Below are 57,671 nucleotides of genomic sequence, written 5' to 3' on the forward strand. Positions count from 1 at the left end.
CTCCCCGCTGCGCTGGACAGCACGCACGGCGACCTCCCGAGCGGGTGGCGGACGCCACCCGGCTGGAGCCGACGCTATCCCCGCAGGCCGGCGAACGGGGGCGAACACGCTGCCCGGCACGCGAACGGAGGTGACGAGTCGGTGGCCGGCCGGTGACGTGGGGACGTGATGACGTGGCGACCGCCGGCCCTCAGGCGCCGTAGCGCCGTTCGCGCGCGGCGTAGGCGCGCAGCGCCCGCAGGAAGTCGACCTTGCGGAAGTCGGGCCAGAGCACCTCGGTGAAGAAGAACTCCGAGTGCGCGCTCTGCCACAGCAGGAACCCGGACAGCCGCTGCTCGCCGGACGTCCGGATGACGAGGTCGGGGTCGGGCTGGCCCTTGGTGTAGAGGTGGGCGGCGATGTGCTCGACGTCCAGGACCTCGGCCAGCTCCTCCAGCGAGGTCCCCTTCGCCGCGTGCTCCAGCAGCAGCGCGCGGACGGCGGCGGCGATCTCCTGCCGGCCGCCGTAGCCGATGGCGACGTTCACGACCCCGGAGGTGATGCCGGCGGTGGCCTCGGCGAGCTCGCGCAGCCGGGCCGCGCTGGCGTCGGGCAGCAGGTCCAGGGAGCCGACCGGGTGGACCTTCCAGCGCGTCGTCGCGGCCACCCGGGCCACGGCGTCCTCGACGATCTCGATGAGGGGTTCGAGTTCCTCGGCCGCGCGGTTGAGGTTGTCGGTGGAGAGGAGGTAGAGGGTCACGACCTCGATGCCCTCCTCGGCGCACCAGTCCATGACCTCGACGACCTTGTCGGCGCCGGCGCGGTGGCCGTGCGAACTGGGGGCGCCGAAGGCCTTCGCCCAGCGCCGGTTCCCGTCGAGGATGATCCCCACGTGACGGGGCAGCGCGTCGGAGTCCAGCGACCGTTCCAGCCGCCGCCCGTACGCGCTGTAGAGGAGATCACGGAGGCCCATCGGCGTTCACCGTATACCTCGGCGTGAACGCTCCCACGCCCGGTCGTGTGGAGATCCTTGACCGCGTGCCGACAGCGTCGACTACGCTCGCACGACCGACGATGACGTCGGTCCTCCAGGGGCTGCGGCCCACGGAGGTGCAACAGCCGCGACGTCGCGGCTCGGCACACCGGAGACCCCCATGGCCACGACGTCCCGTCGTTCGCTCCTCACCCTCGCCCTCGCGGCCCCGTTCGGCGTCGGTGCGCTCGCCGCCTGCGGGGACAGCGGCCCCGGGCAGGCCGCCGGCAGCAGCGGCAGCGGGGACGGCGCCACCATCTGGATCCTGACCGGCCAGCCCGCCGAGGGGATCCGCACCGACTCGGTGAAGGCGTTCAACAAGGCGAACCCCGACAGCGAACTGACGCTGTCGTCGTTCCAGAACGACGCGTTCAAGTCGAAGATCAGGACCGCCATCGGCGCGAACCAGGGCCCGACGATCATCTGGACCTGGGGCGGCGGCGGTCTGCGCAACTACGTCGAGGCCTCCCAGGTCGAGGACCTGACGTCGTTCTTCAGCGAGAACGCGGACCTGAAGAGCAAGCTGTTCGAGAGCGCCTTCGGGGCCGCGACGGTGGACGACAAGATCTACGCCGTCCCCTGCGAGAACGTCTCGCCGATCGTCATGTTCTACAACAAGACCCTGTTCGCGAAGGTCGGCAAGGACATCCCCACCACCTGGGAGGAGGTCATGGCCCTCCTCCCCGTGTTCAACGCAGCGGGCATCGCACCGTTCTCCCTGGGCGGGCAGTCGCGCTGGACGAACATGATGTGGCTGGAGTTCCTCTTCGACCGCATCGGCGGCGCGGAACTCTTCCAGTCGATCTACGAGGGCAAGCCGGACGCCTGGTCGCAGCCCGCCGCGATCGAGGCCCTGACCAAGGTCCAGGACCTGGTGAAGGCCGACGGGTTCATCAAGGGTTTCGCCTCCATCACGGCCGACTCCAACGCCGACCAGGCCCTGCTCTACACGGGCAAGGCCGCGATGATGCTGCACGGGGCGTGGACCTACTCGTCGATGAAGACCGACGGCGGCGACTTCGTGTCCAAGGGCAACCTGGCCTGGTCGACCTTCCCGACGGTCGAGGGCGGTGCAGGCGACCCGTCGAACACCGTCGGCAACCCGTCCTCGTACTACGCGCTCTCCTCGAAGGCGAGCGACGCGGACAAGACCGCGGCGAAGAAGTTCTTCGCGGAGGGGCTGGTCACCGACGCGACGGCCAAGGCGTGGGTGGAGGCCGGATCGGTCCCCATCGTCAACGGCTCGGACAGCATGTTCGCCGGGTCGGACGACGAGAAGTGGCTGCAGTTCGTCTACGACACGGCGTCCGGGGCGAAGACCTTCCAGCAGTCCTGGGACCAGGCGCTCTCCCCCACCGAGGCCGAGACGCTGCTCGACAACATCGAGAAGCTGTTCGGCCTGGCGATCACCCCCGAGGAGTTCGCGGCCAACATGAACGCCGCCCTCGGCTCCTGAGCACCGGGCGGTCTCGTGGGCACGGGTCCAGCACGTACCGTCGCGACATGACGGTGGACCTCCCCCACGAGACCGCGGCGGCGCGCGCCAGGCTGAAACCCCGGCTGCGGGGGTGGCTGCACGCCGGGACGTTCCCCGCGGTGCTCGTCGCGGGGACCGCCCTCGTCTGCCTGGCCCCGACCCCGAGGACCCGGGTCGCCGCCCTGGTCTTCGCGCTCACCGCGGCCCTGATGTTCGGCACCAGCGCGGTCTACCACCGCGGGACGTGGTCACCGCGCGCGGAGGCCGTGCTGCGGCGCATGGACCACAGCAACATCTTCCTGCTCATCGCCGGCACGTACACCCCGCTGGCGGTGGCCACCCTGCCGGAGGGCAGGGCGCGGTTCCTGCTCGTCCTGGTCTGGGCCGGGGCACTGGCCGGGGTGGCGTTCCGGGTGTTCTGGATCGGTGCACCCCGGTGGCTGTACACCCCCTCCTACGTGGCGCTCGGCTGGGTCGCCGTCGGGTACCTGCCCGCGTTCGGGAGGGGCGGCGGGGTGGCCGTCGCGGTGCTGGTGGCCGTCGGTGGGCTGCTCTACTGCCTCGGTGCCCTCGCCTACGGCACGAAGCGCCCGAACCCGAGTCCCCGCTGGTTCGGGTTCCACGAGGTGTTCCACGCCTTCACCGTCGTCGCTTTCGCCGCCCACTACGTCGCCATCTCGCTGGCGACCTACCGGGTCAGCGCCTGACCCCCAGCGCCGCGGCGAGGTCCGCGACGTCCGTGCGGGGCAGGTCGCAGACCTGGCCGCGGCACACGTAGGCCGCGGCGAGACCGCCGACGAGGCCCCGGTCCTTCAGCAGTTCCGGCACGGAACCTCCGGGAACCCCGCGGGTGATCACCAGTCCCGGGGCGGTTCCGGCGAGCGCCGTGCGGTGCAGCGCAGCGGTCCCCGCGTCGCCGGGTTCGCCGACGACGGCGACCTCGCGGGGACCGTCGGCCAACGCCTCGGCGACGGCGAGGCCCCAGCCGGCGAACCTCGGGGACGCCGCGGCGAGCACCCCGACGGTGGCGAGGGCGCGCAGGGCACCGTCGCGGAACCGGGCCTCGCCGGTGAGGGCGCCGAGGCTGAGCAGGGCGCCGGCGGCCGCGGACGTCCCCGACGGGGTGGCCCCGTCGGAGGGGTCGGAGGGAGCACCCGCACCACCGCGGGCGGCGGAGAGCGCCGGGTCGACGTCGGCGACGTCGAGGAACGACCCGTCCGCCCCGGTGAAGCGGGCGAGGACCTCCTCGCCCAGGTCGCGCGCGACCTCGAACCAGCGCCGCTCCCCCGTCGCCGCGTGCAGGGCGAGGAGCCCCTCGGCCAGGTCGGCGAGGTCCTCGAGGACGGCGGCGGGTCGCCCGACGACACCGTCGCGCGAGACCCGGCGCCAGCCGTCGTCGGTGCGGTGGACCTCGAGGAGGAAGCGGGCCGCCTCGTCGGCGGCCAGCAGCAGGTCCGGGCGACCGAGGAGCGCACCGGCCTCGGCGAGGGCGGCGACGGCCAACCCGTTCCAGGCCAGCACGACCTTGTCGTCGCGGGCGGGTTGCGGACGGTCGGTGCGGGCCGCGGCGAGCCGTTCCCGCACCCGGTTCCAGCGGACGGCCTCGTCGCCGGTGAGCTCCCGGGTGAGCCGGGCCGTCGACGTGCCGTGCTCGAAGGTCCCCTGCTCGGTGACGCCGAGGAGGGTGACGGCCCAGGGCCCGTCGTCGAGGCCGAGGACCTCGACGAGGTCGCCCGGGGTCCACACGTAGGTGGCGCCCTCGACCGCGTGCTCCGTGCCGTCGGCGTCGAGCACGGGGGTGTCGGCGTCGAGGGACGCGGCGAACGCGCCCTGCGGGGTGCGCAGGTCGGTGAGCAGGAACTCGCACGCCTGCGCGGCGACCCGGCGGTGCTCCGCGGAACCCGTGGCCCGGTAGGAGTGCAGGTAGGCACGGGCCAGCAACGCGTTGTCGTACAGCATCTTCTCGAAGTGCGGGACGACCCAGCCGGCGTCGACGGCGTAGCGGGCGAACCCGCCCCCGACCTGGTCGGCCATGCCGCTGCGGGCCATGGCGGTGAGGGTCCGCTCGGCCAGCCCGGCCGCGACGTCGGACCCCGTCCGGGCGGCGTGGCGCAGCAGGAACTCCACCACCATGGCCGGCGGGAACTTCGGCGCACCGCCGAAACCGCCGTGGACGACGTCCTCCTCGGCGGCGAGGGCGTCGACGGCGCGGTCCAGCGCGTCGGCGTCGGGCACCTCCCCGGCGGAGGGGGTCATCGACCCGAGGGCCGCGGCGATCCGCCCGCTGGAGGCCAGGACCTCCTCGCGCCGTTCGCGCCAGGCCTCGCCGACCGCACCGAGGACCTGCCGGAACGAGGGGAGCTGCGGGTGCGGGCGGGGCGGGAAGTAGGTGCCCGCGTAGAACACCTCACCCGAGGGGGTGCAGAACGTCGTCATCGGCCAGCCCCCCTGCCCCGTCATGGCCGTCGTCGCGGCCATGTGGACGGCGTCCACGTCGGGCCGTTCCTCGCGGTCGACCTTCACGCACACGAACCCGGCGTTCATCTCGGCCGCGGTCTCGGGGTCCTCGAAGGACTCGTGGGCCATGACGTGGCACCAGTGGCACGCCGCGTAGCCGGTCGAGACCAGGACCGGGACGTCCCGCGCGGCGGCCTCGGCGAAGGCCTCGGGCCCCCACTCCTGCCAGTCGACGGGGTTGTGGGCGTGCTGGAGCAGGTACGGGCTGGTGGAGCGGTGGAGGCAGTTCGGCACGGGTTCACGGTGTCACGCCCCTCCTCCGCGGGCTCGCCGACGGCGGCGGGGAAGGGCGGGCGCACCGGGCCCGGGCCGCCTCCCGGGGCAGCCGGTAGCGTCGCCCCGTGACCGATCCGCTCCCCGTCGCCGGGCTCACGTTCCACCACGTCGGCGTCGCCTGCCGCGACCTGGACCGGGAACAGGCCGGGTACGCGCTCCTCGGCTACACCCCGGAGGGTCCTGACTTCGAGGACCCGATGCAGGGCGTCCGGGGCCGCTTCCTCGTCGCGCCGGGACAGCCGCGCGTCGAGCTCCTCGTCAACCTCGAGGGCAGCACGACGCTGGACCCGTGGCTGAAGGGGCCGGCGCGGATCTACCAGCAGGCCTACGAGACGCCCACCTTCGACGACAGCGTCGCGCAGTTCCAGGCCGTGGGGGCGCGGGTGGTCTCGCCGCCGGTGCCGGCCGTCGCGTTCGGGGGCCGACGGATCTGCTTCGTGATGCTGCGGACGATGACGCTGGTCGAACTGGTCGAGGCACCGTGAGCGCGCCGGTGCGCTTCGGTGTCCTGGGCACCGGGTACTGGGCCCGCACGTGTCACGGCGCGGCGCTGCAGGAGCACCCGGACGTGGAACTGGTGGGGTTCCACGGTCGCGACCTCGTGAAGGCCCGCGCGGCGGCCGACGAGTTCGGCGGCTCCGGGTTCGACGACCTCGACGCGTTCCTCGACGCCGTCGACGCGGTCACCATCGCCCTGCCCCCCGACGTCCAGGCCCCGTTGGCCGCCGCCGCGGCACGGCGCGGCAGGCACCTGCTCCTCGAGAAACCGCTGGCCTTCGACCTGGCCGCGGCCGACGACGTCGTCGCGGCGACCCGGGAGACGGGCATCGCCTCGATCACCTACCTGACCTACCTGTTCCAGCCGGACATCACGGACTGGCTGGCGCGGATGCGGGGGCTCGCCGACGAGCACGGCCCCTGGGAGGGCGGGGTGTTCCGGTGGGCGGGGAGCATCGACACCCCGGGGAACCCCTACGGCGACTCCCCGTGGCGCCGGGAGAGCCTCGGGTCCTGGGACACCGGACCGCACGCGTTGTCGATCGCCCACGAACTCTTCGGCCCGGTGAGCCGTGTCGTCGCCGGACGGGGCGTGCGCGACGCCGTGACCGTCTCGCTGGAACACGCGAACGGCGCCGGCACGCAACTGTCGCTGACCCTCACCGCACCCCCGGGAACGGGCGGGTCCTCCGCGACCGTCTGGGGACCGGGCGGCAGGCACGAACTGCCCCGTTTCCACGGGACCCCGCAGGAGGGTCTCCGCCGCGCCGTGGACCGGCTGCGCGCTGCGGCGGAGACCGGGGTCGCCGACCCGCTCGACGTCACCGCCGCGCGCGCGGTCGTCGCGGTGCTGGCCGCGGTCGAGGAGCACCTGGCCCGTCCCGACCACGCGACGGTGGTGCGGGCTCAGCCCTGAGCCGGGGGTTCCTCGTCGCCGGCGGGGGCGTCGGCGCCGTGGGCTCGTCGCACCGCGACCTCCTCGGACTCGGCGGCGGCGCGTTCGGCCTCCGCCTCCTCCTCGAGGCGCGCGCGCTGGTTCACCGCGCGCACCCGCCGGGCCATGCTGCGGCCCAGCAGGTACACCGCGAGCGCCAGGAAGAACAGCGCCAGGAAACCCCACAACCCGGGGTTCACCAGGTTCGGGTCGACCGTCTTCGTGGTCGTCGACGTGGGCGACGGCGTCGCCGCCACGAGCAGAGCGGTGATCACGCGCCGTCCCGCAGCCCGGCGAACAGGTCGTCCTCGGGGGTCGTCGTGGGGACGTGGCTCAGCGCGAGGTGGTAGTCCTCGGTCGGCCACAGGTCGCGCTGGAGTTCCATCGGGACCCCGAAGAACCAGCCGTCGGGGTCGATCTGGGTGGCGTGCGCGAGCAGCGCCCGGTCCCGGGTCTCGAAGAAGTCCGCGCACTCGATCCGGGTGGTGATCTCGAGTTCGGTGCGCTTCGGGGCGTCGGGGTTCGCCGCCTCGTCGTCCATGCGCTGGATCCACTCCGCGAAGGGCGACTCCTTGCCCTGGGCGAGCAGCGCCTCGTGGAAGGTGCGCATCCGGGCCCGGGAGAAGTTCGCGTGGTAGTAGAGCTTGGAGGTCCGCCACGGTTCACCGGCCTGCGGGAACCTCGCCGGGTCCGCGGCGGCGTCGAAGGCGGCGCGGGAGACGACGTGGGTCATGATGTGGTCCGGGTGCGGGTAACCGCCCGACTCGTCGTAGGTCGTCATGACGTGCGGACGGAACTCACGCACGACGTGGACCAGCGCGTCGACGGTGAACTCCTCCGGGGTCAGCGCGAAGCACCCGCTCGGCAGCGGCGGCAGCGGGTCGCCCTCGGGCAACCCGGAGTCGACGTAGCCGAGCCAGCGGTGCTGCACCCCGAGGATGCGCGCGGCCTCGGCCATCTCGTGCCGGCGGTACTCGCCCATGTCCCGCAGCAGGGACGCGTTCTCCTTCAGCCGCGGGTTCAGCACGTCGCCGCGTTCCCCGCCGGTGCACGAGACGACCAGCACCTCGACCCCCTCGGAGACGTAGCGCGCCATCGAGGCCGCACCCTTGCTCGACTCGTCGTCCGGGTGGGCGTGCACAGCCATCAGCCGCAACGTCTCCGCCACCTTGATCCCTCTTCCCCGTGTACCTGTCGCCCTCTGCGTCCCCTCCCGCGCCGGGCGGGTGGGACGATCGGGGTCCATCCTCGCCGATCCGTCCCGCCCCGCGAGCACCACCCTCGCCCGTCACCCCAGGAGCTCACCGTGTCCAGCCGCCAGGCGCCCCGGGACCTTCCCCCCGACGTGCTCGCGCAACGCTACGGACGTCGTCCCCGGCGCACCGGCAGGCGCTGGTACCGCAGCCCGGTGCGACTGGGCGCCGCGATCGTCGGCGCGGTGCTGGTCATCGCCTACGGCGTGTGGGTCTCGGTGGCGCAGTCCTCGGGCGCGGCGTACCAGGAGATCAGCCACACCATCGTCGACGACCGGACCGCCGAGATCCGCTTCAGCGTGACCCGCGAGCCGGGGACGGCCGTGCGCTGCCAGGTGCACGCCCTCGACGACGGGTCCTCCGAGGTGGGGCTGCTGCAGGTCGACGTCCCCGCCTCGAGCGAGCGCGACGTCCAGGAGTCGGTGCAGGTCAGGACGACGTCGCGGGCCGTGACGGTGGGCGTGGAGTCCTGCAGCACGGTGGAGTAGCGGTGGAGCGGTCCAGCTTCGAGGACTAGGCTTGACCGTTCGAGTCGCTCGCTCCCGCGGTCGCGGGGCCGGCGGCTCGATTGTTTGCGGGGGGGCACCAGGCCCGTCCGGGGCACGTGACAGGGAGCAGACCGTGAGCGAGACGACCACCGGCAGCGTGACGTGGCTGACCCAGGACGCCTTCGACCGGCTGAAGGCGGAGTACGACCACCTCGCCGGGGAAGGCCGCACCGAGCTCGCCAAGCGCATCGAGCAGGCGCGCGAGGAGGGCGACCTCAAGGAGAACGCGGGCTACCACGCCGCCAAGGAGGAGCAGGGCAAGCAGGAGCTGCGCATCCGTCAGCTGCGCCACCTGCTCGAGACCGCGCAGGTCGGCGAGGCCCCGCCGTCGGTGGCCGGCGAGGTCACCCTCGGCTCGGTCGTGACGGTCGAGCTGGCCGGCGAGGAGATGGTCTTCCTGCTCGGCAGCCGCGAGATGGGCGACGGCGCCGGTCTCGACGTGTACAGCGAGAAGTCGCCGCTGGGCGCGGCGATCATCGGCAAGCAGCCCGGGACCGAGGTCGCCTACACCGCGCCGAGCGGCAAGAAGGTGCCCGTGAAGATCCTCAGCAGCGAGCCGTTCCACGCCTGAGGCTTGCGGCTCCCGGTGGGATCGTTGCCTCCCCGAGGTCGTCTGGTGACCTCGGGGAGGCAACGATCCCGCGGCAGGGACCGACCGCACTCAGCGCTTGACGTCCGTCGCGCCCTCGTCGTCGAGGTGCTCGGAGGCGTCGTTGGGTGCGGGGGCGTCCGGGGCCAGCGGCGCGTCCGAGGCGTCGATCTCCGCGACCTCCTCGGTGGGTCTCCCGGCGCGGGCCAGCGCTGAGACGCCGGTGTTCAGCACCGCGACGAGCGGCACCGCGAAGAGGGCACCGACGATCCCGAAGACGGTCGCCCCACCGGCGACGGCGAGGATCACGGCCAGCGGGTGCACGGCCACCGCACGGCCCATGAGGAAGGGCTGCAGCAGGTGGCTCTCGACCTGCTGGACCAGGATGATCACGCCGAGCATGATCAGCGCGACGACGGGTCCCTGGGCCACGAGGGCGACGAGCACGGCGACGATGCCGGACAGCAGGGCCCCGACGATCGGGATGAACGCACCCAGGAACACCACGAGCCCGAGCGGCACCGCGAGCGGCACCTGCAGGATGGCCGCCCCGATCGCCACTCCCGCGCCGTCGACGAAGGCGACGATGACGGTGGCGCGCATGTAGTGCACGAGGGTCAGCCACGACGAGCGGGCGGCGTCGTCGAGGGGGTCACGGGCCGGCTGCGGCAGGAGGTGCAGCAACCAGGACCAGATCCGACGGCCTTCGAGCAGGTAGAAGAACGTCGCGAACAGGGTGATGAAGAAGCCGGCCACGAGGTGCCCGGCCGTGGTGGCGACCGAGGTCGCCCCCGAGACGATGGCGTCGCGGTTGTCGGAGATCGCCGTCTCCACCTGGTCGACGTAGCCCGAGATCGACGACGACGACAGGTGCAGCGGGCCGCTGGAGAGCCAGCGCTCGACCTCGCCGACGCCCTCGGTGGCGGAGTCGGACAGGTCGCCGAACCCGCTGGCGGCCTGGGTGGAGATGAGCGTGACGAGTCCGGCGACGATGGCGAGCGCCAGCAGCAGGATCACGAGCGCGGCGACGGGACGCGGCACCCCCACACGGTGCGCGCGGCCGACGAGCGGCCCGAGCAGGGCGGTGATGAGCAGCGCCACCAGGACGGGGATGAGGATCTCGCTGACGAAGCTCAGACCCTTCGCCAGGACGTAGACCGCGGCGACGACGGCGAGGAACCGCCAGGACCACTCGGCCGCGAGGCGCAGCGCCGGCGACACGTAGGGGCGGGACGGGTGGTGGACCGGGTCGTTGCCCGGGCGGTCGACAGCGCGTTGCACGGGATCATCCTGCCCCCCGGCGGGCCGCTCAGCCCGTGCTGGGCGCGAACACCGGTGCGCATCGTCGCGACCGGACGTAGGTTTCACCTCGTGAGCACCAGTGAGATTCCCACGCTCCCCCTCGAACCCCCTGCGGAACTTCCCCGCACCCTCGGCGCGCTCCGGGCCTCCGGGCACCGCCACGTCGGCGTCAAGCAGGAACTGCGCACCAACCTCGTCGCCCGCATGCGGGCGGGTGAGGACCGCTTCCCCGGTGTCGTCGGCTACGAGGACACCGTCGCGCCCGAACTGGAACGGGCCTTGCTCGCCGGCCACGACGTCGTCCTGCTCGGCGAACGCGGCCAGGGCAAGACCCGGTTGCTGCGTTCCCTCGTCGGTCTGCTCGACGAGTGGACCCCCGTCATCGAGGGCAGCGAGCTCAACGAGCACCCCTACGCACCCCTCACGCCGGCCTCGCGGCGCCGGGCGGCGGCCGAGGGCGACGACCTGCCGGTCGCCTGGTTGCACCGCTCGCTGCGCTACGGCGAGAAGCTCGCCACCCCGGACACCTCCGTCGGTGACCTCATCGGCGACGTCGACCCGGTGAAGGTGGCCGAGGGTCGGGCCCTGGGCGACCCGGAGACGATCCACTTCGGTCTGGTGCCCCGCACCAACCGCGGGATCTTCGCCGTCAACGAACTCCCCGACCTCGCCGAACGCATCCAGGTGTCGCTGCTGAACGTGCTGGAGGAGCGCGACATCCAGGTCCGCGGCTACCAGCTGCGGTTGCCGCTGGACCTGCTGCTGGTGGCGAGCGCGAACCCCGAGGACTACACCAACCGCGGCCGCATCATCTCGCCGTTGAAGGACCGCTTCGGGGCCGAGGTGCGCACGCACTACCCGCTGGAGGTGTCCACCGAGATCGACCTCGTCCGTCAGGAGGCCGACGTCGTCGCGGAGGTCCCGGAGCACCTCCTCGAGGTGATCGCCCGCTTCACCCGCGCGGTGCGCGAGTCGCCCGCCGTCGACCCGGCCTCCGGCGTCTCGGCCCGGTTCTCGATCGCGGCGGCCGAGACGGTCTCCGCGGCCGCCCTGCGTCGGCACGCGTTGTCCGGTGAGACCGGGGACCCGGTCGCGCGCGTCGGGGACCTGCACACCGTCGTCAGCGTCCTCGGCGGCAAGGTGGAGTTCGAGCAGGGCGAGGAGGGCCGGGAGGTCGAGGTCCTCGAGCACCTGCTGCGCACCGCGATCGCCGAGACCTACCGCTCGCTGCTGGGCGGGGCCGAACTGTCCGGGTTCTCCGAACTCGTGACCGAGGGCCGCACCGTCGAGACCGGTGACCTGGTGCCGGCGGAGAAGCTGCTGGAACAGGTCGGGACGATCGCGGGGCTCGCGCAGGTCCTGGACCGGTTGGGGTTGGCGGACGCGACCGCGGGTCGCGCGGCGTCGGGGGTCGAGTTCGTCCTCGAGTCCCTGCACCTGACGCGGCGTCTCGACAAGCTCGTCCTCGACGACGGCCGGACGGTCTACGGCAGCTGAGCCTGCCTGGCCCGGTGGGCCACGAGCGCGAACGTCAGGCCGATCCCGAGGGCGATGAGGTGGCCCACCGCGGTGAAGTCCGGTGCGAGGGCCAGGATCGCGACGAGTGCGGCGGCGGGCAGCAGGACGTAGGGCAGCCGCACCCGTCGCGGCACCCTGGCCGCGAGCAGACCGATGACGCACGCCAGCCCGTAGCTGACCCCGACGTCGGGGGCGTGCGCGACGCCGGGGTCCAGGCGACCGTGGGTCAGCTGGGCGACGAGCACCACGGCGACCGTCAGGGTCGCGCCGACGTGGCCGAACCCGAACGCGAGCAGGGTGGGGACCCGACCCAGCCACCGGGTGCAGGCGGTCAGGGCGAGCACGAGCGGGACGAGGATGAGCAGGCCCTCGCCGTCGGGGACGACGATCGAGGACAGCAGCAGCACCCGGAACGGGAAGCGGCGGAGGTTCGCGAGGTTGGTGCTGGAGTCCTGGACGAACCCGACCTGGTCGCGGTCCGGCTGGAACTGCAGGGCCGCGAACACCACGAGGACGACGACGGCGTAGACCAGGGCGATCTCGGCACCCCGCAGGTGACGACGGAGGGGGCGCACCCACCCAGTGTGGACGCGCCCCCTGTGAGACTCAGTCGTTCTGCGGGAACCCGAGGTTCAGGCCGCCGTGGCTGGGGTCGAGCCAGCGTTCGGTGACGACCTTGCCGCGGGTGAAGAAGTGCACGCCCTCGACGCCGTGGGCGTGGGTGTCGCCGAAGAGCGACTGCTTCCAGCCGCCGAAGGAGAAGTACGCGACCGGGACGGGGACCGGCACGTTGATGCCGATCATCCCGACCTGGACCTCGTTGCGGAACTTCCGCGCGGCCCCGCCGTCGTTGGTGAAGATGGCGACGCCGTTGCCGTACTTGTTGGCGTTGATGAGGTCCAGACCCTCGGCGTAGCTCTCGACGCGCACGACGGAGAGGACCGGCCCGAAGATCTCGTCGGTGTAGATCGACATGTCGGTGCCGACCTTGTCGAAGAGGGTCGGCCCGAGCCAGAAGCCGTCCGCGTCCCCGTCCGGGACGACCTCGCGGCCGTCGATGACGAGTTCCGCGCCCTCGGTGACGCCGGCGTCGACGTAGCCGGTGACCTTGTCGCGGTGGGCGCCGGTGACCAGGGGGCCCATGTCGCACCCGCGCCGGCCGTCACCGGTGCGCAGGGTCGCGACGCGTTCCTTGATCTTGGCGATGAGCTCGTCGGCGATCGAGTCCACCGCGACGAGGGCGGAGACGGCCATGCAGCGTTCCCCGGCGGAGCCGAACCCGGCGTTGACGGCCGCGTCGGCGGCCAGGTCGAGGTCGGCGTCGGGCAGGACCAGCATGTGGTTCTTGGCGCCGCCGAGGGCCTGGACGCGCTTGCCGTGCGCGGTGCCCGTCTCGTAGACGTACTTCGCGATCGGGGTGGAACCCACGAAGGACACGGAGGCGACGTCGGGGTGGGTCAGCAACCCGTCGACGGCGACCTTGTCGCCGTGCAGGACGTTGAAGACGCCGTCGGGCAGCCCGGCGTCCTTCCAGAGCCGGGCGATGAAGTTCGCCGCGGAGGGGTCCTTCTCGCTCGGCTTGAGGACGACGGTGTTGCCGGCCGCGATGGCGACGGGGAAGAACCACATCGGGACCATCGCCGGGAAGTTGAACGGCGAGATGATCGACACGACGCCGAGCGGCTGGCGGATGGAGTAGACGTCGATCTTGGTGGAGGCGTTCTCGGTGAACGCGCCCTTCACCAGGTGGTTGATGCCGCAGGCGAGTTCCACGACCTCCTGGCCGCGCGAGACCTCGCCGAGGGCGTCGGAGACGACCTTGCCGTGCTCGGAGGTGATGATCTCGGCGAGCTCGCCCTTGCGCTCGTCGAGGAGCTGACGGAACTTGAACAGGATCGTGGTGCGCCGCGCGAGGGAGGTGTCGCGCCAGGCCGGGAACGCGGCCTTGGCAGCGGCGACGGCGGCGTCCACGTCCTGCGGGGAGGCGAGGGCGACGGTCTTGGTGCGCTTGCCGGTGGCCGGGTCGTAGACGTCCGCCGCTCGGTCGCCGGACCCTGTCGCGAGGTCACCGGAGATCCAGTGCTGCACGATCGGCAGCGACGACGGGTTGGCCAGCGCACCAGCGTCGGCGGTGGTGCTGGCGGTGGTGGTGGTCACGAAGCCCTCCTCGGACGTCATCGGCGGGACGACTCCCGCCAAGGTGTCGAACGCGGCCCATCATGCCACCCGGACGACCCTGTTTGTCCAGACAAACTGTCATGGAAATCAGGGGTCGGGCGACGCTCCGTCGAGAAGCCCGTGGCGGATGTCCGAGGTCGGACGTAGCTTCTGAGGCGTGGCAGGACGTGATGCGGGCGGTCGGGACAGCTGGAGCAGGCGACGCGGCGGACGGTACCGCTACGGCGAGTGGGCGGGCGGCCCCGACCCGCTGGCCCCGCCCTACGACGTCCGGGCGGCGCTGGACGAGGTCGGTCAGCAGGTCCTGCGCGGTGGATCGCTGCGCGACGCCCTGCGCGACCTGCTGCGCAACGGCCCCGACGGCCGCTCCGGCATGGACGACCTGCGCGCCCGGGCCGCCCGGATGCGTCGTGACGCGGCCCGCCGCGGGGACCTCGACGGCGCCCTGACCAAGGCCCGTGCCCAGCTCGACCAGGCCCTCGCCGCCGAACGCGACGAGCTCTCCGGCCGCGACGGCGACGACGCCCGCTTCAGCGAGGCCCGCCTCGACGCGCTCCCCCGCTCCACCGCCCAGGCCGTCCGCGACCTCGAGGACTACCAGTGGGCCAGCGAATCGGCCCGCCAGCAGTACCAGCAGATCCTCGAGAGCCTGCGCAACGACGTGCTCGACCAGCAGTTCCGCGGCATGAAGCAGGCGCTGGAGAGCGGTGACCCGTCCAGCGTGCAAGCGCTCAAGGACATGATGAGCGACCTCAACGACCTGCTCGCCAAGAAGGCCCGGGGGGAGGACACCCAGGCCGACTTCGACGAGTTCATGGCCAAGCACGGCGACACCCTCGGCGAGGAGGGCATCGAGAACCTCGACGACCTGGTCGACTCCCTCGCCCGCCGCGCCGCGGCGGCGTCGCGGTTGATGCGCTCGCTCTCGCCGCAGCAGCGCGACGAGCTGTCCTCGCTGATGCAGCAGGCCATGGGCGACGACGTCGACCTCCAGGCGCAGATGTCCCAGCTCAACGACAACCTGCGCGCCCTGCGCCCCGACCTGGACTTCTCCCGCGGGGAACGGGTCCGCGGTCAGCGCGGCAGCGAACCCCTCGGCTACGGCGAGGCGGCCGACGCGCTGCAGGACATCTCCGAGCTCGACGACCTGCTCGACCAGCTCGGCCAGGAGCACCCCGGCGCGACGCTGGACGACGTCGACGTCGACACCCTGGAACGCCAGCTCGGTCGCGGTGCCGCCGACGACCTGCGCCGGCTGCGCGACCTCGAGCGCGAGCTCCAGCGGCAGGGGTGGCTGTCCCGCTCCTCCGAGGGACTCACGCTGTCCCCCAAGGCGTTGCGCCGGCTCGGTCAGACGGCGTTGCGCGACGTGCTCGGTCGCCTCGACGCGGGTGGTCGCGGCGACCACGACAACCGCGACGCCGGTGCGGGCGGTGAACCGACCGGGTCCACGCGGGGCTGGGAGTTCGGCGACGAACAACCCCTCGACGTCGTCCGGACCGTCTCGAACGCGCTGAAACGTGGTGCGGCGCAGGGACGCACGGGGGCGGTGAAGCTGTCCTGGGAGGACTTCGAGGTCGTCGAGACCGAACGTCGCGCGGGGGCCGCCGTCGCGCTGTGCGTCGACCTGTCGTACTCGATGGCCGCCGAGGGTCGCTGGGGTCCGATGAAGGAGACGGCGCTGGCGCTCTCGCACCTGATCTCGACGAAGTTCCCCAACGACGCGTTGCAGATCATCGGGTTCGGGCTGCACGCGCAGCCCATGACGGTCGGCGAACTCGCCGAGGTCGAACCCGACTTCGTGCAGGGCACCAACCTGCAGCACGCGCTGAGCCTGGCCCGTCGCCACGTCCGGCGGCACCCCGACGCCGAACCCGTCGTCCTCGTCATCACCGACGGGGAACCCACCGCCCACCTCGACGACACCTACGGCACCCCCGAGGCGGTGTTCCAGTGGCCGCCGACGCAGGCCACCATCCGGGCCACCGTGCAGGAGGTCGACCAGCTCACCCGGTTCGGCGCGACGATCAACCTGTTCATGCTCGGGGAGGACCCGGGGCTGCGCCGCTTCGTCGAGGCCGTGGCCCGGCGCAACGGCGGGCGCGTCCTCTCCCCCAGCCCCGAACGGCTGGGGCAGTACGTCGTCGACGACTACCTGCGCTCGCGGGCCGGGCGACGGGGGAACCGCCGGGCCTCCTAGAACCCGCTGGTCCCCACCGGGAGGGGTGTGCCACGGTGCTCGGGTGAGCAGCGCCGCCCGCGTGGTCGAGGCCGTCCTCCCCCGCCGGCTCGGGACGGGTTTCCGCTGGCTCATCGCCTCCAGCTGGGCCGGCAACCTGGGCGACGGGCTGGCGCTCGCGGCGGGGCCGTTGCTGGTCGCCTCCCTCACCGACGACGCGTTCCCGGTCGCGCTGGCCGCGCTCGCGGCCTGGCTGCCGCCCCTGCTCTTCGGTCTGGGGGCCGGGGTGCTCTCCGACCGGGTCGACCGGCGCCTGATCGTGCTCACCGTCGACGTCGTGCGGGCGCTGGTCCTGGTCGCGCTGGCCGTCGTCGTCGCGACCGGGAACGCGGGCATCCCGCTCGTCCTCGGCGCGCTGTTCCTGCTCGCCACCGCAGAGGTCTTCGCGGACAACACGGCGAGCACGCTGCTGCCGGTCCTCGTCGCCCGCGACGACCTGGCGGTCGCGAACGCCCGCATCCAGACGGGTTTCGTGACGGTGAACCAGCTCGCCGGCCCACCGCTGGGCGCCCTGCTCTTCACCCTCGCCCACGCGACCCCGTTCGCGGCCCAGGCCGGGCTCTGCGCCCTCGCCGCGGTATTCGTCGCCCGGATGCGCCTCCCCGCGCGGGACGCGGAACGCGCGAGCACCACGCCCTGGCACGACGTCGCGGAGGGGATCCGCTGGACCGCCCACCACCCGGCCGTGCGGGTCCTCGTGGCGACGATCTTCATCTTCAACGTCACCTTCGGTGCCGCCTGGTCGGTCCTCGTCCTCTACGCGCGGGAGCGGATCGGGCTCGGCGAGATCGGTTTCGGCCTCGTGACCACCGTCGGAGCGGCCGGCGGCATCGTCGGCGTCCTGGCCTACGGCTGGATCACCCGCCACGTCTCCCTGGGCAACCTCATGCGGATCGGGTTGGTGGTCGAGACGTTCACCCACCTCGGCCTCGCGCTGGCCCGGACCCCGTGGGTGGCGCTCCCCGTGTTCTTCGTCTTCGGCGCCCACGCGTTCGTCTGGGGCTCGACGTCGATCACCGTGCGCCAGCGCGCCGTCCCGCACGGGTTGCAGGGCCGGGTCGGCGCCGTCAACACCGTCGGGACGTTCGGTGGACTGGCGATCGGGAGCGGGTTCGGAGCCGTTCTCTCGCAGCACTTCGGCGTGACCGCGCCGTTCTGGTTCGCCTTCGCCGGGTCGGCGGTCTTCGTCGTCCTGATCTGGCGGCCGCTGCGCCACGTGGCCCACGACGACTGACCGACGGCCGCTGGGCGGGCGGCTGGGTGGGTGGGATCGTTGCCTCCCCGGGGTCGCTCAACGTCCTCGGGGAGGCAACGATCCCACCGTGCGACTCAGCCCAGCGCCTGCGCGAGGTCGGCGACGAGGTCGTCGGCGTCCTCGATCCCGACGGACAGCCGGACGAGGTCGTCGGGGACCTCGAGGAGGGAACCCGCCACCGAGGCGTGGGTCATCCGGCCGGGGTGCTCGACGAGGGACTCGACCCCGCCGAGGGACTCCCCCAGGGTGAACAGTTGCGTGGCCCCGCAGACCTTCAGGGCGTCCTCGACCGAGGCCAGGCGGAAGCTGATCATCCCGCCGAAGCGCTTCATCTGCCGGGCGGCGACGTCGTGGTTGCGGTGCTCGGGCAGGCCCGGGTACAGGATCCTCGTGACCCGCGGGTGGGACTGCAGGAACTCGACGACGCGTTCGGCGTTGTCGCAGTGGCGCTCCATCCGGACGGCGAGGGTCTTCAGCCCGCGCTGGACGAGCCAGGAGTCGAAGGGACCGGGCACCGCGCCCAGGGAGTTCTGGTGGAAGCCGATGCGCTCGGCGAGGGAGTTCCCCCGCCCGTCCTCGCCGTCGCGCACGACGACGGCCCCGCCGACGACGTCGGAGTGCCCGCCGGCGTACTTGGTGGTCGAGCTGATGACGAGGTCGGCGCCGAGGGTCAGCGGCGTCTGCAGGTAGGGCGTCGCGAAGGTGTTGTCGACGACGAGCAGGGCCCCCGCGGCGTGGGTGATCTCGGCGATGGCCGCGATGTCGCCCACGGTGAGCAGCGGGTTGGTCGGCGTCTCCAGCCACACCAGGCGGGTCCGGCCGGGCTGGACGGCGGCGCGCACGGCGTCCAGGTCGGCCAGGTCGACCGGGGTGTGCTCCACGCCCCACGGTTCGACGACCCGCTTCACCAGCCGGTAGGTGCCGCCGTAGGCGTCGTTGGGGATGACGACGTGGTCGCCGGGCTTGAGCAGGGCCCGGAGGATCCCGTCCTCGGCGGCGAGACCGGAGGCGAAGGCGAACCCGGCGGCACCCTGCTCGAGGGCGGCGAGCTGGGTCTCCAGCGAGGCGCGGGTCGGGTTGCCGGAGCGCGAGTACTCGTAGCCCGCGCCGAGCCCGGTCCGCAGCGCGCCGACACCGTCCTGCTTGTAGGTGGAGACCTGGTAGATCGGCGTCACCACGGCCCCGGTCGAGGGATCGGCCTCCTGGCCGGCGTGGATGGCTCGGGTGGAGAAGCCTGGCAGCTGCGCATCAGTCACGAGGTCCAGAGTAGGGAACGTCCGGGCCGCGACCGTGGTTGAGGAAGACACGACGGCGGAGAAGGAGCTGGTGACGTGCTGTTCGGCAACCCGTTCAAGACGACGATGGTGACCGCGGACGAGGCCCTCAAGGGCTCGGAGACGCGACGCTTCGAGGTCCCGACGACCCACACGGTCCTCGGTACCCCGCTCGAAGGCCCGTGGCCCGAGGGCACCGAGGTGATCTCGTTCGCCATGGGCTGCTACTGGGGCGCGGAGCGCATCTTCTGGCAGGTCCCGGGCGTCGTGACGACGGCGGTGGGCTTCCAGGGTGGCTTCACGAAGAACCCGACCTACGACGAGTCGACGACCGGGCGCACCGGCCACGCCGAGACGGTCCTGGTCGCCTACGACCCCACCCGGGTCAGCCCCGAGGTCCTGCTGAAGACGTTCTGGGAGAACCACGACCCGACCCAGGGCTTCCGCCAGGGCAACGACCGCGGCACGGAGTACCGGTCCGCGATCTACACGACCACCGACGAGCAGTGGGACGCCGCGCAGAAGACGCGCGAGACGTTCCAGCGCGAGCTCAGCGAGCACAAGCACGGCCAGATCACGACGGAGATCCGCAAGGCCTCCGACGCGGGCCCGTTCTGGTACGCCGAGGACTACCACCAGCAGTACCTGGACAAGGTCCCCAACGGCTACTGCAACCACGGCCCGAACGGCCTGACCTGCCAGATCGGTCTGGTCTCGACGGGCGACTGACCCGTTGACGCCACGAGGGGACGGTGCCCGTGGGCACCGTCCCCTCGTGTGCGTACGCCCCCCAGCGCATGCTCGGCCACCCGTCCCCCCGGCGGGGTGCCTGCGACGATCCTCGCAGAGGGGGGTACCTGGTCGGCACCATCCGGACACCCCCCTTTCGGGGTGCACCGTCGTCCCCGCCCGGCAGCAGGCGGTCCAAGATCCCGGTAGCCTCGGCGCGGAAGGAGGACCGACGTGACCATCTTGCGCATCGCGGCGGTCGACGACCACCCCGCGCTCCTCACCGGTCTCCAGCTCGAGCTGGCCCGGCTGGACGCGGGCCTGCAGTTCGTCGCCACCGCACCGACCGTCCCCGACCTGCTGTTCCAGCTGCAGGGAGCCCCCGGGCCGGACGTCGTCCTGCTCGACCTCAGGTTGGGCGACGCCTCGCGCCCGGCGGACAACGTCCGCTCCCTCCTCGAAGCCGGCAGCCGCGTCCTCGTCTACACCGAGGGACGCGCGCACGCCGAGGCGCTGGAGGCGTTGCAGGCCGGCGCCCAGGGGGTCCTGCTCAAGGACCGCCCGGTCGCGACGGTCGCCGAGGCGCTGCGGTCCATCGCCGACGGCGACACCCTGCAGTCCGCCGAGACCGCGGCCGCGCTGCAGGTCGACGAGACGCTCACGTCGCACCTGTCCCCCCAGGAGCGACGCGTCCTGGAGCTGTACGCGGGGGGCATGCCCGCCCGGTCGGTGGCCCTGCGCCTCGGCGTCACGCTCGAGACGGCCAAGAGCTACCTGAAGCGGATCCGCGCGAAGTACGCGGCGCTGGACCGGCCCGCCTACACCCGCATGGAGCTCTACCGCCGTGCCGTCGAGGACGGCGTCCTCGCCCCGCTGGCCTCCCCCGCCCCGGGTCCCCGTGACCTGCGGGACTGACCTGAGGTGACGCGCCGCGGCGTCCACCGCCTCCTGGCGCTCGTCCTGGCCCTGGGTCTGGTCTCGGTCGCACCGACCGTCGTGACGAACCTGCTCGCCGGGCGTTCGCAGTTCCCCGTCGCCTGGTCCGCCTCGATCTGCGCCGGCTACCTGGTGATGCTGGCGGTGCTGCTGACCCAGGCCGTTCGCCGGGGCTCCTGCCAGGTCCCCGCGTGGGGTCTGGTCGTCCTCGGTGACCTGGCCCTGGCCGGCTACCCGCTGCTGGCGACCCGCGCCGACGACGACGTCCCGTGGGTGCTGGCGCTCTCCGCGCTGACCGTGGGCGCCGGTGCGGTGGCCGCGCCGTCGTTGGGGGGAACGCTGGGGCTGACGGTCCTGCACCTCGCCCTGCGGGGGCTGCTGCAGGTCAGCGGCGTCTGGTTCGTCGCCCCCGACGTCGGCGTCCTCGAGGCCGTCGGCCTGCTCGTCGTCGCGATCGCCGTGTCCGTCGCCGTCCAGGCCGTGCACGACGCCGCCCACCAGGTCGAGTCGGCCCGAACCACCGCTGATCGCGCGGCGGTCGCCGCGGCCGCGGCCCGCGCGGTGGAGCTGGAGAACTCCCACTGGGACGGCATCGTGCACGACGACGTGCTCGCCTCGCTGTCGCTGACCGCGCACGCCCGTGACGACGTCGCCGACCGGGTGCGCGCCGCGGCCGCCGCGGAGCGGGCGCTCGTGAGCATCGACGCGGGGTCCCCCGGTCTGCGCGACCCGGCACCGGTCGGGCTGGACGAGACGGTGTCCCGCCTGCAGGACACCGTCCTCGCGCTGCACCCGCAGGCGGTGCTGAGCACGCCACGGGTCCCCGTCGGCCGCCTCGCCCCGGAGGCCCTCGAGGCCCTCGTCGCGGCGACGGCGGAGGCCGTGCGCAACGCGGTGCGGCACGGGTCGTCGGCGGGGGCTGCGCCGACGGTCCGGGTCCGGATCCGCGCGGACGTGCCGCGGGGCCGCCTCAGCGTCGAGGTGCGCGACGACGGGGTCGGGTTCGACACCCGTCGCGCCACCCCGCGCCTCGGGCTCGCGGTCTCGGTGCGTCGGCGGGCCGACGTCGTCGGCGGCCGGGCACTGGTGCGCTCGGTCCCGGGGATCGGCACCGTCGTCCTGCTCGGCGTCCCGTTGTTGGACGTCACCGCCGAGGTCGTGGGGTGACCGGGGTCCAGCGGGCCTGTCTCATCGGCACGGTCATCTGGCTGTTCTCGCACGGGCCGCTGGTGGCGTTGCTGTCCCTGCACCAGCACCGGGCGCCCGCGCTGTCGCTGCTGGCCCTGACCGTCGTCCTGATCGTGAGCGCCGTCGCGGTCCGCCCCCTGCTCGGGCGGCCGCTGGACCTCTCCACCCGCGCCGCCCTGGGGATGGCGCTCGTCGTACCGCTGAGCGGGCTGGCCGTCACCCCGTTCCTCGACGAGTCGCTGTGGCGCACCTACGGCGACTACTGGCCGGGACTGACCCAGATCATCGTCGCCGCACTGGTGATGCGCCGGCAGTGGCTGCCGGGACTGATCGCCGAACTCGCCTCCGCCGCGGTGCTCGGTGTCCTCGTCGCCGGCTCCGACCTACCGGACCGGGCGGTGGTGTTCGCGGCGCTGAACCAGCCGGCCATCGTCTGGTTCACCGCCTCGGTCGGGGTCCGGTTCGTCTTCGACCGCACCGCCCGCGACGTCGCCCGCTACGACGCCGACACCGGACGGGCGATCGCCGCGCAGGCGAGCACGCAGGCCCGGGACGCGAGCGCCCGGGAACGCCGCGAGGACCTGGAGCACGGTGTCGTACCGCTCCTGCGGCGGGTCGCGATGACCCGGCCCGAGGCCCCGACGTGGTCGCTGCTGTCCCGGGGCGCCCTGGTGCTGGAACGGCAGCTGCGCGACGACCTGCGCGCCCGCGAACTCCTCGACGACACCGTCCGGGCCGGCCTGCGCGAGGCCCGGGCGCGCGGCTGCACCGTGGACGTCGTCGACGACCGCGGCACCGGGGTCGAGGACCCACCCGAGTTCGTCGCCGCCGTGCGGGCCGTCCTGGCTCCCGCGCTGCGGGTCTGCACCGACGCCCGGGTCACCCTGCGCCTCACCCCGGGCGGACGGCACGCGACGTTGTCCGTCGACGGTTCCGCCGCCGACGCCGACGCGGTGGCGACGTCGTTGCGGGCGGCGGAACTGCGCGGGACCCCGCTCACGGTGGAGACGGAGCTGGACCTGCTCGACGGCGCAGGTTCGCTCTGGGCGGACCTGCGCCCGCCCCGCTGAGGCCCCGCGCGGGGGTGGGGCTCAGACGGGGAAGCCGTGGACGGCGAGGTAGTCGCGCAGTCGGCGCGCGGCGAGGTCGGGGTCGCCGAGGACGCCGGCCTCGTCGGCGAGGCGGAACGTCTCGGCCTGGTGCACGGCGCTGCGGGCGGAGTGCAGACCCCCGACCATCGCGTACCCGGGCTGGCGGCCGTCCAGCCAGTTCAGGAAGGCGATCCCCGCCTTGTAGTAGGGCGTGGGCGCCCCGAACACGTGCCGCGCCAACGGGACCGTCGGGTCGAGGGCCGCCCGGAACCCGGTGACGTCACCGGCGTCGAGGCGGACCAGCGCCGCGGCGGCGACGTTCGCGATGCCCGCGAAGATGCCGAGCAGGGCGTCGGAGTGGAACTGCCCGTCGCCCTGGATGAGGTCGGGGTAGTTGAAGTCGTCGCCGGTGTAGAGCCGGACCCCCTCGGGCAGCCGGGCGCGCAACGCCTTCTCGTGGTCGGCGTCGAGCAGCGACACCTTGACCCCGTCGACGTGGGAGGCGTTGGCCCGCACCAGCTCGACGAAGGTGTCGGTCGCCGCGGCGACGTCGCGGGAACCCCAGTACCCGGCCAGCGCGGGGTCGAACACCTCCCCCAGCCAGTGCAGCACGGCGGGCCGGCGGACCTGGGACAGCAGGCCGGAGTACAGCGCGAGGTAGTCCTCCGGGCCCTGGGCGCTCGCGGCGAGGTGCCGGCTCGCCATGAGGATGGGCTGGGCGCCGGCGTCCTCGACGATCGCGAGCTGTTCCTCGTAGGCGGCGCGGACGACGTCGAGGCCGTGCGGGCCGGGGGCGAGCTGGTCGGTGCCCACCCCCGCAGCGATGGCGCCGCCGACGGCCGCGGCCTCGGCGGCGCTGCGGCGCACGAGTTCCGTCGTCGCGGCGAAGTCGAGACCCATCCCGCGTTGCGCGGTGTCCATCGCCTCGGCCACCCCGAGACCGAGCGAGAACAGCCGGCGCCGGAACGCCAGCGTCGCGTCCCAGTCGAGGTCGGCGACCGCGCCGGGGACGTTCTCGGCCCCGGCCCGGGGGACGACGTGGGCCGCGGCGAAGACCGTCCGGGACCGGGCCGGCCCGGACGGGACCTCCCACGCGATGGGTTCGTGCACGGCGTGCTCGACGAGTTCCACGGAACCGTCGCTGCCCCGACGGGGCAGTCGCAGCACCTGCCCCGTCAGCGCACGCCCCTGCGTCAGCGTGGTCACAGCGACAGCTCCGTGATCTCCACGCGCCGTCCCTGCGCCGAGGACTCCAGTCCGGCCTGCGCGAGGCGCACACCCCGTGCGCCGGAGAGGAAGTCGTAGGGGTGGGGGGTGTCGGCGACGACGTGGCGGACGAACTGCTCCCACTGGACCTTGAACCCGTTGTCCACGGGTTCGTTGTCGGGCACGACGGCCCAGTCGTCGCGGTAGCGGTGCTGTTCGGGCAGGTCGGGGTTCCAGACGGCCTTCGGGGTCACCGATCGCGGCTGGACCCGGCAGGAGAACAACCCGGCCACGGCGCTGCCGAGGGTCCCGTCGACCTGGAACTCGACGAGTTCGTCGCGGTCCACGCGGACGGCCCACGAGGAGTTGAGCTGGGCGATGATCCCGCCCTCGAGCTCGAAGATGGCGTACGCGGCGTCGTCGGCCGTGGCCTTGTACGCCTCGCCCTTCTCGTCGTAGCGGATCGGCACGTGGGTGACGGCCTTCGCCGTCACGGCCTCGACGGGGGCGATGGTCTGCTCCAGCACGTAGTTCCAGTGGCAGAACATGTCGGCCACGATCCCGCCGCCGTCCTCCGCACGGTAGTTCCAGCTGGGTCGCTGCGCGGGCTGCCAGTCGCCCTCGAACACCCAGTAGCCGAACTCCCCGCGGACGGAGAGGATCTCGCCGAAGAACCCGGAGTCGACGAGGCGCTTCAGCTTCCGCAGCCCGGGGAGGAAGATCTTGTCGTGGACGACGCCGTTCTTGACCCCCGCGCGGGCGGCGGCGCGGGCGAGTTCGAGGGCTCCCTCGACGCTCTCCGCGGTGGGCTTCTCGGTGTAGACGTGGCGGCCCGCGGCGATCGCCTGCAGGATCGAGCGTTCGCGCGCGGAGGTCACCTGCGCGTCGAAGTAGAGCGGGTAGTCGTCGTCGGCGAGCGCCGCGTCGAGGTCGGTCGTCCAGTGCTTCAGGTCGTGGCGTTCGGCGATCTCGCGGAGCTTGTCCTCGGAACGCCCCACCAGGAGGGGTTCCAGCTGGACCCGGGAACCGTCGGGGAGCTCCACCCCGCCCTGTTCGCGGATGGCCAGGACGGACCGCAGCAGGTGCTGGCGGTACCCCATCCGGCCCGTGACGCCGTTCATGACCACACCGAGGCGGTGCACCATCGCTGCCTCCAAGAGAGTTCGGGAATGCGCTTTCCAGAGGCTAGGCCAGGGCGGTCGCCCCGTGCAAGGATCCGGACGTGCTGGTTCCCGGGTTGTGCTCGATCACGTACCGACAGCTCGACGTCGACGGCGTCCTGGAGCTCGCCGCGGCGGCCGGCCTGTCCTGCGTGGAGTGGGGCGGTGACGTCCACGTGCCCGTCGGCGACGTCGCCACCGCGGCCGACGTGGCGCGGCGCACGGCCGACGCCGGCCTGACCGTCGCCTCCTACGGCTCCTACCACCGGGCGGGCGTCCACGACGACGCCGACGCCGTCATCGCGACGGCGACCGCCCTCGGCGCGCCCCGGATCCGGGTCTGGGCCGGCGACCAGGGGTCGGCCGAGGCCAGCCCGGTGGACCGGCTGCGGGTCGTCGCCTCGCTGGCCGAGACCGTCCGGCGCGCCCACGACGCGGGCGTCGAGATCGGCACGGAGTCCCACGGCGGCACCCTCACCGACACGACGGAGTCGACCCGGCGCCTGTTCACCGAGGTCGACGAACTCGTCGGCGCCCGCACCCTCACGACGTACTGGCAGCCGAGCGTCGACGCGGGTGAGGACGCGGCCATCGCCGAGCTCGCGGCGCTGGTGGACCGGGTCAGCACCGTGCACGCGTTCTCCTGGTGGCCCGGCACGACCCGGCTCCCCCTGCGGTCCCGGCACTCGCTGTGGCACCGGGCGTTCGAGCTGGTGCGGGCGGCGGGCGGTGACCACGACGTGCTCCTGGAGTTCGTCCCGGGCGACGACCCCGACCTGCTCGCGGGCGAGGCGGCGACGCTGCGGGGGTGGTTGAACCCGTGACCGTCGACGCGGTTCGTGGAGGTTTCTCGTACGTCCCACGAAGATCACACAGACGCTGCTAGGTTCCGGCCCAGCCGTTCGGGGGACCGGCAGCCTGCAGCGTGCACCAGCGACCCACCCCCGAGAACACCCGGAGGTGCCGTTGTGGGCGTTGTCCGCACTGTCGTGTTCCCCGCCCTCAGACTGGTCGTCTGGGCCGTCATCGCGATCGCCCTGCTCTACATCGCCTTCGTCCGCCCGTCCGGCAACGACGCCGACGCGGCCGCCAGCCCCTCCGCCGTCGTCGACCCGCCCGCCGCGGCCGTCACCCGGGGGGACGTGACCAACACCGTGTCCCTGCAGGGCAGCATCCAGGCCGACCCCGCGACCACCGTGAAGAACACCACGACCGGGGTCGTCGGCAAGGTCCGCGCCGACGTCGGCGACACCGTCGACAAGGGCACCCCGCTGTTCACCGTCGTCGTCACGACCGACCCGCCGGTCTCCACCGTCGCCGGGAAGCTCGCCACCCTCGACGTGCTCGCCGACCAGGCGGTCACCGTCGGGGACGCCGTCGCGACCGTCAGCCCGGGAACCCTCTCGATCTCGGCTCCCATGACGCAGGCCCAGCAGTTCCGCCTGCTCGCCCCGCCGACGACCGCGCAGGTCACCGTGCCCGGTGGCCCCGGCACGTTCGAGTGCACCGGCCTGCGCACCGGGACCCCCACCACCACCCCCGCGCCCTCGGACCCGGGCAACGGCGGCTACGTCGACCCCTACTCCGACCCGTCCGCGTCGATGACCGGCGCCACCGTCTCCTGCGCCGTACCGCAGGGGGTACAGGTCTTCGCCGGGCTGAGCGCGACCGTCGACGTCACGGCCGGCAACGCGACCGGCGTCCTGCTGGCCCCCGTCACCGCGGTCCAGGGCAGCGTCGGGAAGGGCAAGGTCTGGGTCGTCGCCGACGACGGCTCCCAGGTCGAGACCGAGGTCAGCCTCGGCCTGACCGACGGCCAGAACGTCGAGATCACCCAGGGGCTCACCGAGAACCAGCAGATCCTGCAGTTCGTCCCGAACACCGACACCCCGAGCGACGGTTCGGGCATGTTCGGGATGGGCTACTGATGGAGACCTCTACCACCGGGTCGACCACCGGATCGGACGACGTGGTGAGCCTCACCGACGTCAGTCGCACGGTCCGCCTGCCCGACGGCAAGGACCTGCACATCCTCACCGGGGTGAACCTGCACATCGCGCGCGGCGAGCACATCGCCGTCGTGGGGCGCTCCGGGTCGGGGAAGTCCACGCTGCTCAACATCGTCGGCCTGCTCGACGCGCCCACCGGCGGTCAGTACCTGCTCGACGGGAAACCCGTCTCGGGGTTGTCCGGCCGGCGCACGGCGAAGCTGCGCGGCGCGACGTTCGGGTTCGTCTTCCAGCAGTTCAACCTGCTGCCCGGCCGCACCGCGACCGAGAACGTCGCCAACCCGCTGATGTACGGCACCGGTCGGGACTTCTTGCGGCGCAAGAAGACCGCACGCGCCATGCTGGAACGCGTCGGCCTCGGCCACCGCCTCGACACCATGCCGGAGAAGCTGTCCGGCGGTGAGCAGCAGCGGGTCGCGCTGGCCCGCAGCCTGGTCCGCCGTCCCCGCGTGCTGCTGGCCGACGAACCCACCGGCGCGCTCGACGTCGACACGGGCTCGGCGGTGATGGACGTGCTCGAGGAACTCGTGCGCGACGACGGCACGACGCTGGTCACCATCACCCACGACCTGTCCGTCGCCTCGCGCGCCGACCGGCAGTTCCGTCTCGACCACGGCGTCCTCACCGAGATCACGACGGACACCCTGGCGAGCGCGACGGCCCACCGGGAGACGATGTGATGGGGTTCTTCGCGGCGATCTCCGAGGCCTGGAGCGAGATCCGCGTCAACCGGACCCGCGTCGTGCTGTCCCTGGTCGGGGTGTTCCTCGCGGTGTTCGCGATGACCACGATCACGGCCGTCGGCAACATGGCCCGCCAGATGGTCGGCGAGACCACCGAACGCTCCAGCGGTCGCCCGGCCACCCTCCGGGTCGACGCCTACAGCAACGGCACGAACTCCGCCGACGGCGTGCAGACGGTGGAGACCGCCCTGCGCGAGGCCGCCACGCGGCACGAGGTGTCCTGGTGGGGCCTGGCGTCCTACCAGTACGGCGGCGGCGGGCAGCTCACCGTCCGCTTCCCCGCCGGGACGCAGCTCGTCACGGCCACGACGGTCGACCCGAGCTACGGCACGATGCACCGGGTCATCACCTCCGAGGGCCGCTGGTTCTCCGCGGGCGACGACGACGCGTTCTCGCCCCGCCTCATCGTGAACCAGGCCTTCGCCGACCAGCTCGGAGGTTTCGACCCCGCGAACCCGTTGACGGTCGTCCTCGGGGGCGACACCCCCGTCACCGCCACCGTCGTCGGGATCTCGTCCTCCGCGAGCTACGACGCGACGACCCCGGGCGCCTACGTCCTCAACGCCGACGCGCAGCGCTGGAACCTGCTGGGCGACCCGGCGAACTCCTCCCCGCCGGGTCTGGAGCTGTGGGTGCCGAACGCCGACGCGGACGCCCTCGTCTCCGCCCTGCAGACCGAGGTCCAGGCCAGCCTGCCGGGGTACTCCGTCTCGGTGCAGCGCCAGGACGCCGGTGACGAGCTGAACGTCCTCGACACGATCCTCGCCTACGGGGTCCGCGGCGTCGGGATCTTCGCGCTGCTGCTCGGCGGGATCGGGGTGCTGAACGTCGGCCTCGTGACCGTGCGTCAGCGCATCCGGGAGATCGGGGTGCGGCGCAGCTTCGGGGCGACGGGGAGCCGGGTGTTCTTCGCCGTGCTCTTCGAGTCCGTCGCGGCCACGTTCGTGGCGGGTTTCCTCGCGGTGATGCTCTCGATCATCCTGATCTCGAACTTCCCGCTGCAGTCCGTCCTGCCGGCGGGGGTGACCCTGGAGGACGTTCCGCCGTTCCCGCTGGAGGCCGCCGTCGAGGGCCTGGTCGCCGCGACCGCCGTCGGCGCCCTCGCCGGCCTCGTCCCCGCCACGATGGCCGTGCGCGCCAAGGTCATCGACGCGATCCGCTACTGACCCTCGACCCACTCCTGGGGAACTTCCCACCCTTCCGCGAGCCGGGAAGGGTGGGAAGTTCCCCAGGAGTCGTTCAGTGCGAGATGGCGAGGTAGGCCAGGAGGTCGTGGCGCGTGATGACGCCCACGGGCTTCCCGTCCTCCACCACGACGGCCGCGTCCGCGCTGGAGAACACCGCGCGGGCGTCCTCGACCGACTGCCCCGCACCGACCAGCGGCAGGGCCGGGCCCATGTGCGCGCTGACGGCGTCGGACATCTTCGCCTTGCCGGTGAACAGCGCGTCGAGCAGCTCCCGCTCGTTCACCGCGCCGGCGATCTCGCCGGCCATGACCGGCGGTTCCGCCCCGACGACGGGCAACTGCGAGACGCCGTACTCGCGCATGATCTCGATGACGTCGTGGACGGTCTCCGTCGGGTGCGTGTGCACCAGCGCGGGCAGCCCGGCCGACTTGGCACGCAGCACCCCACCGACGGTCCCGCTGGAGCCGGAGTCGAGGAACCCGTAGGACGACATCCAGTCGTCGTTGAAGATCTTCCCCAGGTAGCCGCGGCCGCTGTCGGGCAGCAGCACCACGACGACGTCGTCGGGGCCGAGGTCCTTCGCCGCGCGCAGCGCCGCGACGACGGCCATCCCGCAGGAGCCCCCGACGAGGAGCCCCTCCTCGCGGGCCAGGCGACGGGTCATCGCGAAGGAGTCCCCGTCGGAGACGGCGATGATCTGGTCGGGGATCGAGGGGTCGTAGGCCGTGGGCCAGAAGTCCTCACCCACGCCTTCGACGAGGTAGGGGCGGCCGGTGCCGCCGGAGTAGACCGAACCCTCCGGGTCGGCGCCGATGACCTTCACGTCGCCCTGTTCCTTGAGGTAGCGCCCGGTGCCGGTGATGGTCCCCCCGGTGCCGACCCCGGCGACGAAGTGCGTGATCCTGCCGTCGGTGTCGGCCCAGACCTCGGGACCGGTCGTCTCGTAGTGGCTGCGCGGGCCCTGGACGTTGCTGTACTGGTCCGGCTTCCAGGCGCCCTCGATCTCACGGACCAGGCGGTCGGAGACGGAGTAGTAGGACTGCGGGTCCTCCGGCGGGACGGCCGTCGGGCAGACGACGACCTCGGCCCCGTAGGCCTTGAGGACATTGCGCTTGTCGACGCTGACCTTGTCCGGGCAGACGAAGACGCACTTGTAGCCGCGCTGCTGCGCGACGAGCGCCAGCCCGACCCCCGTGTTGCCGCTCGTGGGTTCGACGATCGTCCCGCCCGGCTTCAGCAGCCCCTCGGCCTCGGCGGCATCGATCATGCGGGTCGCGATGCGGTCCTTCACGGAGCCACCGGGGTTGAGGTACTCGACCTTCGCGAGCACCGTGCAGGCCAGGCCCTCGGTGACGCGGTTGAGCTTGACCAGCGGGGTACCGCCCACGAGGTCGACGACGGTCTCGGCATAACGCATGGCCCCATCATCCCGCACGGAACCCGGCCCGGGAGCGCCGCGTCCCTGCGGGGGCCAGCCTGACGTCCAGCGGCCAGCTGGACGTCGACTGGAGCGTTGCGCGTCTCCGAGGAGCTCACACAGCCGCGGAACGCTCCAGTCGACGCGGCGGTCGCGACCTACAGCGCCCGGCGCACCGCCACGACCACGTCGTGGGCGGCGGCGAGCGCCGCGGCGTCACCGAAGTGCACGACGTCGTGGCCGACGACGGCGAGCTGGTCGCCGATCCCGTGGGTGGCCAGCCTCGGCAACGGGCGGCGGGGTTCACCCTCGGCGTCGGCGGCGAGGTCGGCGAGCGCCTGGGCCGCGGACCGGACGGCGTCCGCGGGGCTGGGCCCGTCCGGGGATCTCGGCCGGTCGAGCCGCGCGAGGGGAAGACCCCGGACGCGGTCGGCCTGCAGGTCCAGGAAACGCGAGAGCTCGGTGCGCTGGACCCGCAGGTCCTGCGCACCGAGCTCGTCGTGGTCGGACATGGTCAGTTGTTGCCGCGCAGGATGGAGATCAGTCGGAGGATCTCCAGGTACAGCCAGACCAGCGTCACCATCAGGCCGAAGCCCGCGCGCCAGGACTCCTTCACCGGCAGGCCGTTCTTGACGCCCTGCTCGATGTAGTCGAAGTCGAGGACCAGGAACAGCGAGGCCAGGACGACGCCGAAGGCGCTGACGAGGATCCCCAGGCCGCCGACGGAGTAGACGCTGGTGCCGCCGAGCAGCGAGAACGCGAGGTTCGCGAGCCCGAAGACGAGGTAGCCGATCCCCGCGATCATCAGGATCTTGGTGAAGCGCGGGCTGTTGCGGACGATGCCCGTCTTGTAGGCGATGAGCATCCCGGCGAAGGCCCCGAGGGTGCCGATGACGGCCTGCCCGACGATGCCGTCGTAGAACGACGCGTACGCGTGCGAGATCGCCCCGACGAAGAGACCCTCGAAGGCCGCGTAGGCGAACATCACGCCCGGGCGGACCTTCTTGGACATCTGCGCCCACAGGCCCAGGACCATCGCGACGAGGGCCGCGCCGATCGCCGGGAGCAGGGTCAGGTCGCCGAACCACGCGAGCGCCGCGCCGACGAGCAGCACCGCGAACAGCGAGGCCGTGCGGACGACGACGTCGTCCAGGGTCATCCGGCGCGACTGCGCCGGTGTGGCGGACGGCTTCTGGTACCAGTCCTCCAGCGTGCGGGCGGAAGCGTCGGCCGGCGGTGCCTGACGCTGCGCGCTGCTGGGCGCGTCGAACGTGGCGTAGCCGTTGTTCTTCCATTCCTTGCTGCGTGCGAAGACCGGGTTCTTGCTCTCCATGGCTCCCCTCCGGAGCAGACCTTCAGTGATGGTGGCAACGGCCGAGGAGCTGCCGTGGTTCCCTGCACCGATCACGGATCAGTCACGAAAGTACCCGGGACGGGGATCGAACCCGCACGCCGCGAACGGCCCGGGGGTTTAAGCCCCGTGCGCCTACCAGTTACGCCACCCGGGCCTGGACAGGCCACGGTGTCGCAGCCTGCGCGGGGTCATCCTCTCAGGATCTCGCCGCCCGCTCGAACTCGGCGAACGGGTCGGACAACGCCGCCATCGCCACGGCCTCGCGGTGGAAGAGCGCCGCCTGCACCCAGCCGAGCAGCACACCGGCCTTGCGCGAGCGGGTCGGCATCTTGGACAGGTGGTAGACGCGGTGCGCCAGCCACGCGGGGTAGCCCCGCACGCGCACCCCGTAGATCTGCGCGACGCCCTTGTGCAGGCCGAGGGAGGCGACGGAGCCGGCGTAGGTGTGCCGGTAGTCGGTGGTGGGCCTCCCCCGCAACTGCGCGAGGAGGTTGTCGGCGAGGCGGCGGGCCTGTCGGACGGCGTGCTGGGCGTTGGGGGCGCAGAACCCACCCGGCCGGGTGAGGTCGGGGACGGCGCAACTGTCCCCCGCGCCCCAGGCCCCCTCCACGCCCCGCACCCGCAGGTCGGCGTCCACGACGAGGCGCCGCCGCTCGTCGAGGGGGAGGTCGGTGGCCTCCAGCAGCGGGTGCGCCTTCACCCCCGCGGTCCAGACGATCGTGGCGGCGTCGAGCTCGCGGCCGTCGGAGAGGACGACCCGGCCGTCGACGCAGCTCGTCATCGTGGTGCCCAGCGCGACGTCGATGCCGCGCGAGCGCAGCACGTCGACGGCGTAGCGGCCCAGGCGCGACCCGACCTCGGGCAGGATCCGGTCGGTGGCCTCGACGAGGACGAACCGCAGGTCGGCGGGGCGGATCGTGCGGTGCAGGCGGGTCGCGTAGCGGGCCATGTCCTCGAGCTCGGCGATGGCCTCGATCCCCGCGTAGCCACCCCCGACGAACACGAACGTCAACGCGCGACGTCGCCCGTCCGGCTCGGTGCTCGCCTCCGCGAGGTCGAGCTGCGCGAGCACCCGGTTGCGCAGGTGGACGGCCTCCTCGACGGTCTTGAACCCGATCGCCTGCTCGGCGAGGCCCGGGATCGGCAGGGTGCGCGAGACCGATCCCGGGGCCATGACCAGCACGTCGTAGTCGAGGTCGCGTTCGGCGCCGTCGGCGCAGCGGATGCGGGCGGTGCGGTCGCCGTGGGCGATCTTCACGACGTCGGCGGCGACCACCTCGGCCCCACCTCCGACGTGCGACAGCGTGCGGCGCAACGAGACCACGACGTTGCGGGCGTCGATGGAGCCGGCCGCGGCCTCGGGCAGGAACGGGTGGTAGGTCATGTAGCCGCGCGGGTCGACGAGGGTGATCTCCGCCTCGCCCGGGCGCAGCCGGTGCAGCAGCCGCAGCGTCGCGTTGAGCCCGACGTAGCCACCCCCCACGACGAGGACGCGGGTCGGGGACGTCGGCACGGAGCGCACCCTAACCTCCCAGCTGCGCCGCGCGTCCGACGACGTCGTCGAGCATCGCGACGGTGAGACGCCCCGTCGAGGTGTTCTGCTGGCTCACGTGGTAGCTGGCGAGGAGGTGCACCGGACCGTGCGGGCCCTGCAGGACGGCCTCGGCGCCGTGCCCGAACCTCGGCTGCGGCCGGGGCACCACCCACCCGTTGCGGCGGGCCGACCCGAGCGCGGACGCCCACGCGAACGCGCCCAGCGCGAGCAGCACCCGCACGCTCGGGGCCACGAGGTCCAGCTCCGCGTCCAGCCAGCCCGCGCAGGTGTCGCGCTCCGCCGTCGAGGGCTTGTTGTCCGGCGGGGCGCACCGCACGGGCGCGACGATCCGGGTGCGCCGCAGGGCGAGTCCGTCCGCGGCGTCCACGGACGTGGGCTGGTTCGCGAGACCCGCGCGGTGCAGCGCGGCGATGATCCAGTCCCCCGAACGGTCCCCGGTGAACATCCGGCCGGTCCGGTTCCCGCCGTGCGCCGCTGGGGCCAGGCCGACGACGAGCACCCGGGGGTCGTCCACGCCGAGGCTGGGGACGGGTCGACCCCAGTACGGCTGGTCGCGGTAGGCGCGGCGCTTCTCCCGGGCGACGTCCTCGCGCCAGGTCACCAGCCGCGGGCAGGCCCGGCAGACGCAGGCCCGCCCCACGAGGTCGGTGACGGCGAGGTCGGTGACGGCCAGCGCCCGCACCTGCGCCGCGTCGTGCGCGACCGGGGTCTCGGGGGCCGAGGGATCCCCCGGCCAGCCGCTCCCCGGCGGGACGGGCGAGGGGAAGAGGCGACCCGTCGCGGGGTGCTCAGCGAGCGACGGCGTCGGCGAGGTTGTCGAGGAGTTCACCGTAGATCCGATCCAGTCCGCGCGGTGCGAAGGTGCGCTCGAAGAATCCACCGATGCCGCTCGCCCCGCTCCACTCGCTGGTCACGACGACTTCGGAGGCGTCGGGACCGTCGGTCTCCACGCGCCACGTCGTGACCATCGAGGAGTTCTCGTCGCTCTCCACGAGGGCGTGGCGGTCGGTGGAGGAGACGACGGCCAGGACGTCGCGGACGCGCTTCTTGGTCGCGTGCAGCTTCCAGCGGACCTGGGTGCCCGGTCCCTCCCCGCCCTCGACGACCTCGTAGTCGGTGAACTGCTCGGGCAGCAACCGGGGACGCGTACCGCGGTAGTCGGCCAGCGCGGCGAGGACGCGTTCGGCGGGCGCGTCGATCCGTCGGGTGGTCGTTGCGCTCACGGTGCTCATGCTTCCCACCCTGCCAGATCTGCGATTGGCTGTTGCACGTGGTGACGAGCGACACCCTGCGCGACTGGGCGTTGGAGCTGCCCGAGGCCGTCGAGGAGGAGACGTGGGGCGCGGCGACGTTCCGGGTGCGGACGAAGATCTTCGTCATCCTCCGCACCGAGGACGGCGTCGCCTCCGTCAAGGCCTCGAAACCCGACCAGGCCGAGCTCATCGCCGGTGACGCGGAGACCTACCGGGTCGCCTCGCACGTCGGCCGCTTCGGCTGGGTGGAGGTGACGCTGGCGAGCGCGGACCCGACCGAACTGCACTCCGTCGTGCTCGAGGCCTGGCGCCGCACGGCGCCGCGGCGCCTGCAGAGCGCGCTCCCCGACGAGCTGAGGGCGTTACTGCCGACCCCTCCCGGCTGAGCACGGCTAGGGGCCGGCGAGGGCGACGGCGATCCCGTCCAGGATGTCGTGCTCGGAGGTGACGACCTCGGTGATCCCGGCCTCGGCCTCGACGCGGTCGAGGACCGTGCGCCAGACCAGCGCGCCGGCGCCGATGACGTCGACGCGACCGGGGTGGACGAAGGGCATCGCGGCGCGTTCGGCGCGGGTCGCGTGCAGCAGCCGGTCGCAGGCCGCACGGACCTGGTCGAGCGGGAGCCGGACCCCGTGCAGGACACCGGGCACGTACTCGGCGAGCTCGATCGCGGCGGCGGTGATCGTGGTGATCGAACCGGCCACGCCGACGAGGGTGCGGGCCCGGGCCAGCGGGACGTCGCAGGCGGCGAGGGCCGCGTCGACGTCCGCGCGGGCCGCAGCGATCTGCCCGGGTGAGGCGGGGTCGTCGTGCAGGTGCCGCTCGGTCATCCGGACCGAGCCGATGTCCAGCGAACGGGCCGCCTCGACGTCGCGGGCCCCGAGGACGAGTTCCGTCGACCCCCCGCCGAGGTCGACGACGAGGAAGGGAGCGCCTGCGTCGCCGAGTTCACGGGTGGCCCCGGCGAAGCTCAGCGCGGCCTCCTCGTCCCCGGTGACGACGTCGGGCTCGACCCCCAGGCGGGCGTGGATCCCGGCGAAGAACTCGTCGCGGTTGGAGACGTCCCTCGACGCGGACGTCGCGACGAAGCGGATCGCCCCCGGCTGGTGCCGCGCGATCAGCGCCGCGGCGCGGTCGACGGCGGCGAACGTGCGCTGCAACGCTTCCGGGGCGAACGTGCCGGTCCGGTCGACGCCCTGGCCGAGGCGGACGACCTCCATCGTCCGCTCGATCTCCACGCTGGACCCCTCGTCGGCGATGTCCGCGATGAGCAGGCGCAGCGAGTTCGTCCCGCAGTCGATCGCGGCGACGCGGCGGCTCACGCGATCGGCCCGTGCGGGCAGACGGCGGGCCAGCCACCGTCGGCGGTTAGGCGTTGCAGGGTCTGGTCCCCGAACGGGTTCACCCCCGGGCCGGCGGCGAGCGCGTGGCCGACGAGGGCGTGCAGGCACTTCACCCGCGAGGGCATGCCCCCGGCGGAGATGCCCTCGATCTCCGGGACGTCGGCGTCGCCGAGCGCGGCACGGCGGCGCAGGTAGTCCTCGTGGGCGGCGGCGTAGGCGGTGGCGAGGTCGGGGTCGGCGGCGAGCTGCTCGCTCATCTCGCGCATGACGCCCTCGGCCTCCAGGGTGCTGATGGCGCCCGCGGCGGTCGGGTCGACGAGGTAGTACGTCGTGGGGAACGGGGTGCCGTCGGGGAGTCGCGGGGCGGTCTCGACGACGTCGGGGCGGCCGCACCGGCAGCGGTGGGCGATGGCGACCACTCCCCGCGGGACCCGGCCCAGGCGTTCGGCGATGCTGTCGAGGTCGGCCTGGGTGGCGGGGGTGGAACCGGTCACGACGATCTCACTTCGGGCTCACTTCGAGGTGGTGGAGCTGGAACTGCCGGAGAGTCCCGGCGTCTTGGCCGGGGCGGCGTTGTCGGGGTTGCCCGCGAGGCGCAACGACTCCCAGATGTTCTCGTACCAGGCGGCGGAGGGTTTCGGCACGGTCGTCGCGGCCTGCTGCGGTGGTACCTCGTCGGCGTCGGTCGAACCGTCGACGGCGTAGGGGACCTCGCCGGGCATCACGAACCGCAGCCGCTCGCGCGCCTGGGTGATGACGTAGGCGTCGTCCTTCCAGCGCTGCTCCTGGGCCTGCGCGGCGCTGAGGTCGGTCTGCTGCTGGGAGATCTGCGCGTTCAGCCGGCCGATCTCGGACCGCTGCTCCAGCCACTTCTGCAGGCTGGGCACGAGGAAGATCGCGAGCAGCAGCGCGACGACGGAGAGCACGAGGACGCGCGGACCGCGGGTGCGCCGCCGCTCGGCCGCCGACATGGTGGCCCCGCTGCGACCGCGCGCGGCGGCGGCGGGACGGGTGGCCGGTGCGGCGCCGGCCACGCGGCGGGTGCTGCCCGGACCCCGACCGGGGCGGGAGGCAGCACTGCGCCCCGCGGTCCCGCCCGAGCGGGGGCCGCGAGGCGCAGTCGGTCGTCGCGAACCCATGGGTCCAGCTTCTCCCGTGTCCTGCCGGTATCCGGTCAGGCGCGCCCGGTGAAGGCGGCCGAGCGCGGGAAGGCCTTGGCGCCGGCGTAGACCGCGGCGTCGTCGAGCTCCTCCTCGATGCGCAGGAGCTGGTTGTACTTGGCGACGCGCTCGGAACGGGCCGGGGCGCCGGTCTTGATCTGACCCGAGCCCACGGCGACGGCGAGGTCGGCGATGGTGGTGTCCTCGGTCTCGCCCGAGCGGTGGCTCATCATGGTGCTGAAACCGTTGCGGTGGGCCAGGTCCACGGCGTCGAGGGTCTCGGTGAGCGAACCGATCTGGTTCACCTTGACCAGCATGGAGTTGGCCGCGGACAGGTCGATGCCCTTCTGCAGGCGCTCGGGGTTGGTGACGAACAGGTCGTCGCCCACGATCTGGACCTTGCCACCGAGGTCGTTGGTGACGTGCTGCCAGCCCTCCCAGTCGTCCTCGGACAGCGGGTCCTCGATGGAGACCAGCGGGTACTCCGAGACGAGACCCTCGTAGTAACCGGTCATCCACTGCGAGGAGCGCTTGGACCCCTCGAAGTCGTAGCCGTCCGCGCCGTGGAACTCGGTCGCGGCGACGTCGAGGGCGAGGGCGATGTCGGAACCGGGCGTGAAACCGGCCTTGCCGATGGCCTCGACGATGAGGTCGAGGGCGTCCTTGTTGCTGGGCAGGTCGGGGGCGAAGCCGCCCTCGTCGCCCAGCCCGGTGGCCAGCCCGCGCTGCTTGAGCACCGACTTCAGCGCGTGGTACGTCTCGGCGCCCATGCGCAGCGCCTCACGGAAGGAGGGGGCGCCGATCGGGGCGATCATGAACTCCTGGATCGCCACCCCGGTGTCGGCGTGCGAACCGCCGTTGATGATGTTCATCATCGGCACGGGCAGGACGTGCGCGTTCGGGCCACCGAGGTAGCGGAACAGCGGCAGGTCCGCGGCCGAGGCGGCGGCCTTCGCGACGGCGAGGGAGACGCCGAGGATGGCGTTCGCGCCGAGGCGGCTCTTGGTGGGGGTGCCGTCCAGGTCGAGCATGACCCGGTCGATGATCCGCTGCTCGTGGGCGTCGTGACCGACGAGCGCCGGCCCGATCTCGTCGATGACGGCTTCGACGGCCTGCTCGACGCCCTTGCCCAGGTAGCGACCCTTGTCGCCGTCCCGACGTTCGTTGGCTTCGTAGGCACCGGTGGAGGCGCCCGACGGCACCGCCGCCCGGGCGAACGTGCCGTCGTCGAGGAGGACCTCGACCTCGACGGTGGGGTTTCCGCGCGAATCCAGGATCTCGCGGGCTCCGACGGCCTCGATGGTGGCCACACGCACTCCTCGTAATGCTCGACAACGTGTTCAGGGCTTTGCGGTCCGAGCCTAGTGGCTCGGGCGGTGATCACCGCGAGAGCGTCTGCCACCCCAGCCGGCCCGCCCCGACGAGACCGGACATCCGGGGCAACGCGGACGTGCTGATCCGCACGTCGGCGAGGTGCGGGTAGACGGCGAGCTCGGCGTAGGCGCGGCGCAGCGGCTCCATCAGGACGTCGCCGGCCGAGGCCACTCCCCCGCCGACGACGACGTCCTCGAGGTCGAAGAGCGCCGCGGTGGACAGGAACGCCGACGCCAGGGCGCGGGTCCCGCGGGCGATGACGTCGACGGCGATCGGGTCGCCGGCCCGGGCGTCGGTGGTGAGGACCTTCGCGTCGACCTGCTCGCCCGCGCGCCAGCCCCGGGCCAGGCCGGCGCGGACCATCGCGGGTCCGCTGGCGTAGGACTCCACGACCCCGTGGGCGCCCGAGCCGGGCAGCAGCTCCCCGTCCAGGACGACCCCGACGTGGCTGATGAACCCGGCGTTGCCGGTCTTGCCGGACAGGATGCGGCCGTCCAGGACGATCCCGCCGCCGATGCCGGTGGACACGACGACACCCATCATCGAGCGCGACCCCTCGGCGGCCCCGATCCACTGCTCGGCCGCGGCGAAGCACTGACCGTCCTGCGCGAGCGCGGCGGAGACGCTGCGGCCCAGCGCGTCCGACGCGGTCCGGGCGACGTGCTCGACGAGCGGGAAACCCCGCAACGAGACGATGTTCACGGGGTGCACGGTGCCGCTCACGGTGTCGACGGGACCGGCGGACCCGACGCCGACGACGTCGGCCACCTCGAGGCCCTGCTCCCGGGCCGAGCGCAGGACGTCGGTGACCAGGTCCTCCAGCGCCGACGCGACGGCGCTCGCGCTCGTCTGGTCGGTGGGCACCTCGCGATCCAGCCGCACGGTCCCGTCGTCCCCGACGAGGCCTGCGGCGATCTTCGTCCCGCCGATGTCGATGGCCAGCACGTTCGTCACGTCGGGGACCCTACCGAGAGGCCGCCGCGCGCTCGGCCGCCCGTGCGGCCGTCTCCAGCCGCCGGGTGGCCGTGCGCAGCGCCGCCTCCGGGTCCACCCCGGACGCGTGGGCGCGGCGGACCAGGTCCAGCAGTTCCCGGCCGAACGACTCCTCGTCCCCACCGTCGTCCGGGACCGCGTCGTCCAGCCCGTTGCGCTGGAGCCGCCCCAGGACCTTGTCGGCGCGGGCCAGCGCCGGCAGCGACAACGGGATGCCGTCCAGCACGCTCTCGCGAGCCTTCTCGGTCGCCTTGATCGCGTCCCACCCCGCCTGCAGGTCCTCGGCCACGGCCTCGCCGGCGAAGACGTGCGGGTGGCGGCGTTCGAGCTTGCTGACGATGGCCGCCGCGACGTCGTCGATGTCGAACGGCTCGTCGGTGGACTCCTGCGCGACGCGGGCGTGGAAGACGACCTGCAGCAGCAGGTCCCCGAGTTCGTCGCGCAGGTCCTCCCGCGTCCCGTTCTCGACGGCATCGACGACCTCGTAGCTCTCCTCCACCAGGTACTTCAGCAGGCTGACGTGGGTCTGCTGCGCGTCCCACGGGCAGCCGCCGGGCGAGCGGAGGCGGTCCATCACGGCGACGAGGTCGAGGAGTCGGGAGCCGGCCGGGGTCTCGCTCATGAGCGCACCGTACAAGCGAGACACCCGGTGTCCCACCGACCTACACTCGAGCGGACGACCTGGAGGAGGCGAACGCGATGTCGGTGACCACACCGCTCCCGTCTGGCGAGCCCATGTCTTGGGAACAGTACGAGGCGATGCCGGAGGATCCCCGCCGTGAGTACATCGACGGTCTCGCTGTCGTGACCCCCAGCCCCGACCTGGACCACCAGAAGATCTCGGTCGCTCTGACGATCGCGTTGACCGCGGTCCTCCCGGCGACGCACGACGCAACCGTCACCTGGGCGTGGAAGCCCGCAAAGGACGAGTTCATCCCCGACGTCATGGTGTGGGCCGTGGCGGACGAGACCGGGAAGAAGCGCTTCACCGGAACGCCCGCTCTGGTGGTAGAGGTGCTGTCCACCAACCGCAGGGACGACCTGCTGCTGAAGATGGCCAAGTACGCCGCGGCCGGGCTGCCGAACTACTGGATCGTCGACCCGCGGGAGCGCACGCTCAGCGTTCACGTCCTCGACGACAGCGGGGTCTTCCGGGCCGACCGCGTCCTGCGGGACGGCGATGCCGCCGTCCCGCTGTCCTTCGGACCCGCCTCGCTGACGATCGACGTGACCGCCCTCCTGCCCTAGACCGGTCAGCGCGCGTTGGCCGCAGCCACCGCCGCCGTCTGCTCCAGCAGCACGGAGTTCACGAACTCCGTCGCCCAGGTCAGCATCGCCGCGTCGCGCAACGGCTTGCCCCCGATCCGCGCGGTCATCGGCGCCGGCACCAGCGCCACCGACAACGCGGGCTTGAGCAGCGTCCCCGGGTAGAGCCGCTTCAGGCGCAGTTCGCGCGACTCGGGCAGGTCGATCGGGGCGAACCGGACCTGCTTGCCCTGCAAGGACACCTCGCGCAGCCCGGCCTTGCGGGCGACGATGCGGAACTTCGCCACCTCGAACAGGTTGAGCACCGGCTGCGGCGGGTTGCCGTAGCGGTCGACGAGTTCCGCGTGCAGTTCGACGAGGTCGGTGTCGGAGTTCGCCGCGGCCATCCGCCGGTAGGCGTCGAGGCGCAACCGCTCGGAGGGCACGTAGTCGTGCGGCACGTGCGCGTCCACGGGCAGCTCGATCTTGACCTCGGTGGGTTCCGGCTCCTCGTCGCTCCCGGCCCCGGACACCTGGTTGCGCGCGTCGGCGACGGCGTCGGCCACCATCCGCATGTAGAGGTCGAAACCGACCCCTGCGATGTGCCCGGACTGCTCACCGCCGAGCATGTTCCCGGCTCCGCGGATCTCGAGGTCCTTCATCGCGACGGCCATCCCCGACCCGAGGTCGGTGTGCTGGGCGATCGTCGCGAGCCGGTCGTGCGCGGTCTCGGTGAGGGGCTTCTCCGGCGGGAACAGGAAGTAGGCGTAGGCCCGTTCCCGGCCGCGCCCGACCCGGCCGCGCAGCTGGTGCAGCTGCGAGAGACCCATGGCGTCCGCGCGTTCCACGATGAGCGTGTTCGCGTTGGAGATGTCAAGACCGGTCTCGACGATCGTCGTGCAGACCAGGACGTCGAAGCGCTTCTCCCAGAAGTCGACGACGACCTGTTCGAGGCGGTGCTCGCCCATCTGACCGTGTGCGGTCGCGATCCGCGCCTCGGGGACGAGTTCCTTCAACCGGGCCGCGGTGCGCTCGATGGACTGCACCCGGTTGTGGACGTAGAACACCTGGCCCTCACGCAGGAGTTCCCGCTTGATGGCCGCGGTGATCTGCTTCTCCTCCTGGCCCCCGACGTAGGTCAGGACCGGGTGGCGTTCCTCCGGCGGGGTCGCCAGCGTCGACATCTCACGGATGCCCGTCACGGCCATCTCGAGCGTGCGCGGGATCGGTGTCGCGCTCATCGCCAGCACGTCGACGTTGGTGCGCAACGTCTTCAGCGCCTCCTTGTGCTCGACGCCGAAGCGCTGTTCCTCGTCGACGACGACGAGGCCGAGGTCCTTGAACTGGATCTCGCCGCTGAGCAGGCGGTGGGTGCCGATGACGATGTCGACGGAACCGTCGGCCAGGCCGGCGATCGTCTCCTTCGCTTCCTTGCCCGGGGTGAAGCGGGACAACGGTTTCGCGACGACGGGGAACTGGGCAAAGCGCTCGGCGAAGGTCTTGAAGTGCTGCTGCACCAGCAGCGTCGTCGGCACCAGGACGGCGACCTGCTTGCCGTCCTGCACGGCCTTGAACGCGGCGCGCAGCGCGATCTCCGTCTTGCCGTACCCGACGTCACCGCAGATGAGGCGGTCCATCGGGACCGGTTTCATCATGTCGGCCTTGACCTCGTCGATGCTGGCCAGCTGGTCCGGCGTCTCGACGTAGGGGAAGGCGTCCTCGAGCTCGCGCTGCCACGGGGTGTCGGGGCCGAACTGGTACCCCTTGGTCGCCATCCGGGCCGAGTACAGCTTGATGAGGTCGCCGGCGATCTGCTTGACCGCCCGGCGGGCGTTGTTCTTCGTCTTCGACCAGTCCGAACCGCCCATCTTGGACAGCGTCGGCGCCTCACCACCGGTGTACTTGGTGACCTGGTCGAGGGTGTCGGAGGGGACGAACAGGCGGTCACCGGGCTGGCCGCGCTTGCTCGGCGCGTACTCGAGGACGAGGTACTCCCGCGTCGCGCCCTGGATCGTCCGCTGCACCATCTCGATGAACCGGCCGACGCCGTGCTGTTCGTGCACGACGAAGTCGCCGGGACGCAAGGCCAGCGGGTCGACGGCGTTGCGGCGACGACGCGGGGCCATCCGCCGCATGTCCTTGGTGGACTGCCCGCCCACGCCGGTGATGTCGGCTTCGGTGACCAGCGCGGTCTTCAACGTCTCCGCGACGAACCCGTGCTCGACGGTGGCGGTCGTGACCGTCACGATCGACGGCGCGGGTTCCTCGAGGAGGTCGTCGACGAGGCGGGCCGGGACGTCCTCGCCGGAGAGCATCTCGACGAGACGCTTCGCGGGGCCGTGTCCCTCGGTCGTCACGACGATGCGCCAGCCCGCGGAGGCGAGGTCACGCAGTTCCCCCAGCGCCTTCTCCGCCTCGCCGCGGTAGCCGGTGACGTCGCGGGCGGCGACGCGTAGGATCCGGACGTCCTCGAGGTCGCGCAGGTCCCCGTCGGAGTCCAGCGAGGTGATCGACCACCAGGGACGGCCGGTGAGCTCGGCGTGGCCGCGGACCTCGGCCAGCGTCGCGAAGGAGGAGGAGCCCAGGTCGACCGGGGTCGCCCCACCGGCGGCGGCGTTCATCCAGGCGGCGTCGAGGAACTCCGCCCCGGTCGCCACGAGGTCGTGGGCCCGGGAGCGGACCTTCTCCGGGTCGGCCAGCACGACGTGGGTGCCCGCGGGCAGCACGTCGAGCAGCGGTTCCATCCCGTCGACCAGGGCCGGGGCCAGCGACTCCATGCCCTCGACCGCGATCCCCTCGGCGATCTTGGCCAGGACGTCGGCCGCGCCGGGCAAGGTCTCCATCAGGGCCCGGGCGCGTTCGCGGACCAGGGGCGTCAGGAGCAGTTCGCGACACGGCGGGGCCCACACCCCGTCGGGTTCGACCTCGAGGGTGCGCTGGTCGGCCACGGAGAAGGACCGGACCTCCTCGACCTCGTCGCCGAAGAACTCCACGCGCAGCGGGTGCGGCCGCGTCGGGGGGAAGACGTCGAGGATGCCGCCGCGGACGGCGAACTCGCCGCGCCGCTCCACCATGTCCACGCGCGCGTAGGCGGCGGCCGCGAGCGCCGCGACGGAGGCGTCCAGCCCGGCGTCGTCACCGGCCCGCAGCCGGACGGGTTCGAGGTCGGCGAGGCCCTTGACCAGCGGCTGCAGCACGGCGCGCACGGGGGCGACGACGACGCGGACCTCCCCCGTCGTCGGGTCGTCCGGGGAGGGGTGGGCGAGGCGGCGGAGCACGGCGAGGCGCTGGGCCACGGTGTCGCTGCGCGGGGAGAGCCGTTCGTGCGGCAGCGTCTCCCAGGCCGGGAACTCCGCGACCTGGTCGGCCGGCAGGTAGCACCGCAACCAGGTGACCATGTCCTCGCACTCGCGGCCCGTCGCGGTGACGACGAGGAGCGGGCGTTCGGCGGCGAAGGCCGCGATCAGCGCGGGACGGACCCCGAGGGGGGCGACGACGTCGAGCGCGGAACTCCCGCCCTCGTGCGCGGTCTCGACGGCGGCGCGGACAGCGGATTCGGTGCGCAGGACGTCGAGCAGGCCGTTGAGGCTCACGAACACTCCGTGTCTTCAGGTGCGGGGGTCGTACGGGGAGGTCTTCGCGGGGAAGTTCGGGGTGGGAGGGGTGCGGCCAGCCTACGTCCGCCCTCCGACACGAGCCCTCCGTGAGCGTCGCCGGACCGGCCGCGCCGCCGCACTCGCTACTGTCGCGGCGTGTCCGGCTACTCCGAGCAGTCCCCCGACGAGCCGTCGCCGACCCGCCGCGCACTGCCCCGGGAGGGCCGCGGCCGGCGGCACCGCCCGCTGCGGATCGTGCTCGGCGTCCTGGTCCTGCTCCTCCTGGCCTGGGCCGTCGCGGTCGCCGTCGCCGGCGTGCAGGCCGGCCGGTCCCTGCAGAAGGTCGCCGACGCCGCCCCCGCCCTGGAGCGGCAGGTGCGCGACAAGGACTTCGCCGGCGCGCAGGAGCGCGCGGAGGGGGTCAAGGACGACGCGGCCGCCGCGGACCGGGCCACCGGCCAGCTCCCCTACCGCCTCGCCGAGCACCTCCCCTGGCTCGGCGCCCAGCTGGCGGCCGTCCGCGGCGGCGCGCACGCCGCGGCCTTGCTCACCGAGCCGCTGCCGGACGCCCTCGGGAGCGCCGAGGCCGTCGTGGGCGACGGTCTCGTCTCGGCGGACCAGACGGTGAACGTCGCCGCGATCGCGCAGCTGACACCGATCGTCACCGACTACCAGGCGCGGGTCGCCGCCGCGCGGACAGCGCTGGCGGAAGGCGAGCGCGCCGCGGTGCTGGGCGTCATCGCGGACCGCCTCGAACCGGTCTCCCGGCAGCTCGACGACGTCGCCGGCCCGTTGGACACCGCGGCCGAGGTGCTGCCTCAGCTGCCCTCCCTGCTGGGGGCGGACGGCGCGCGGACCTTCCTCGTCGCCTTCACCAACCCCGCGGAGATCCGGCCGGTGCAGGGCATCGTGGGCGCCTACGCCTACCTGAGCGTCGACCAGGGCAAGATCTCCCTCACCCGGACCGGCACCGACGCCGAGCTCTACGACGCCCGCGCGGACGTCGCCGCGGTCGGTGCGGAGTTCGCAGCCCTCTACGGGCAGGACGCGGCGATCATCCAGAACGTCACCGCGGGGGGCAGTGCCGACGAGGCGGGTGTCCTCACCTCCTCGCTGTTCACCGACGGTGGGCTCCCCACCCCCGACGTCGTCGTCTTCGTGGACCCGGTCGGGCTCGGCCAGCTGCTGGGCCCCGACCACGCCGCGCTGGGTCTCGGCCCGTTCGGGGACGTCGCCACCGCGGACATCGCCAAGACCCTGATGTACGACGCCTACGTCACCTACGGCGCCGACAACGACGCGCGCAAGGCGTTCCTGGCGGCGACCTCGGCCGCCGCGTTCGAGGCCGTGCTCTCCGACGGGCTGTCGACGACGGCCCTGGACGGTGCCCGCACCGCGATCGACTCCGGACACCTCGCGGTGTGGTCCTCCCGGGCGCAGGAGCAGGACGCGCTCGTCGCGGCGGGGGTCGCCGGGGTGCTGGGCGACCCGGCGAGCGCCGGACCGGTGGCCCGGATCGGGCTGACGAACACCGAACCGTCCAAGCTGGACTTCTGGTTGCAGCCGGCGGTCGAGGTCTCCGCGCCGTGCGCGAAGGTCGGCTCGGCGACCTCGTCGGTGCAGCTGACCCTGACGAACACGGTGCCCGAGACGATCCCGGCCTACGTCGCCAACGCGACGGCCCGCTCGGCGATCGGCAAGCGCACCGCGCAGGACACGGTGTCGTTCTGGGTCGCGCCGTGGGTCGGCCTGGACCGGGTCACGGTGGACGGCCAGGTGGTCGGGACCGCGGTGGACGGCGAGGAGGGCTGGCGGCTGGTGCGCCTGACCGTCGACGTCCCCCCGGGTGCGCCGGTGGTCGTGAGGTGGGAGCTGAGCGGTGCGGCCGACGCCCTCCCCCGGACGGTCACGGGACCCAGCACCGCAACCGCACCGGCCCTCACTACCGGTAGCTGTACTCCGTGAGGGTTCACCCGAACGTGTAGAAGTGGTCACTCTCGTCACAACACGGGCCGAGAATGGACCGATTGACTGGACTACAGGGGTGACGTTCCGTCATCCTGGGGTCCGCTCCGCGATCACTGGGTTCTGCGGGGCATTCGAAAGTGGGGGGACCACGTGCGCAAGACCACCGCCCGGCTGGCTGCTGCCGGCGTTCTGACCGTCGCCGCTCTCGGCGCCACCTCCGGGGCGGCCTTCGCCGACAACTACGCCCCGTCGACCCCGACGCCGACCGTGTCGGACGTCGTGACGCCCTCGGCGAGCCCGACCACCGGGGGTTCCACCACCCCGTCGCGCTCCACCACCCCGGCCGCCGTGGGCAACTCCAACGACGAGCTGGCCTACACCGGCGCCGACGTCCTGCCCTGGGCCGCCGCCGGCACCGTCCTCGTGCTGGGGGGCGCCGCGATGGTCGTCGCGAGCCGTCGCAAGCCGGGTCGCTCGCACTGAGCTGACCTGCAGCAACGTCGAAAGGGCCGCCGGGGACACCCGGCGGCCCTTTCGGCGTTCTCGAGCGCTCAGCCGACCAGCAGGTCCAGCAGCGCGGCCAGCACCCCGCGGGAACAGCGCGTCGACCTGGTTGCGGTAGCGGGCGACGACTCCCGCGCAGGCTATGACGAAGAGCAACCCGACGGGGTCCGGACCGGTGACGCACGAGTGCCGCGGGCGTGGCGCTGTCCTGCCACTCAAGCCGCTACGTCGAGCCGGAGAAGAGTCTGGCCTTCCAATGCCTCGTGACCTGCCACGCGGGGACCGTCGCGTACTCGACGTGGCCGGACGGTACGAAGCTCAGCACCGCCGACGTCACCGACGTCGTAGGCGCTCTGCGCCTCTGCCAGTAGCCCGCCGACGACCTCGGCCTCGTCAGGGTGCGCTGGTTCACGACGTCACGATGACCGCGATTCCTGCCGGCCCGCACGTTCTCCTGGGCAGCCACCCCGCTGCGGGAGGATTGTTGCTGATCTTGAGGACCGCCACCTAGCATGACCACGTTGGGTCATCAGATCTTGCCTCAAGTGACTTGAAGGACTCGAACATGCAGCGAGCCGCAGTTGTCATGCCGGTCTTCCACAAGCAGGACGTCACCAGACAAGCTGTCGCCGATTGCCGCCGTGAATCCGAACTCGTCGAGGTGGTGATCGTCGACAACGGAGGTGACCTGGATCCCGCGGAGTTCCCCGACTGCGTCGTGCTGACGCCGGGCGAGAACCTCGGCTGGTTGCGCGGGACGAACCTCGGCATGGAGCACGCCCTCGAGCGGGGGAGCACGAGCCTGGTCGCGCTCAACAACGACATCCGACTGAGCGAGAACTTCTTCTCCGGGCTCCTCACCGCCCTGGAAACCCGTCCCGGCGACTTGGTCGCCCCGTCGTACGACGACGTCTACAGCCCGCAGAACAGCTACTTCAAGGGCGCCCCGCAGGACTTCACGCCTACGTCCGAAGAGGTGGAGGCCGGCATCATCGACGGCACCTGCTTCGCGGTGACGGCGTCCCGGTGGCGCGAACTCGGCCCGCTGGACGAACGCAACTTCGCGCGTCGCGGCTGGGGTGGGATGACCGACTACGTCATCCGGAACACCCGTGCGGGGGGCAAGAACGTCGTCACCCGGCGGGCGTACCTCACCCACGCGCGGGGCACGACGGCCAAGGCGACGATGTCGAACTACAGGTGGTACGCCGCCTCCGAGATGCGCACCGGACTGCGCCGCAAGTACGGGGCGAACTGGCGGACCGAGGTCTACGAGAACCCCGAACCTCCGGAAGGTTTGAAGGTCCGCTTGCACGACCACTACCGGATGGTCAGGGACCGTTTCGACCGTCCACGGCCGAGCCACGGCTGACCCCGCCCGCTCAGGCGGGGGCGTGGAACTTCTGCTGCGCCGCCTCGAGCCCTTCGGCGACGAGCTTCTCGACCGCGTCGGCGGCGTCCATCACCAGGAAGGGCAAGTCCTTCTTCTCCGTGGTGGCGAACTCCTTCAGCACGAAGTCGGCCGGGTCCTGGCGACCGGGCGGGCGGCCGATGCCGACGCGCACCCGGGCGTAGTCCTTGTCCCCCAGCGACTTCGAGATCGAGCGCAACCCGTTGTGGCCGCCCTCTCCCCCGCCGCGCTTGAGGCGGACGGAGCCGAAGGGGACGTCGAGCTCGTCGTGCACGACGACGAGGTGCTCGACGTCGACGTCGAAGTACTTCGCCAGTCCGGCGACGGGGCCACCGGAGACGTTCATGTAGGAGGTCGGGGCCGCGAGGACGACCCGCGGCCCCGGCGCACCGCCGGGCAGGACGCCGAGGCGGACCTCGGCGACCCTGGCCCCGGAACGGTGCTTCTTGAAGGACACCCGCGTGCGTGACGCCAGCTCGTCGAGCACCATCTGGCCGACGTTGTGCCGGGTGCGCTCGTACTCGGCTCCGGGGTTGCCCAGGCCGACGACGAGCCAGACGTCACTCACGGGAGCGATCCTTCAGCAGTCGGGTCTCAGGCCTCTTCGCCCTCGACCGGGGTGTGCTCCTCCTTGACGATGCCGGCCTCGGCCTCGAGGGCCTCCAGCTCGGCCTCGGCCTGCGCGGCGGTCGCGACGGCGGTGATGACCACCACGAGCTGCTCGGGGTCACCCGCGAGGGTGGTGCCCTCGGGCAGGGTGACCTGGGAGGCGGCGACGTGCGAGCCGGCGGTGAGGCCCTCGACGTTGGCGACCACGGCGGTCGGGATGTTCGCGGCGTCCGCCTCGACCGAGAGGGTCGTGAGCTCCTGCTGGACGACGGTCTCCGGCGCGGCTTCGCCCTCGACGTGCAGGGGGACGTCGACGGTGACCTTCTCGCCACGACGCACGACGAGGAGGTCGACGTGCTCGATGAAGCCCTTGATCGGGTCGCGCTGGACGTCCTTGGGCAGAGTCAGGTGCGAGGTGCCGTCGAGGTCGATGTCGAGCAGCACGTTGGCGCTGCGCAGCGCGATCATGGTGTCGTGGCCCGGCAGGGACACGTGGATCGGCGCTTCGCCGTGGCCGTAGACGACCGCGGGGATGCGGTTGGCGCGGCGGATGGTGCGGGCGGCGCCCTTGCCGAAGCTGGTGCGGGTCTCGGCGGTGAGCTTGGTCTCGGCCATGGTGGGGCTCCTCGATCTCAGGGTCTGGTGCGTGCACAGGCCCCGGGAGAGAACAACGACTCATCCACCGCGTCGATCACGGTGACGCTCACGCGTCACCCTCGCCGAGGCAACCGGGAACCAGTGTACGCCGACCTGTGTGTGTCGAGGCCGCGGCGGGGGCGGCCCGCGCTTTCGTCGCGCTGATGATCGAGCACCGACGAAAACCGTGGAAACACTCTAGATAACCAGGTGAATACCCAGAGCGACAATTCACTCCGCGTTCAGGCACCATTTCGCAAGTGTGACGAACGTCACATCGAGTGGTGAGGTTGAACGTCCACCTTCTTCACACGACCCTCATGCGATGTCCTAATGTCCTCGGCAGCGACTGGGGGAGTCGCAATCCACCACGAGTCTCAGGGGGCCTGGATGTCCCTGCCCGGCAACACGATCGGTACGGCTCCAGAAGTCCTCGCAATGCCCGTCGTCACTTTGAGTGAACGGCCGGAGAACTTGTCTCCCACGACCATCGCCCTGGACCGGTTGGAAGTCCTCACCATTCCCGTCGTGCTCGCCCACGACTACCTGACCCAACGCGGCGGCGGTGAGCGCGTGGCACTCGAATTGACACGACACTTCCCAGGAGCGCCCCTCATCACCAGCGTCTACGAGGCAGACACCACGTTCCCGGGGTTCGTGGGGCACGACGTGCGCGTCACCGCGCTGAACCGCTTCTCCACGTTCCGGCGCGACCCGCGGCGGGCCTTCGCAGCGCTCGCTCCCGTCTTCAGCTACACGAAGGTGCCGCCAGGCGTCCTCCTCGTGAGCTCGTCCGGCTGGGCTCACGGGCTCGGCGCGCGCGGGCCGAAGGTGGTCTACTGCCACAACCCGGCCCGCTGGCTGTACCAGCCCGACGACTACTTCACCCGAGTCCCCCGCCCGCTGCGGATGCTCATCGCGCTCGTCCTGGCGCCGTTGCGCCGCTGGGACCGTCGTGCAGCTGGGTCGGTCGACGTGTACCTGGCCAACTCCAGCTCGGTTGCGCAGCGCATCAAAACGGTCTACGGAGTCGAGGCAGAGGTCGTGCACCCCCCGGCCGGCCTGGACCGCGAAGGACCACTGGAGGCGGTGGCCGGCATCGAGCCGGGATTCTTCCTCACCGTCGGCCGTCGGCGCGCCTACAAGAACACCGAGCTGGTGTGCGCAGCGGTCGAGCAGGTCAAAGGAGCTCGTCTGGTCGCCGTCGGGGGCCTTCCTACGCACTGGGCCGAAGGCCGGGGCGCCACGGGACTCGTCGACGTCTCGGACGCACAGCTGCGCTGGCTGTACGCCAACTGCTGCGCGGTCGTGGCCGTCGGCCACGAGGACTTCGGCCTCGCTCCCGTCGAGGGGTACAGGTTCGGCAAGGCGGCCATCGTCCTGCGCGCGGGGGGTTACGTCGACAGCGGGCTCGAGGGGACGGCGACGACGTTCGTCGAGGACGAACACGTCGACTCGCTCGCCCGCGCGCTCGAGGACTTCGACCCCACGGCCGTCGACGCCGAAGCGGTGCGCGCCCACGGCGAGAAGTTCTCTTCGGAAACCTTCGGCCGCAGGTTGCACGAGATCGTTCGCGAGGTGAGCCGCGGTACCTCCTTCGCGAGGCCCTCGCGCAGGTACGACCTCGCCGCGCGCCGGATCGCTCCGTCCACCGGCCGGTCCACGTGACCTCCAGCGCGACACGGCTGTGGCGGCTCTCGAGGCACCTGCACGCGAAGGGACGCCTCCGCACCGCGAAGGCGGTCAAGGCGGTCAACTTCCACCTGAACCACGGTCTGCTGCCTTCGCAAGCCGTCGTAGGTCGAGACCTCAGGTTGGAGCACCACGGCCTCGGCGTCGTCATCCACCCCAACGTCACGATCGGCGATCGCGTCCAGATCTGGCACAACGTGACGATCGCGGCCGAGACTCGACCCGGCTCCCCCCACCGAGTGCTGATCGGGGACGACGTGGTGATCGGTGCGGGTGCGCTGATCGTGGCCCGCACCGACCAGGGCTTGGTCATCGGTTCCGGATCCAGGATCGGCGCTGGGTGCGTCGTCACCCGTGACGTCCCCGCGGGTGCGGTCGTGATCGGGCCCACGGCCCGGGTCCGCGACGAAACCCCGCCCTCGAGCACCACGACCCGTCCGGCGGGGCAGTGACACGGGTGCGCCGATCCGGAACCCAGGAGGCTGGGCCGGCTCGATCCACGGTCCTCGACACGATGAGAGACGCATGAACCGCCGCTGCACCCCGAACTCCCCCGACGACACCACCCCGACACGACCTGAGCTCGCTCTGGTGCTCCTCGGACTCGGCTGGGACAGACCGGGAGGAGTCAACCGGTACGTGCAGGACCTGCACCACGCCCTGGTGGAGCGCCGGCAACCCGTGCGAACGGTGGTCGTGGGTCCGGCCGACTCCGCCCTCTCGGGCGTGGAGGTCGCCGCCCCAGACTCCGACTCCCTGCTACGCCGGCTGAGGCGCTACAGCGACGCCGTGCGCAGAGCCGGTGCCAGCGCCGATGTCGCCGACGCCCACTTCGCGTTGTACGCCGCGTGGCCCACGCTGCTCGGCAGCCTGCGGCGTACCCCCCTCGTCGTCCACTTCCACGGCCCGTGGGCGGACGAGAGCGTTGCGGCAGGTGAATCCACCACGACCGTGGTCCGCGCCAAGCGTCTCCTCGAACTCCTCGTCTACCGACGCGCACACCGCCTGGTCGTGCTCTCAGAAGCGTTCGCAACCCTGCTGAGCGAACGCTACGGAGTGTCGCCCGACCGCATCCGCGTCATCGCACCGGGCGTGGACCTCGCCCGGTTCACCCCCGACCGCGCCGGAGCGCGCGAACGCCTCGGGCTGGACGCTCGGCGGCGCGTCGTGTTCACCGCCCGTCGCCTCGTGCCACGGATGGGCCTGAGCCTGCTGCTCGACGCCTGGAACGACATGCCCCACCAGCAGGACGACCTGCTGCTGATCTCCGGGGAGGGACCCGAGCGCACGGCGCTGCAGGACCGGATCGACGAACTCGGTCTCGCCGGTTCCGTGCGCCTGCTGGGCCGGATCGACGAAGGATCGCTGGTCGACCACTACCGGGCCGCGGACCTCGCGGTTCTGCCGTCCCTGGCCCTGGAGGGCTTCGGCCTGGCGGTGGTGGAGGCACTGGCCACCGGCACCCCCGTCATCGTCACGGACGTCGGGGGACTACCCGAGGTGGTCCGCGGCCTCTCCCCCTCCCTGGTCGTCCCCGCCGGGCGCGTCGACCTCTTCGCCGACCGGCTGACCTCCGCCCTGAGCGGGGACGTGCCGGACCCCGGAGCATGTCGTGCTCACGCCGAGCGGTTCACCTGGTCCGAGGCCGTTGACCGCCACCTCGAGGTGTACCGGGAGGCTCGCGACGCCGCGGCGGGCGACGACGCTCGGCCCGTACCCGCTCGGGTCCGCGTGGCGTTCATCGACCACTGCGCGAAGCTCTCGGGCGGGGAGATCGCCCTGGGCCGGCTCGTCGAAGGGATGGACGACGTGGAGGGCCACGTGATCCTCGCCGAGGACGGTCCCTTCGCCCAGCGACTGCGGGAGGCCGGCACGAGCGTGGAGGTCATGGCGCTGCCGGAGGGCACTCGATCCCTGGGACGTTCGGCCGTCACGACCCGCACGCTGCCCCTGGCATCAGCGGCCCACACCGCGCTGTACGCAGCTCGGCTGGCGCAGCGGCTGCACGAGTTGAAGCCCGACGTGGTGCACACCAACTCGTTGAAGTCGGCGATCTACGGTTCCCTCGCTGGGCGGTTGGTCGGTCTGCCGGTCGTGTGGCACGCGCGCGACCGGGTGGCCGAAGATTACATGCCGCGACCGGCCGTGGTGCTCGTACGGACCCTGGCGCGTCTGCTGCCCTCCGTCGTGGTCGCCAACTCCGAGGCTACGTTGGGCACGCTGCACCTGTCCCGGCGGCGCCCGGGACGTGTTGTGCCAGACCCCTACGCACCGCCCACCACGGTGAGCGCTCCGCGCCGCGAGGGACCGCTGCGCTTCGGGATCGTGGGTCGCCTGGCCCCCTGGAAGGGGCAGCACGTCTTCCTGCGGGCCTTCGCCCAGGCGTTCCCAACCGGAGAGGTGGAGGCCCGGATCATCGGGTCGGCGCTGTTCGGCGAGGACGACCTCCTGACTGAGCTGCAGTCCCTCGCGGACCGGCTCGGCGTCGCCGACCGCGTTCGGTTCACCGGTTTCGTCGACGACGTGAGCGAACAACTGGCGGAGCTCGACGTGCTCGTGCACGCCTCCACCACGCCCGAGCCCTTCGGGCAGGTGATCGTCGAGGCCCTCGCGGCGGGCGTCCCGGTGATCGCCGCCGGCGCGGGCGGTCCGCTGGAGATCCTCACCGACGGTGTCGACGGCGTCCTGCACGCCCCCGGTGACGTGGAGGAGCTCGCACGAGCGCTGACACGCCTGGCGGGAGACCCCGACCTGCGCGTCTCCCTGGCCGCCGCGGGCTTGCGCCGGGCCCGCGACTACCGGCCCGAGGAGATCGCCCCGATGATGCGTGCGGTCTACCAGGAGCTGCGCCGGTGAGCGGGCTGGCGGCGGGCGAGCCCAGCTGCTCGGTGGTGGTCCCGACCTACCTGCGGCCCGACCAGCTCCAGCGCTGTCTAGAAGGGCTGCGGGCCCAGCACCGGCGAGCGGAACACGTCGTGGTCGTGCGGCGCGACACCGATCGGGGGACGGCGGAACTGCTGAGCCGGTGGCGTTCGGAGGTGGACGAGGTCGTGGTCTCGGAGCCGGGCGTCCTGGCCGCGATGCGGGCCGGGGTCTCCGCCGCCGAGGACGACGTGATCGCTTTCACCGACGACGACGCCGTGCCCAGGCCAGAGTGGCTGGAGACCCTGCTCCCCCACTTCTCCGACCCGGGGGTCAGCGGGGTGGGAGGGAGGGACGTCGCCCACCCGCCGACACGGGACGCAGACCGACCTTCCAGCGAGGTGGGTCGGTTCACGGCATGGGGGCGTCACCTCGGCAACCACCACGTGGGGGTGGGTCCCGTCGTCGAGGTGGAGGTGCTCAAAGGGGTGAACATGGCGTTCCGGCGGGAGTCCCTGGCCTTGCCGGTCGACATGCGCGGCAGCGGAGCCCAGGTCCACTTCGAGATCCTCGTCTCGCAGTGGGCCCGGAGCCGGGGCGGACGGTTGCTGTACGTGCCCGACGCGCTCGTGGACCACTTCCACGGGGAGCGCTTCGACGCCGACCACCGCCTGCGCCCGAGCGCTGCCGCCGTGCGCGATGAGGCTTACAACCTCGTCGTCGCCCTGCTGGCTGGGCGGCGGGACCTGCTGCCCCGTCGCGCCGTCTACGGTCTGCTGGTGGGTGACCGGTCCTCCCCGGGTCTGGTTCGCGCGGGGCTCGCCGTGGTGCGCCGCGAGGACGGCGTAGCCCGTCGCCTGCTGCCGTCCCTGCGCGGGCAGGTCGCCGGCCTGGTCGACGTCCGGGCCGGGCGCTTCCCCACGATGCGGAGCGCCCCCGCCGGGAAGTCGGCGGGGGCGCACGGGTGAGGTCGGACCGGGTCTCAGGTGGCGGGGATCAGCTCGATGCCGCTCACCGTCGCCTGGTTGACCTTGTTCACGAAACCCAGGTTGAACGTGCCGTCGCTGACGGAGACCGGGACGGTCAAGACGGTGGTGCGGTTCTTGGCGCCCGCTCGCGCGTAGATGTCCACGCCCGAGGCGATCGTCCGTCCCTCTGCGGTGACGTCGAACAAGCGGCGCTGTGGGGCGGTGAAGTACATCTCGGTGAGGTGCAACCGGAGGCTGTACTTGCCGTTGGCGACGGGGACGGCGTAGCCGGTGGCCCCGACGCGCGCATCGCGGTCGGTCACCGCGGTGGCCGAGGTGATGCCCCCGTCAGGTCCTTCCGGGTGGCCGCCACCGAAACCCTTGTCGGCGGCCCAGGCGAACCCGCCGTCGGAGACCGCCGGGCCACCTGCGTTGATGCGAACGGCTGGACGGCTGCTACGCGGAGTCGGGGTGACCGTCGCCGTCGTGGCCGGCGTCGTCGTGCTGCCGGTACCGCTCACCCGGACGAGGGTCACGTCCGCACCCGAGGAGAACTGCAGTTGCGAAGCGTCAGCGGCCGCGCTCAAAGCGTTCGTCCCGCTGGAAGGACGGAACGTGGAGATCGACGATGCGCGGGAACCGAGGGTCAACCTCACGGGAACCGCAGCAGGGGTGATCCTCGTCCTGGTGGTGGTGTTCCAGACGGAGTCCTCCTGCCACACGGCGAGCCAGAACGAGCCGTCGCGCTTCTGCAGGAGGATCTGACGCGTACGGTCGGTGGCTCCGTCGAGCTGGTACGAGAGCGCACCCGGCGTGAAGGCGGTCCCCTGGTCGCTGAGCAGCCCGATCATGTTCTTCACCGAGGTGTAGGCCGCCTTGGGCGTCCCATCCGCCCGCACGATTCCCCAGGTCTGCTCCGCGTCGGAGGGGTTGTTCGACTCGTCCATCAGCTCGTAGATGTAGCTGCGGTCGACGCCCTTGCGCCAGCTCTCCGTGAACTGGCGCAAGGTGTAGACGGACTGCGCCTCCTCACTGATGCCGGGCTGGTTGCCCGCGGAGGACACCGCGGTGTTGGAGTTGCTCTCCGTCGACCACGTCGGCTTCCCTCCGGAGACGATCCCTGCGAGCGCGAGCTCACCGTCGAGGTGGGCACCGGACTCCATCTGTCCTCCGGTGTAGTTGTGCATGTTCCCGCGGTCGGCCGGCACCGCGCCCAACTCGCTACGGCTCTCAGCGAAGACGAGCGAGGGTGCGACGACGGGGAGCGAAGCGGTAGCCGGGTCGCTCTTCAGCGCGGAGTAGAGACGCTGCTGGTAGGTCTTGAGGTTCGCGGCCCAGTTCGGATCCCCTGCGTTGTCGTACTCGTTGGGTCCCTCGACACTGGCGATCGAGCCTGCGAGCTGGTTCTTGACCAGCGGTAGCAACTGGTCCAGGGTCCCGGCGGGGTTGTTCGTCGTGGAGAACGCGTCTCCACTCACGTTGGACCACTTGCCGTTGAAGGGTCGCCCCAGTTGGAGGTTGGTCTTGACACCAGACTTCGCGAGCTCGTTGATGCGGTCGTACAACCAGTCCTGGTTCACCCCGACACCGTCACGGATGTTGCGGATTCCCGAATTCACGAGTCGCGACTTCACCAAGGGGAAGTCGCCGTAGGACTTGTCGCCGTACCCGAAGTGGGTGTTCACCCCGATGGAGTCGACGAACGCGTCCGCCGCCCGCGCGGTGACCGGCCCCGGGGTAGCTGCCTCGCTGGCGGGAGCCTGGGCCAGGAGGGCGGAACCGGTCACTGCCACCAGGGCGAGTGAACTGGCGGTGCGGGTGAAGCGGGCGTGGAACAATCTCATCAGGAACCTCAGGGGGGTGGGCGCCCCGGACGGCCGCCGATGCCCTTGACGTCGGCGGAAGCCACGTGCGAGCTGTAGCGCCTTGACCGATCGAGCGATGAGGAGTGCCGTGATTCACCCGGATGGAGGTACCCGAGACGTCGGGCCGTCACAGAACGTGACTCTCGGCGGCGTTTCGGCGTGCGTTACGACGCAGACCGGTGATCTTGGACTGGATGCGGGCCCGACGGTCACGGCCCTGCTGATCGTGCAGGACGAGGCCGCCCGGGTCGGCGCCGCTGTGACCTCCTGCCGGGCGTTCGCCAGCGAGGTGCTCGTCGTGGACGGGGGTAGCACCGACGGGACGCAGGAGATCTGCCGCGCTGCGGGCTGCGAGGTCCTGGAGAACCCGTGGCCCGGGTACGCAGCGCAGCGGGCGTTCGCCCTCGAGCACGCGCGAGGCGATTGGGTGTTCTTCCTCGACGCCGACGAGGTGGTCAGTCCCCAGCTGGCTGCGTCCATCGCGAAGGTCGTCGCCTCCTCCGACCCGGCGGACGGGTACGAGTTGTCTCGCACCGGCGACTTCCTCGGTCGCTGGGTGGGACCGGACGTGCAGCTGCGACTGGCCCGCCGCGCCGCGGCCTCGGTGACCGAGACCGACGTGCACGAGCGTCTGGTGGTGGGCCAGCGGGTCGGGCGGCTCGACGGACCGCTCTGGCACTTCGGCTTCCGCAGTGTGAGCGACCACCTCCGCCGGTTCGACCGCTACACGGACCTCGAGGCCACCAG

53 protein-coding genes and 1 tRNA gene (1 of these 54 running past the window's edge) are annotated in these 57,671 nt (G+C 72.1%); 27 read left to right on the forward strand and 27 right to left on the reverse strand.

The window, feature by feature from the left end:
* Positions 1–190 precede the first annotated feature (190 nt).
* A complete protein-coding gene (locus tag AC0I8G_RS13410) occupies positions 191–952 on the reverse strand; it encodes an isoprenyl transferase (protein ID WP_471730349.1) in 762 nt (253 codons plus the stop codon).
* A gap of 181 nt (positions 953–1,133) precedes the next feature.
* On the opposite strand from AC0I8G_RS13410, the gene AC0I8G_RS13415 reads away from it, so the two are divergent.
* On the forward strand, positions 1,134–2,468 hold the full coding sequence (locus AC0I8G_RS13415; protein ID WP_471730350.1) for an extracellular solute-binding protein: 1,335 nt from the start codon (positions 1,134–1,136) through the stop codon (positions 2,466–2,468).
* A gap of 47 nt (positions 2,469–2,515) precedes the next feature.
* The gene (trhA, locus tag AC0I8G_RS13420) at positions 2,516–3,196 is read left to right on the forward strand and encodes a PAQR family membrane homeostasis protein TrhA (RefSeq protein WP_380258854.1); all 681 of its coding nucleotides are present in this window, start codon (positions 2,516–2,518) and stop codon (positions 3,194–3,196) included.
* Here the strand turns inward: trhA and AC0I8G_RS13425 are convergent.
* A complete protein-coding gene (locus tag AC0I8G_RS13425; RefSeq protein ID WP_471730351.1) occupies positions 3,186–5,240 on the reverse strand; it encodes a thioredoxin domain-containing protein in 2,055 nt (684 codons plus the stop codon). The two genes, trhA and AC0I8G_RS13425, sit on opposite strands and share 11 nt — an antisense overlap.
* Before the next feature lie 107 nt (positions 5,241–5,347).
* On the opposite strand from AC0I8G_RS13425, the gene AC0I8G_RS13430 reads away from it, so the two are divergent.
* Complete coding sequence (locus AC0I8G_RS13430; RefSeq protein ID WP_471730352.1) at positions 5,348–5,767, forward strand: VOC family protein; 420 nt, start codon at positions 5,348–5,350, stop codon at positions 5,765–5,767.
* The gene (locus tag AC0I8G_RS13435) at positions 5,764–6,696 is read left to right on the forward strand and encodes a Gfo/Idh/MocA family protein (RefSeq protein WP_471730353.1); all 933 of its coding nucleotides are present in this window, start codon (positions 5,764–5,766) and stop codon (positions 6,694–6,696) included. The genes AC0I8G_RS13430 and AC0I8G_RS13435 overlap by 4 nt, the downstream gene beginning before the upstream one ends.
* Here AC0I8G_RS13435 and AC0I8G_RS13440 read toward each other — a convergent pair.
* Both AC0I8G_RS13440 and mca read right to left on the reverse strand, forming a co-directional pair.
* Positions 6,687–6,989 (reverse strand): hypothetical protein, encoded by a 303-nt coding sequence (locus AC0I8G_RS13440; protein WP_471730354.1) that lies wholly within the window; start codon positions 6,987–6,989, stop codon positions 6,687–6,689. The two genes, AC0I8G_RS13435 and AC0I8G_RS13440, sit on opposite strands and share 10 nt — an antisense overlap.
* The gene (mca, locus tag AC0I8G_RS13445; protein WP_471730355.1) at positions 6,986–7,882 is read right to left on the reverse strand and encodes a mycothiol conjugate amidase Mca; all 897 of its coding nucleotides are present in this window, start codon (positions 7,880–7,882) and stop codon (positions 6,986–6,988) included. The genes AC0I8G_RS13440 and mca overlap by 4 nt, the downstream gene beginning before the upstream one ends.
* 138 nt (positions 7,883–8,020) lie before the next feature.
* Here mca and AC0I8G_RS13450 point away from each other — a divergent pair, with 138 nt between their 5' ends.
* Positions 8,021–8,455 (forward strand): DUF4307 domain-containing protein, encoded by a 435-nt coding sequence (locus AC0I8G_RS13450; RefSeq protein ID WP_471730356.1) that lies wholly within the window; start codon positions 8,021–8,023, stop codon positions 8,453–8,455.
* 133 nt (positions 8,456–8,588) lie between these two features.
* Positions 8,589–9,086 (forward strand): transcription elongation factor GreA, encoded by a 498-nt coding sequence (gene greA / locus AC0I8G_RS13455; protein WP_328292458.1) that lies wholly within the window; start codon positions 8,589–8,591, stop codon positions 9,084–9,086.
* Positions 9,087–9,176: 90 nt separating this feature from the next.
* Here greA and AC0I8G_RS13460 read toward each other — a convergent pair whose 3' ends face one another.
* Complete coding sequence (locus AC0I8G_RS13460) at positions 9,177–10,385, reverse strand: AI-2E family transporter (protein ID WP_380258868.1); 1,209 nt, start codon at positions 10,383–10,385, stop codon at positions 9,177–9,179.
* A 90-nt stretch (positions 10,386–10,475) separates the two neighbouring features.
* Here AC0I8G_RS13460 and AC0I8G_RS13465 point away from each other — a divergent pair, with 90 nt between their 5' ends.
* Positions 10,476–11,903, forward strand: a complete 1,428-nt coding sequence (locus AC0I8G_RS13465; protein WP_471730357.1) for a sigma 54-interacting transcriptional regulator — start codon at positions 10,476–10,478, stop codon at positions 11,901–11,903.
* On the opposite strand, the gene AC0I8G_RS13470 is transcribed toward AC0I8G_RS13465, so the two are convergent.
* Both AC0I8G_RS13470 and AC0I8G_RS13475 read right to left on the reverse strand, forming a co-directional pair.
* Positions 11,891–12,499, reverse strand: coding sequence for a rhomboid-like protein (locus AC0I8G_RS13470; RefSeq protein WP_471730358.1), 609 nt, complete (start codon positions 12,497–12,499; stop codon positions 11,891–11,893). The genes AC0I8G_RS13465 and AC0I8G_RS13470 overlap by 13 nt on opposite strands.
* Positions 12,500–12,530: 31 nt before the next feature.
* Positions 12,531–14,012: a CoA-acylating methylmalonate-semialdehyde dehydrogenase gene (locus AC0I8G_RS13475; RefSeq protein WP_471730405.1), complete on the reverse strand. Its 1,482-nt coding sequence runs from the start codon at positions 14,010–14,012 to the stop codon at positions 12,531–12,533.
* Between the two features lie 247 nt (positions 14,013–14,259).
* Between AC0I8G_RS13475 and AC0I8G_RS13480 the strand changes: the two genes are divergently transcribed.
* Together AC0I8G_RS13480 and AC0I8G_RS13485 are read left to right on the forward strand one after the other, a co-directional pair.
* On the forward strand, positions 14,260–16,302 hold the full coding sequence (locus AC0I8G_RS13480) for a VWA domain-containing protein (RefSeq protein WP_380258876.1): 2,043 nt from the start codon (positions 14,260–14,262) through the stop codon (positions 16,300–16,302).
* Positions 16,303–16,345: 43 nt separating this feature from the next.
* Positions 16,346–17,575, forward strand: a complete 1,230-nt coding sequence (locus AC0I8G_RS13485; protein WP_471730359.1) for an MFS transporter — start codon at positions 16,346–16,348, stop codon at positions 17,573–17,575.
* Between the two features lie 95 nt (positions 17,576–17,670).
* On the opposite strand, the gene AC0I8G_RS13490 is transcribed toward AC0I8G_RS13485, so the two are convergent.
* Positions 17,671–18,852, reverse strand: a complete 1,182-nt coding sequence (locus tag AC0I8G_RS13490) for a cystathionine gamma-synthase (RefSeq protein WP_471730360.1) — start codon at positions 18,850–18,852, stop codon at positions 17,671–17,673.
* A 105-nt stretch (positions 18,853–18,957) separates the two neighbouring features.
* Here AC0I8G_RS13490 and msrA point away from each other — a divergent pair, with 105 nt between their 5' ends.
* The 4 genes from msrA (at position 18,958) to AC0I8G_RS13510 (ending at position 22,793) form a co-directional block, all read left to right on the forward strand.
* Positions 18,958–19,599, forward strand: coding sequence for a peptide-methionine (S)-S-oxide reductase MsrA (gene msrA / locus AC0I8G_RS13495; RefSeq protein WP_380259226.1), 642 nt, complete (start codon positions 18,958–18,960; stop codon positions 19,597–19,599).
* A 234-nt stretch (positions 19,600–19,833) separates the two neighbouring features.
* Positions 19,834–20,514: a response regulator gene (locus AC0I8G_RS13500; protein ID WP_471730361.1), complete on the forward strand. Its 681-nt coding sequence runs from the start codon at positions 19,834–19,836 to the stop codon at positions 20,512–20,514.
* A gap of 6 nt (positions 20,515–20,520) precedes the next feature.
* The gene (locus tag AC0I8G_RS13505) at positions 20,521–21,702 is read left to right on the forward strand and encodes a sensor histidine kinase (protein ID WP_471730362.1); all 1,182 of its coding nucleotides are present in this window, start codon (positions 20,521–20,523) and stop codon (positions 21,700–21,702) included.
* On the forward strand, positions 21,699–22,793 hold the full coding sequence (locus AC0I8G_RS13510; protein WP_471730363.1) for a hypothetical protein: 1,095 nt from the start codon (positions 21,699–21,701) through the stop codon (positions 22,791–22,793). Before AC0I8G_RS13505 ends, AC0I8G_RS13510 begins: the two co-directional genes overlap by 4 nt.
* Positions 22,794–22,814: 21 nt before the next feature.
* Here the strand turns inward: AC0I8G_RS13510 and AC0I8G_RS13515 are convergent, their stop codons facing one another.
* Both AC0I8G_RS13515 and AC0I8G_RS13520 read right to left on the reverse strand, forming a co-directional pair.
* Complete coding sequence (locus tag AC0I8G_RS13515) at positions 22,815–23,972, reverse strand: dihydrodipicolinate synthase family protein (protein WP_471730406.1); 1,158 nt, start codon at positions 23,970–23,972, stop codon at positions 22,815–22,817.
* A gap of 44 nt (positions 23,973–24,016) precedes the next feature.
* Positions 24,017–25,165 (reverse strand): Gfo/Idh/MocA family protein, encoded by a 1,149-nt coding sequence (locus AC0I8G_RS13520; RefSeq protein ID WP_471730364.1) that lies wholly within the window; start codon positions 25,163–25,165, stop codon positions 24,017–24,019.
* A 77-nt stretch (positions 25,166–25,242) separates the two neighbouring features.
* On the opposite strand from AC0I8G_RS13520, the gene AC0I8G_RS13525 reads away from it, so the two are divergent.
* The 4 genes from AC0I8G_RS13525 (at position 25,243) to AC0I8G_RS13540 (ending at position 29,098) form a co-directional block, all read left to right on the forward strand.
* Positions 25,243–26,004, forward strand: a complete 762-nt coding sequence (locus tag AC0I8G_RS13525; protein WP_471730365.1) for a sugar phosphate isomerase/epimerase family protein — start codon at positions 25,243–25,245, stop codon at positions 26,002–26,004.
* A 144-nt stretch (positions 26,005–26,148) separates the two neighbouring features.
* Positions 26,149–27,108 carry a permuted SH3 domain-containing protein gene (locus AC0I8G_RS13530; RefSeq protein WP_471730366.1) on the forward strand — a complete coding sequence of 320 codons (960 nt, stop codon included), beginning with the start codon at positions 26,149–26,151 and terminating at the stop codon, positions 27,106–27,108.
* Positions 27,108–27,869 carry an ABC transporter ATP-binding protein gene (locus AC0I8G_RS13535; RefSeq protein ID WP_471730367.1) on the forward strand — a complete coding sequence of 254 codons (762 nt, stop codon included), beginning with the start codon at positions 27,108–27,110 and terminating at the stop codon, positions 27,867–27,869. Before AC0I8G_RS13530 ends, AC0I8G_RS13535 begins: the two co-directional genes overlap by 1 nt.
* A complete protein-coding gene (locus AC0I8G_RS13540) occupies positions 27,869–29,098 on the forward strand; it encodes an ABC transporter permease (RefSeq protein WP_471730368.1) in 1,230 nt (409 codons plus the stop codon). The genes AC0I8G_RS13535 and AC0I8G_RS13540 overlap by 1 nt, the downstream gene beginning before the upstream one ends.
* 73 nt (positions 29,099–29,171) lie before the next feature.
* Here AC0I8G_RS13540 and AC0I8G_RS13545 read toward each other — a convergent pair whose 3' ends face one another.
* From AC0I8G_RS13545 to AC0I8G_RS13575, 7 genes are all read right to left on the reverse strand, one after another.
* Positions 29,172–30,536 carry a cystathionine beta-synthase gene (locus AC0I8G_RS13545; RefSeq protein WP_380258897.1) on the reverse strand — a complete coding sequence of 455 codons (1,365 nt, stop codon included), beginning with the start codon at positions 30,534–30,536 and terminating at the stop codon, positions 29,172–29,174.
* A gap of 158 nt (positions 30,537–30,694) precedes the next feature.
* Positions 30,695–31,048, reverse strand: coding sequence for a hypothetical protein (locus tag AC0I8G_RS13550; protein WP_471730369.1), 354 nt, complete (start codon positions 31,046–31,048; stop codon positions 30,695–30,697).
* A 2-nt stretch (positions 31,049–31,050) separates the two neighbouring features.
* Positions 31,051–31,869 (reverse strand): Bax inhibitor-1/YccA family protein, encoded by an 819-nt coding sequence (locus tag AC0I8G_RS13555; protein WP_471730370.1) that lies wholly within the window; start codon positions 31,867–31,869, stop codon positions 31,051–31,053.
* A gap of 91 nt (positions 31,870–31,960) precedes the next feature.
* Positions 31,961–32,044 (reverse strand) — tRNA-Leu (locus AC0I8G_RS13560).
* A gap of 42 nt (positions 32,045–32,086) precedes the next feature.
* Positions 32,087–33,412 carry an NAD(P)/FAD-dependent oxidoreductase gene (locus tag AC0I8G_RS13565; RefSeq protein WP_471730371.1) on the reverse strand — a complete coding sequence of 442 codons (1,326 nt, stop codon included), beginning with the start codon at positions 33,410–33,412 and terminating at the stop codon, positions 32,087–32,089.
* 1 nt (position 33,413) lies between these two features.
* Positions 33,414–34,274 (reverse strand): uracil-DNA glycosylase, encoded by an 861-nt coding sequence (locus tag AC0I8G_RS13570; RefSeq protein WP_471730372.1) that lies wholly within the window; start codon positions 34,272–34,274, stop codon positions 33,414–33,416.
* Complete coding sequence (locus AC0I8G_RS13575) at positions 34,234–34,677, reverse strand: SRPBCC family protein (protein ID WP_380161311.1); 444 nt, start codon at positions 34,675–34,677, stop codon at positions 34,234–34,236. The genes AC0I8G_RS13570 and AC0I8G_RS13575 overlap by 41 nt, the downstream gene beginning before the upstream one ends.
* Positions 34,678–34,715: 38 nt before the next feature.
* Between AC0I8G_RS13575 and AC0I8G_RS13580 the strand changes: the two genes are divergently transcribed.
* Positions 34,716–35,084, forward strand: a complete 369-nt coding sequence (locus AC0I8G_RS13580) for an MmcQ/YjbR family DNA-binding protein (protein WP_471730373.1) — start codon at positions 34,716–34,718, stop codon at positions 35,082–35,084.
* A gap of 6 nt (positions 35,085–35,090) precedes the next feature.
* On the opposite strand, the gene AC0I8G_RS13585 is transcribed toward AC0I8G_RS13580, so the two are convergent.
* The 6 genes from AC0I8G_RS13585 to AC0I8G_RS13610 form a co-directional block, all read right to left on the reverse strand.
* Entirely contained in the window at positions 35,091–36,020 is a 930-nt protein-coding gene (locus AC0I8G_RS13585) for a Ppx/GppA phosphatase family protein (protein ID WP_471730374.1), read from the reverse strand.
* Positions 36,017–36,535: a DUF501 domain-containing protein gene (locus AC0I8G_RS13590; protein ID WP_471730375.1), complete on the reverse strand. Its 519-nt coding sequence runs from the start codon at positions 36,533–36,535 to the stop codon at positions 36,017–36,019. The genes AC0I8G_RS13585 and AC0I8G_RS13590 overlap by 4 nt, the downstream gene beginning before the upstream one ends.
* Positions 36,536–36,553: 18 nt before the next feature.
* Entirely contained in the window at positions 36,554–37,075 is a 522-nt protein-coding gene (locus tag AC0I8G_RS13595) for an FtsB family cell division protein (protein WP_471730376.1), read from the reverse strand.
* A 140-nt stretch (positions 37,076–37,215) separates the two neighbouring features.
* The gene (eno, locus tag AC0I8G_RS13600) at positions 37,216–38,511 is read right to left on the reverse strand and encodes a phosphopyruvate hydratase (protein ID WP_471730377.1); all 1,296 of its coding nucleotides are present in this window, start codon (positions 38,509–38,511) and stop codon (positions 37,216–37,218) included.
* A 70-nt stretch (positions 38,512–38,581) separates the two neighbouring features.
* Positions 38,582–39,529, reverse strand: a complete 948-nt coding sequence (locus tag AC0I8G_RS13605; RefSeq protein ID WP_471730378.1) for an ROK family protein — start codon at positions 39,527–39,529, stop codon at positions 38,582–38,584.
* A gap of 10 nt (positions 39,530–39,539) precedes the next feature.
* Positions 39,540–40,190, reverse strand: coding sequence for a nucleoside triphosphate pyrophosphohydrolase (locus AC0I8G_RS13610; protein WP_471730379.1), 651 nt, complete (start codon positions 40,188–40,190; stop codon positions 39,540–39,542).
* 113 nt (positions 40,191–40,303) lie between these two features.
* On the opposite strand from AC0I8G_RS13610, the gene AC0I8G_RS13615 reads away from it, so the two are divergent.
* A complete protein-coding gene (locus AC0I8G_RS13615; RefSeq protein WP_471730380.1) occupies positions 40,304–40,816 on the forward strand; it encodes a Uma2 family endonuclease in 513 nt (170 codons plus the stop codon).
* Positions 40,817–40,821: 5 nt separating this feature from the next.
* Here the strand turns inward: AC0I8G_RS13615 and mfd are convergent, their stop codons facing one another.
* Positions 40,822–44,406 (reverse strand): transcription-repair coupling factor, encoded by a 3,585-nt coding sequence (gene mfd, locus AC0I8G_RS13620; protein WP_471730381.1) that lies wholly within the window; start codon positions 44,404–44,406, stop codon positions 40,822–40,824.
* A gap of 159 nt (positions 44,407–44,565) precedes the next feature.
* Here mfd and AC0I8G_RS13625 point away from each other — a divergent pair, with 159 nt between their 5' ends.
* The 3 genes from AC0I8G_RS13625 (at position 44,566) to AC0I8G_RS13635 (ending at position 48,253) form a co-directional block, all read left to right on the forward strand.
* Positions 44,566–46,374: a DUF4012 domain-containing protein gene (locus AC0I8G_RS13625; RefSeq protein WP_471730382.1), complete on the forward strand. Its 1,809-nt coding sequence runs from the start codon at positions 44,566–44,568 to the stop codon at positions 46,372–46,374.
* A gap of 153 nt (positions 46,375–46,527) precedes the next feature.
* Positions 46,528–46,860: a hypothetical protein gene (locus AC0I8G_RS13630; RefSeq protein WP_380258926.1), complete on the forward strand. Its 333-nt coding sequence runs from the start codon at positions 46,528–46,530 to the stop codon at positions 46,858–46,860.
* A gap of 586 nt (positions 46,861–47,446) precedes the next feature.
* Entirely contained in the window at positions 47,447–48,253 is an 807-nt protein-coding gene (locus tag AC0I8G_RS13635; protein WP_471730383.1) for a glycosyltransferase, read from the forward strand.
* Between the two features lie 10 nt (positions 48,254–48,263).
* Here AC0I8G_RS13635 and pth read toward each other — a convergent pair whose 3' ends face one another.
* Together pth and AC0I8G_RS13645 are read right to left on the reverse strand one after the other, a co-directional pair.
* A complete protein-coding gene (pth, locus tag AC0I8G_RS13640) occupies positions 48,264–48,860 on the reverse strand; it encodes an aminoacyl-tRNA hydrolase (RefSeq protein ID WP_471730384.1) in 597 nt (198 codons plus the stop codon).
* Between the two features lie 26 nt (positions 48,861–48,886).
* The gene (locus AC0I8G_RS13645) at positions 48,887–49,516 is read right to left on the reverse strand and encodes a 50S ribosomal protein L25/general stress protein Ctc (protein ID WP_328292499.1); all 630 of its coding nucleotides are present in this window, start codon (positions 49,514–49,516) and stop codon (positions 48,887–48,889) included.
* Between the two features lie 495 nt (positions 49,517–50,011).
* Here AC0I8G_RS13645 and AC0I8G_RS13650 point away from each other — a divergent pair, with 495 nt between their 5' ends.
* From AC0I8G_RS13650 to AC0I8G_RS13665, 4 genes are all read left to right on the forward strand, one after another.
* The gene (locus tag AC0I8G_RS13650; protein WP_471730385.1) at positions 50,012–51,205 is read left to right on the forward strand and encodes a glycosyltransferase; all 1,194 of its coding nucleotides are present in this window, start codon (positions 50,012–50,014) and stop codon (positions 51,203–51,205) included.
* The gene (locus tag AC0I8G_RS13655) at positions 51,202–51,681 is read left to right on the forward strand and encodes an LbetaH domain-containing protein (RefSeq protein ID WP_471730386.1); all 480 of its coding nucleotides are present in this window, start codon (positions 51,202–51,204) and stop codon (positions 51,679–51,681) included. Before AC0I8G_RS13650 ends, AC0I8G_RS13655 begins: the two co-directional genes overlap by 4 nt.
* A gap of 73 nt (positions 51,682–51,754) precedes the next feature.
* On the forward strand, positions 51,755–54,085 hold the full coding sequence (locus tag AC0I8G_RS13660; protein ID WP_471730387.1) for a glycosyltransferase family 4 protein: 2,331 nt from the start codon (positions 51,755–51,757) through the stop codon (positions 54,083–54,085).
* Positions 54,082–55,059, forward strand: a complete 978-nt coding sequence (locus tag AC0I8G_RS13665; protein ID WP_471730388.1) for a glycosyltransferase family 2 protein — start codon at positions 54,082–54,084, stop codon at positions 55,057–55,059. Before AC0I8G_RS13660 ends, AC0I8G_RS13665 begins: the two co-directional genes overlap by 4 nt.
* 14 nt (positions 55,060–55,073) lie before the next feature.
* Here AC0I8G_RS13665 and AC0I8G_RS13670 read toward each other — a convergent pair whose 3' ends face one another.
* Complete coding sequence (locus tag AC0I8G_RS13670; protein WP_471730389.1) at positions 55,074–56,903, reverse strand: malectin domain-containing carbohydrate-binding protein; 1,830 nt, start codon at positions 56,901–56,903, stop codon at positions 55,074–55,076.
* A 247-nt stretch (positions 56,904–57,150) separates the two neighbouring features.
* Between AC0I8G_RS13670 and AC0I8G_RS13675 the strand changes: the two genes are divergently transcribed.
* Positions 57,151–57,671, forward strand: the 5' portion of a protein-coding gene (locus AC0I8G_RS13675; protein ID WP_471730390.1) for a glycosyltransferase family 2 protein. 223 nt of this gene lie beyond the right edge of the window; 521 of the gene's 744 nt are visible here — the first part of the coding sequence; its start codon is at positions 57,151–57,153; the stop codon falls past the right edge of the window.

Source organism: Kineococcus sp. AC630 (assembly GCF_979255925.1).

Excerpts from the sequence above, each read along its gene's own strand:
- AC0I8G_RS13610 (WP_471730379.1), bottom strand. The coding sequence starts at position 40,190 with ATGAGCGAGACCCCGGCCGGCTCCCGACTCCTCGACCTCGTCGCCGTG.
- AC0I8G_RS13545 (WP_380258897.1), bottom strand. The coding sequence starts at position 30,536 with ATGCGTTATGCCGAGACCGTCGTCGACCTCGTGGGCGGTACCCCGCTG.
- AC0I8G_RS13575 (WP_380161311.1), bottom strand. The coding sequence starts at position 34,677 with ATGAGCACCGTGAGCGCAACGACCACCCGACGGATCGACGCGCCCGCC.
- AC0I8G_RS13615 (WP_471730380.1), top strand. The coding sequence starts at position 40,304 with ATGTCTTGGGAACAGTACGAGGCGATGCCGGAGGATCCCCGCCGTGAG.
- AC0I8G_RS13410 (WP_471730349.1), bottom strand. The coding sequence starts at position 952 with ATGGGCCTCCGTGATCTCCTCTACAGCGCGTACGGGCGGCGGCTGGAA.
- AC0I8G_RS13670 (WP_471730389.1), bottom strand. The coding sequence starts at position 56,903 with ATGAGATTGTTCCACGCCCGCTTCACCCGCACCGCCAGTTCACTCGCC.
- AC0I8G_RS13555 (WP_471730370.1), bottom strand. The coding sequence starts at position 31,869 with ATGGAGAGCAAGAACCCGGTCTTCGCACGCAGCAAGGAATGGAAGAAC.
- AC0I8G_RS13550 (WP_471730369.1), bottom strand. The coding sequence starts at position 31,048 with ATGTCCGACCACGACGAGCTCGGTGCGCAGGACCTGCGGGTCCAGCGC.
- AC0I8G_RS13635 (WP_471730383.1), top strand. The coding sequence starts at position 47,447 with ATGCAGCGAGCCGCAGTTGTCATGCCGGTCTTCCACAAGCAGGACGTC.
- AC0I8G_RS13660 (WP_471730387.1), top strand. The coding sequence starts at position 51,755 with ATGAACCGCCGCTGCACCCCGAACTCCCCCGACGACACCACCCCGACA.
- AC0I8G_RS13535 (WP_471730367.1), top strand. The coding sequence starts at position 27,108 with ATGGAGACCTCTACCACCGGGTCGACCACCGGATCGGACGACGTGGTG.
- trhA (WP_380258854.1), top strand. The coding sequence starts at position 2,516 with ATGACGGTGGACCTCCCCCACGAGACCGCGGCGGCGCGCGCCAGGCTG.
- AC0I8G_RS13520 (WP_471730364.1), bottom strand. The coding sequence starts at position 25,165 with ATGGTGCACCGCCTCGGTGTGGTCATGAACGGCGTCACGGGCCGGATG.
- AC0I8G_RS13540 (WP_471730368.1), top strand. The coding sequence starts at position 27,869 with ATGGGGTTCTTCGCGGCGATCTCCGAGGCCTGGAGCGAGATCCGCGTC.
- AC0I8G_RS13645 (WP_328292499.1), bottom strand. The coding sequence starts at position 49,516 with ATGGCCGAGACCAAGCTCACCGCCGAGACCCGCACCAGCTTCGGCAAG.
- msrA (WP_380259226.1), top strand. The coding sequence starts at position 18,958 with ATGGTGACCGCGGACGAGGCCCTCAAGGGCTCGGAGACGCGACGCTTC.
- AC0I8G_RS13415 (WP_471730350.1), top strand. The coding sequence starts at position 1,134 with ATGGCCACGACGTCCCGTCGTTCGCTCCTCACCCTCGCCCTCGCGGCC.